This is a genomic window from Pseudomonas sp. JL2 (assembly GCF_031570495.1).
Classification (GTDB): domain Bacteria; phylum Pseudomonadota; class Gammaproteobacteria; order Pseudomonadales; family Pseudomonadaceae; genus Aquipseudomonas; species Aquipseudomonas rhizophila.
Genome location: NZ_JAKUDH010000022.1, coordinates 57,581 through 109,288 on the forward strand (window position 1 = coordinate 57,581; position 51,708 = coordinate 109,288).

Sequence of the window (51,708 nt, forward strand, 5' to 3'; positions counted from 1 at the left end):
GTTTTCCAGCTGCGAAGGGTTCTGGTTGTAAGCACCGATCTGCGCATAGAGTTCGGGCGTGAGGTTGTACTTGACGCGAATCGCCGCCTGCATGATCGGCCAGTTGTACCAGATGCCGGTTGCCCAGTTACCCGCTTGCGAACCGCAGAACGCCAGGTTCTGGAACTCGCACGGGAAACTGTTGAAATCTTCACCGACCCCGTAATAACCGGCTTTGACATCCAGCTTACTGTCGAAATACTGCTGCTTGATCCACAACTGCGTCAGACGGGTGGTTTGCCCACGGCCCCAGACTTCCTGGGAAGAGCTGAGGGTGCCGGCACGTGGATCACCGATACGGTCGTTGGAGATGTTGCGACCGTCACGGCGAGTGAATTGAATCTTGGCCGTGGTATCACCCCAACCTGCCAGTTTCTCCAGGTCGAGGGCTACACCCAAGCCAAACTGCTGGGACCAACGCGCAGTCTTGTCATCGTTGTAACCGCCGTCGAGATTGGCCCCCATCTCACCGACGAAATCAGCCTTGATATCGATACCTTGCTCGATCAGCCTGGTCCGCTCGCCACCCCAGTCGCCCGTCATCCACTGCGAATCGGCGCTGAAAGCCTCGGCCGCGTGCGCACTACCGGCCAGCATCATCGCCGCAACAGCGGACAATTGGCAGACACGCCGGGCGTTGTTGTTCTTCTTCATCCCTACATCCTCGTCTTTATTGTTATTAACTGTTTTTATCTAACGCGGTTTACAACGATTGCGGCGAATGGTCCCCCACTCACCGCATACTCCCTTGTGGGAGAGAGCTTGTTTGGGAGCAAAGCCCCCTCCCCCATTTGTTCTTCATCGGCCTTTGAACTGCGCTACGTTTGCGGTCCGGGCATCTGTCTGCACTTGGCCGGCCAGGCCCAGGCGTTCGCCGGACTTGGCGTCGAACAGCAGCACTTTCGAAGGATCGAATTGCAGCGTCAGGGTCTCCCCCACCAGCGGCGCCACGTCCGGCGCCAGGCGGCAGCAGACCTTGGTGTCGTTCAGGTTGACGAACACCAGCGTGTCCGGTCCGGTAGGTTCGGTGACCTGGACTTCGGCGCGAATGGTCGGCAAACCATTGGGCTCGTTGCCCGCCAGCATGATCTGTTCCGGGCGCAGGCCGAGGATCACTTCACGGTCTTCCAGACCCGCATCCTGCATGCCCATCGGCAGCTCACAACGAGCCTGGCCGCTGTCGAGCAAGGCCAGCAGACGGCCGTCCTTGCGTTGCAGGCGCAGGGGGATGAAGTTCATCGGTGGCGAACCGATGAAGCTCGCCACGAACAGGTTGGCCGGGTTGGTGTAGATGTCTTTCGGCGTGCCGAACTGCTGGATGATGCCGTCCTTCATCACCGCCACTTTGTCGCCCAGGGTCATGGCTTCGATCTGGTCGTGGGTGACGTAGACCGTGGTGGTCTTCAGGCGCTGGTGCATCAGTTTCATTTCAGTGCGCATCTCGACCCGCAGCTTGGCGTCGAGGTTGGACAGCGGTTCGTCGAACAGGTAGATCTTCGGCCGCCGCGCCAGCGCCCGGCCCATGGCCACGCGCTGTTGCTGGCCACCGGACAACTGGCCGGGCTTGCGGTTGAGCAGGTGTTCGATCTGCAACAGCTTGGCCACGCGGGTGACTTCTTCGTCGATGGCCGGCTGGCTCATCTTGCGAATCTTCAGACCGAACTCGATGTTCTCCCGCACGCTCATGGTCGGGTACAGCGCGTAGGACTGGAACACCATGGCGATGTCGCGATCCTTCGGACTCATGCCGCTGACATCCTGGTCACCGATCATGATCGCGCCGCCGGTAATGGTTTCAAGGCCGGCGATGCAGTTCATCAGCGTCGACTTGCCGCAGCCCGAAGGGCCGACGAGGATCAGGAACTCACCGTCCTTGATCGACAACTCGATGTTCTTCAGGGTGTCCGGCAGGCCGGCACCATAGGTCTTGTTTACATTGCGAAGTTCGAGCGTTGCCATGATTACCCCTTGACTGCGCCGGCCGTCAGACCGCGCACGAAATACTTGCCTGCCACCACATAGACCAGCAGGGTCGGCAGCCCGGCGATCATCGCCGCCGCCATATCAACGTTGTATTCCTTGGCCCCGGTACTGGTGTTGACCAAGTTGTTCAGCGCCACCGTGATGGGCTGCGAATCGCCGCTGGAGAACACCACGCCGAACAGGAAGTCGTTCCAGATCTGGGTGAACTGCCAGATCAGGCAGACCATGATGATCGGGGTGGACATCGGCAGGATGATCCGCCGGAAGATGGTGAAGAAACCCGCACCGTCCAGTCGCGCCGCTTTCACCAGCGCATCGGGAATGCTCACGTAGTAGTTACGGAAAAACAGCGTGGTGAACGCCAGGCCGTAGACCACATGTATGAACACCAGCCCCGTGGTGGTACTGGCCAGGCCCATCTTGCCGAGCGTGAACGAAGCCGGCAGCAGGACGGTCTGGAACGGCAGGAAGCAGCCGAACAGCAGCAGGCCGAAGAACAACTGCGAACCGCGAAAGCGCCACATCGACAACACGTAGCCGTTCAATGCACCGATCGCGGTGGAGATCAGCACCGCCGGGACGGTGATCTTGATCGAGTTCCAGAAATACCCGTCAACCGTGGCCCAGGCCTTGACCCAGCCGATGCCGGTGACCACGGTCGGCCAGCTCAGCAGGTTGCCGGTGCTGATGTCTTCCGGGGTCTTGAAGCTGGTCAACAGCATGACTACCAGCGGCACCAGGTAAAGCAATACGGCAAGGATCAGTACCGCGTAGATCGCGATGCGACTCAGGCTGATGGAAGGTTTGGCAGCGAGACTAGTCATGACGCTTGGTCCTCAGCTCGGAGTACAGGTAAGGCACGATGATTGCGAGAATCGCACCGAGCATCAGAATCGCACTGGCCGAGCCCATGCCCATCTGGCCGCGACTGAATGTGAAGGAGTACATGAACATGGCAGGCAGGTCAGAGGAGTAACCCGGGCCGCCGGCTGTCATCGCCGCCACCAGGTCAAAGCTCTTGATCGCGATGTGCGCCAGGATCATTACGGCGCTGAAGAACACCGGACGCAGGCTCGGCAGCACCACTTTCCAGTAGATGCGCGGCATGCTCGCGCCATCGATCTGCGCAGCCCGGATGATCGATTGATCCACCCCACGCAGGCCGGCCAGGAACATCGCCATGATGAAACCCGAGGCCTGCCACACTGCGGCGATCACCAGGCAATACACCACACGGTCCGGGTCGATCAGCCAGTCCAGGCGAAAACCTTCCCAGCCCCAGTCACGCAACAATTTGTCCAGGCCCATGCCTGGGTTGAGCAACCACTTCCAGGCCGTACCGGTGACGATCATCGAGAGCGCCATCGGATACAGGTAAATGGTGCGGATGAAACCTTCACGACGAATGCGCTGGTCAAGAAACACCGCCAGCAGCACGCCGATCACCAGGGTGATGCCGATGAACATGCCGCCAAAGAGCGCCAGGTTCTTGCTCGCCACCCACCAGCGGTCGTTGTCCCACAGCCGCGCGTATTGCGCCAGGCCCGCCCACTTGTAGTTCGGCAGAAAGGTCGAGGTGGTGAACGACAGAACAAACGTCCACAAGATATAACCGTAGAAGCCCACCAGAACGATGAACATGCTCGGCGCCAGCACCAGTTTTGGGAGCCAGCGCTGCAATGCATCGAACGGCGAGGCCTTGCTGAACACAGCAACAGAACTCATGGGAAGATCCAGTACAAGAGAAAGACTAGGGGCAGCTACAAGTGACAAGCTGCAGGCGGCAAGATAAGCAGTGCCCCCTTGCAGCTTGTAGCTTGTAGCTTGTAGCTTGTAGCTTGTAGCTTCTAACTGCTTTACTTGGCAGACTGAACCGCTGCGCCAAGCTTCTTGGCGGCGTCGGCTGGGTCGGCTTTCGGGTCGTTGATGAAGTTGGTCACCACGTCAAAGAACGCGCCCTGTACTGCCAACGTGGTCGCCATGTTGTGCGCCATGCTCGGCTGCAGGCCGCCGGACTTGGCGTCCGCCAGGAAGTCCTTGGCAGCGGTCTGGGCGCAGGAATCGAAACCGTACTTGGCCATGTCGGCCAGCATGTCGTTGCGCACCGGGATCGAACCCTTGTTGATGCTGAAGACTTTCTGGAAGTTCTCACCCAGCACGACCTTGGCGATGTCCTTCTGACCGGCCGCGGTGCCTTCGTCTTTCTGCTTGAACACCGCCAGGGAGTCGATGTTGTAGGTGAAGGCCTTGTCGGTCCCCGGGAAAGCTACACACTCGTAGTCCTTGCCGGCGACTTTCTTCGCGGCGGTCCATTCGCTCTTGGCCCAGTCACCCATGATCTGCATGCCGGCCTTGCCGTTGATGACCTTGGCCGCTTCCAGGTTCCAGTCCTGCCCCTTGCCGTCCACGTCCATGTAGGTCGCGACTTTCTTGAGCTCGGTCAACGCCTTGACCATGTCCGGACCGGTCAGGGCTTTGTTGTCCAGATCGACCAGGGCTTTCTTGTAGCCATCGACGCCCATGACCGAGAGCACCACGGCTTCGAACACCGTGCTGTCCTGCCAAGGCTGGCCGCCGTGGGCCAGCGCAATGAAGCCTGCTGCCTTGAGCTTGTCGCCGGCGGCGTAGAATTCTTCGAGGGTGGTGGGGTTTTTGGTGATGCCGGCTTTCTTGAAGACTTCCGGGTTGATCCACAGCCAGTTGACGCGGTGGATGTTCACCGGCACGGCAACGTAGTCACCTTCGTACTTCACGGTATCGGAGACTTTCTTGTCGAGCAGGCTGTCCCACTTCTCTTCTTTGGCAACGTCTTTCAGGACGTCGGTGTCGAGCAGTCCGGTAGACGCCCACTCCTGGATGTCCGGGCCTTTGATCTGGGCCACACCCGGTGGGTTACCGGCCACGGCACGACTCTTGAGCACGGTCATGGCAGTTGAGCCGCCACCACCGGCAACAGCGCCATCCTTCCAGGTAAAGCCGTCTTTCTCTACCTGGGCCTTGAGCACATCGACCGCGGCTTTTTCGCCACCGGACGTCCACCAGTGAACGACTTCCACGCTGCCTTTGGATTCGGCGGCAAGGGCGCTGACAGGGAATGCTGCGACGGGAAGCAGGGAAGCAAGAGAAATGACAGTAGCGAGGCGAGAAATCGCATTCATCTAGAAGTACCTTTCTTGTTGTTATGCATGCAAGTCTGGTGCTTGCGCTGCATGGATTCTAAACAGGGGAAATCCCTTCGCAGGTAACGAAGGGACGCGTAAATGTCACGGCATGGTTACACAGGCGCGGGACTGGAGAGTTTCGCCAACGCCGTCGCCATGCTGGGGGCGAGGGGCAAACGCGGGATCAGCACGGCCTGCCAGGCGTGATACAGGTCCGGCTTGCCCGGCCAGATGTCGGCGCTGGGGCGATTTTGCGGATCGAGCTCGTGGTGCCAACTGCCATTGCAACGGTCGATGAAATGTTTGTCACAGAACTCCCAGAACCGCCGGTACCAGGCTTCGTATTGCGCCTCGTCGGTGCGTTTGAGCAAGGCACTGGCGGCGGCGGCTGCTTCGGCATGCACCCAATGCAGGCGATGGCGAACTACCGCGCGATTGTCCCAGTCCAGGGTGTAGACAAGGCCTGGGGCGCCGTCGACCTCCCAACCGTGGCGGCAATTCTGGTCAAAAAGTTTTTGCGCATCCTGGGCCAGCCAGCCCGGGGTCAACATGCCAATCTGCACCCGTGCAGCCTCAAGGTGCAACAGCAGCCGCGCCCATTCGAAACCATGGCCGGGCGTGGTGCCGTAAGGGCGAAAACCGTCGGCGGGGTTGTCGTGGTTGTACTCGCGAAGCGGCTGCCAGTGACGATCGAAGTGTTCCACCACCAGGTAGTCATTGGCGGCGGCGTGGCCGTGGATTACCCGCTCAACGATACGCAGCGCGCGGACCAGCCAGCGGGGCTCGTCCGTGGCATCGGCCAGGGCCAGGAAGGCTTCGGTGGCGTGCATGTTGCTGTTGGCGCCGCGATAGGCTTCTTCGTCGCTCCAGTCGCGGTTGAAGGACTCGCGCAGGGCGCCCTCCTCTTCGCTCCAGAAGTGCGTATCGATCACCCGCACGGCTTCATCCAGCAACGCCTGGGCGCCAGGACGTTGGGCCACCACCGCGGAACTGGCCGCCAAGGCGACAAATGCGTGCAGGTAGGCGGCCTTGCCGGTGTCGTTCTCATGGGGTTGCGCCGTGGCGAACCAGCCGCCGTGCTCGGCGTCCCGCAGAGGGCCGCTGAGGGCCTGGACACCGTGGTCCACCAGCTCGGAGAACCCCGGCAGCCCCTGGATATGGGCCATGGCGAAGCTATGGGTCATGCGTGCGGTGTTCATGGTTTCAGCCCGGGCATCGTCCGGCAGGCGACCCTGCTCGTCCAGGTTGCCAAAGCCGTCCGGCAGCTTCGAGGCCTTGGCGAACGCCAGCAGACGCAAGCCTTCGGCGGCAAGCCATTGCTGGTGGGCAGGCGCATTCAGCCAACTGCTGAAGGCCGGTTGGAAGGTGTCCATGGGAGTACCTTTTTTTGTTGTTTTGACGCAGGGAGTCTAAACAAGGGATGGCGGGTGGCAGGTAACGAAAGGGGCGAGTTATGTCACCGACTTGTGACATTCACTTGAGCGATGTGCTGAAGCTGACGGCATCATCGCGAGCAGGCTCGCTCCCACATTGGCGCCAGGGAATAAACAATTTTTGTGGTCACCACCGAGCCCTGTGGGAGCGAGCCTGCTCGCGATCAACGAGAACGCGGTCCGACTAATCCACACTGCGAGGCAACTGCAATGTCACCCGCAACCCACCCTCGCGCAGGTTCTGCAGGCTGACTTCGCCGCCATGGCTATGGGCGATGTTGCGGGCGATGCCCAGGCCCAGGCCATAGCCCTGCTGCTGCCCGGCCAGGCGAAAGTGCGGTTCGAAGACTTGCTCCAGACGTTGCTCCGGCACACCTGGCCCCTCGTCGTCGACGTGCAGGATGAACGCGGTGTCATCGTCATCGATGTGCAAATGGGCGTTTTGCCCGTACTTCAGCGCATTGTCGATCAGGTTACCGATGCAGCGCTTGAGGGCCAGTGGCTTGCCAGGATACGGCGCCAACGCGCGGCCATCCTGGGTCACCCGACCATTGCCATTGGGCGCCAGGTACGGCTCGACCAGGCAATCGAGCACATGGTTGAGGTCCACCGGCTCGATGTTTTCGTGAATGTCGGTGTCCTTGACGCATTGCAACGCACCTTTGACCAATAACTCCAGCTCGTCCAGGTCGCGGCCGAACTTGGCCTGCAGGTTTTCGTCCTCCAGCAGTTCGACCCGCAAGCGCAGCCGCGTGATCGGCGTGCGCAAGTCATGGGAAATCGCGCTGAACAATTGGCTGCGTTCGGTCAGGTAACGGCTGATGCGTTCACGCATGGCATTGAATGCCCTGCCCACTTCCACCACTTCGCTGCCGCCGCCTTCAGCTACCGGTTCCACTTCGGCGCCCAGGGACATGTCGCGTGCCGCGCGGGCCAGGCGTTTGAGGGGCCGGCTCTGCCAATGCACCAGCAAACCGATGAACAGCAACAACAGGCTGCTGGTCAGCACGATGAAACCGACCTGCTGCGTCGGCAGGCTCTGCTCTTCAAGACTGGTGTAGGGCTCTGGGAGCAGCGAAGCGATGTACAGCCATTCGCCCGGCGCCATCTGGATTTGCGTGACCAGCACCGGCGGGTTCACCGGCTCCAGGGTCAAGGCGTAGTGGGCCCAGGAGCGCGGCAATTCATCAAGCTTCAGGCCGCCGTTGAAAATCCGCAGGTCTTCGGGGCTGACAAACTTCACCGAGATGTCGGCGCTGTTGCCCAGGGATTTTCGCAGTACGTCATCCACCGCCTTGAGCACCGCCAGCTTGCGCGGCGTAACCGGCAGCACGTCCATGCCCAGGGGTTTGTCGTTGAGCGTGACGACAAACCGCGTGCCGCCCATGCTGCGCAATTGATCCAGCACCAATGGCCGGTAAGCCACCGGCAACGAGCGCAGATAGCTGACACTGGCGGTCATCGAATGAGCCAGGCTACGGGCGCTGGTGACCAGGCCTTCGAGCTGGGTGGCGCGCAGTTGCGAGACCCAGATCAGACTGGACAGGGTCTGGGCGAACAGCACCACCAGCAGGGTCAGCAGCAGCATTCTTCCAAGCAACGAACGCGGCACCGGCACCCGTCGGGCTATTTTCTTGATCCAATCAATGACCATTGCTGGCAATCACACTGGCCGCCAGTTGATAACCACTGCCGCGCACCGTGCGGATCAACCGTGGTGGCTTGTCGGTGTCACGCAGGCGCTGGCGCAGACGACTGACCGCCATGTCGACGATTCGGTCCAGGGGCATCAACTCCCGACCGCGAGTGGCGTTGCCAATGGTGTCGCGGTCGAGGATTTCCTGGGGATGGTCAAGAAACAGCTTGAGCAAGGCGAAATCGGCGCCGGAGAGGATCACTTCTTCGCCGTCGGTGTGGAACAGTCGATGGCTGACCATGTCCAGCCGCCACTCGTCGAAGGCCAACACTTCGCCGCCGGAGCGTTCCTGGCCAAACTGCGCACGACGCAACAGCGCCTTGATGCGCGCCTGGAGTTCACGCGGACTGAAAGGTTTGCCCAGATAATCATCGGCCCCCAGCTCAAGGCCGATAACCCGGTCGGCCTCGTCGGAACTGGCCGTGAGCATGATGATTGGTACGTGGGCCTGGCGCGGGTGCTGGCGAACCCAGCGGCAAAGGCTGAAGCCGTCCTCGTCGGGCAGCATCACGTCGAGGATCACCAGATCGCTGGCTGCTTCGTTAAGTGCCTGGCGAAACCCGGCGCCATCAGGGGTAGTACGTACCTGAAAACCCGCGCGACTGAGGTAAGTGTCCAGCAGTTCGCGAATCTCCTGGTCGTCGTCGACCAACAAAATCGATTTGTTCACTGAACTCACAGGGCCTCGTCCTTGTTGTTTGGGTTGGGGCGATTATGCCTGATGGATGAGGACTACAAACACACTACAAAACCCCTGTGGGAGCGAGCTTGCTCGCGATAGCGGTGTATCAGTCAACATCAATGGCGACTGACACTCCGTCATCGCGAGCAAGCTCGCTCCCACAGGGGATCACATTTCAAACTGGAGTCGATTGCTCCAACGCCACACCCGCGCCCATCAGCCCGGAATACGGCGCCGTCACCAGCCAGACTGGAATGCCCTTGAAATAATCGCTCATGCAGCCCTTGTCGGCGAAGCAACGGGCGAAACCACTTTCAAGGAAAAAATCGGCGAATCGCGGGACCACCCCGCCGACGATGTATACACCGCCACGCCCACCCACCGTCAGCACATTGTTACCGGCCACTCGCCCCAGCCAGCGGCAGAATTGCTCGAGCACTTCCAGGGCAATGGGGTCTCCGGCCAGGCCGGCGGCGGTGATGGATTCGGGCGTGTCGAGCACCGGCGTATGGCCATCCACCGCGCAGATGGCGCGGTACACCCGAGGTAACCCGCTGCCGCTCAGGGCGGTTTCGGCACTGACATGACCGATCTCGTTGTAGATGTGCTGCCACAGCTGGGTTTCCCGCGGGCTGCTCATGGGCAGGTCGACATGGCCACCCTCCCCCGGCAATGCCGCAAAACGACCGCCGCCCAAATCCAGCAACGTGCCCACACCCAGCCCGGTGCCAGGACCGATCACCACCGCCGGACGCAACGGCTCCGGCGTGCCCTCGCAGACAACCCGGTATTCATCGGGACGCAAGCACGTCATGCCCAGGGCCATGGCCGAAAAGTCATTGACCAGCAGCAGCTTCTCGACCTCAAGGGTCTTGCAAAAGGCCAGATTGCTCAGGCGCCAGTGATTGTTGGTGAAGCGAAACTCATCGCCGCTGACCGGCCCCGCCACGGACAGGCAAACCGAACCGATCGAACCCGGCTTCAGGCCCACGCCGCTCAGGTAAACCTTGATGGCATCTTCGGGGCAGGCGTAATCCGCAGTCGCCAGCACCTGGATATTCTCCAGGTTGTGGTTCTTCCACAAGGCGAACCGCGCGTTGGTCCCACCGATGTCACCGACCAAAGCCAGTTTCAATTAAGCGTCTCCAGGGCAGAAGTGAAGGCGCTGGCGCCCTGCTCTGCCGAGCTGAAGGCCATGCGCATGAAACCAAACAGCTCGCGACCGGTGCCAATGTTGTTGCCCAACAAACCCTTGGCCGGTGTGCGTGCGGCGAATTCCTCGGCGTCCACCTTCAACTCCAAGGTGCCTTTGACGCCATCGACGCGGATGATATCGCCCTCCTGCACGCGGGCCAATGCGCCGCCAACGTAGGCTTCGGGGCTGACGTGGATAGCCGCCGGAATTTTCCCCGACGCGCCGGACATGCGTCCGTCCGTCACCAACGCCACTTTGAAACCGCGATCCTGCAATACACCGAGGAACGGTGTCATCTTGTGCAGCTCCGGCATGCCATTGGAGCGCGGGCCCTGGAAGCGCATCACCGCGACAAAATCTTTTTCCAGCAGGCCGGCCTTGAACGCATCGGCCAGGTCCTGTTGATCCTGAAAGACCATGGCCGGGGCTTCGACGACCTGGTTTTCCAGGGCCACCGCCGAGACTTTCATCACGCCGCGCCCCAGGTTGCCTTCCATCACCCGCAACCCGCCCTCGGCCGAGAACGCGCGGGCCACCGGGCGCAGGATGTTTTCATCGAGGCTTTCGATCGGGCCTTCGCGCCATACCAGCTCGCCGTCTTCGAGAAACGGTTCCTGGGTGTAGCGGCTCAGGCCGTGACCCAGCACGGTGTTGACGTTTTCGTGGAGCAAGCCGGCTTCCAGCAGTTCACGGATCAGGAACGACATGCCGCCCGCCGCCTGGAAGTGGTTGATGTCGGCCTTGCCGTTCGGATAGACGTGACTCAGGGTCGGCACCACCTCGGAGAGGTCGGCCATGTCCTGCCAGGTCAGCTGGATGCCTGCGGCCATGGCAATGGCCGGCATGTGCAAGGTGTGATTGGTGGAACCGCCGGTGGCGTGCAGCGCGACAACGGAATTGACCAGCGACCGCTCGTCGACGATTTCGCCGATGGGCATGAAGTTGCCGCTCTGCTTGGTCAGGCGCGTGACCTGGAACGCCGCTTCGCGAGTCAGCGCATCCCGTAGCGGAGTGTTCGGGTTGACGAACGAGGCACCCGGCAAGTGCAGGCCCATCACTTCCATCAACAACTGGTTGGTGTTGGCCGTGCCGTAGAAGGTGCAGGTGCCGGGGCTGTGGTAGGACTTCATCTCCGACTCCAGCAGCTCTTCGCGGGTGGCCTTGCCCTCGGCATAGCGCTGACGCACATCGGCTTTCTGCTTGTTGGAAATGCCTGAGACCATGGGCCCGCCTGGCACGAAAATCGTCGGCAAATGACCGAAACGCAGCGCGCCCATCATCAGGCCTGGCACGATCTTGTCGCAGATGCCGAGCATCAGTGCGCCGTCGAACATGTTGTGGGACAACGCCACCGCCGTCGACAGTGCGATCACTTCGCGGCTCGGCAGGCTCAGTTCCATCCCCGCCTCACCTTGGGTCACGCCATCGCACATGGCCGGCGTGCCACCGGCGAACTGGCCGACCGAGCCGATCTCGCGCAAGGCTTTCTTGATCTGTTCCGGGAAGGTTTCGTAGGGCTGGTGGGCCGAGAGCATGTCGTTGTAGGAAGACACGATGGCGATGTTGGCGGCGTTCATCATCCGCAGGTGATGCTTGTCTTCGGTGCCGCAACCGGCCACGCCGTGGGCGAAGTTGGCGCATTGCAACTTACCGCGCATCGGACCGTCGCTGGCTGCACCGCGGATCAATGCAAGGTAAGCCTGACGCGTGGCGCGGCTGCGGGCGATAAGCCGTTCGGTGACCTCAAGTACGCGGGGATGCATGTGTAGAACTCCAGGCTAACGGGTGTGGCGACCTGATTGTCTATGCTGGTCAAAACCCCGCCACGCATTGGGCGACAGCGGATTTCTTGACCATTCGGACCAGTTGATTCAGGTCACTCGTTGTAGATAAAACAAAATATTGCCACTAAAAAGGCTTGTTTTCTATTTTTATGCGAATAATCTTGTAATTCCAACAACAAATCGACGGCGGCGCAGTTAATGACTCTTCGAATCGCAATCAATGGTTTTGGCCGCATCGGCCGCAACGTCCTCCGTGCACTGTATACCCAAGGTTATCGTCGCGACTTGCAGATCGTCGCCATCAACGACCTGGGCGACAGCGCAATCAATGCTCATCTGCTCAAGTTCGACACGGTTCACGGCACCTTCGATGCCGAGGTGCAGCACGATCACGAAAGCCTGACGGTCAATGGTGACCGTATCTCGGTCAGCGCCATCCGCAACCCGGCCGAACTGCCCTGGGCCGCCGAAAAAATCGACGTCGTGTTCGAATGCACCGGTTTGTTCACCGACCGCGCCAAGGCCGCCGCCCATATCAGCGCCGGCGCCCGCAAGGTGATCATTTCGGCCCCGGCCAAGGGTGCCGACGCCACCGTGGTGTACGGCGTGAACCACGATATTTTGCGCCAGTCCCACCAGATCATCTCCAACGCTTCGTGCACCACCAACTGCCTGGCCCCGGTGGCCCAGGTGCTGCACCGCGAACTGGGCATCGAAAGCGGCCTGATGACCACGATCCATGCCTACACCAATGACCAGAACCTGACCGACGTCTACCACAGCGACCCATACCGCGCCCGTTCGGCCACACAGAATATGATCCCGAGCAAGACCGGCGCCGCCGAGGCGGTGGGCCTGGTGCTGCCGGAACTGGCGGGCAAGCTGACCGGTATGGCCGTGCGCGTGCCGGTGATCAACGTGTCGCTGGTGGATTTGACCGTGCAGCTCAAGCGTGAAGCGTCGGCCGAAGAAGTCAACGAACTGCTGCGCCAGGCCAGCCAGCATTCGAAGATTCTCGGCTACAACACCCTGCCGCTGGTCTCCAGCGATTTCAACCACAACCCGCTGTCGTCGATCTTCGACGCCAACCACACCAAGGCCAGCGGCAAGCTGCTCAAGGTACTGGCCTGGTATGACAACGAATGGGGCTTCTCCAACCGCATGCTGGATAACTGCCTGGCGTTGTGTAACGCCGAGTAACTCACTGCGCAGCCGGTAATGTGGGAGCAAGCTTTGCTCCCACAGGCCTGCTTCCAAGGCTTGCTCCCCACATGGAATCGGGGTGGTGAAATGAGGGCTTGACCCATCAACTAGATGATAAGCATTATCATCTAGTCAAATCGAATCGGGCCCTACCGTGAGTCAATCGCGCTTTCATCACGTCTTCCTTGCCCAGCGCACGCCACTGCTGCGCACCCTCCAGCGCATGGTCAACAACCCCAGCACCGCCGAAGACCTGCTTCAGGAAACCTACCTGCGTGTCACTCGCGCCTTGGGCGAGCGCACGGTCGAGCACCTCGAACCCTTCGTTTTCCAGACCGCCCGCAACCTGGCGCTGGACCACTTGCGTGCGCGGCGTATTCAGTCCCGGACCCTGCTGGACGACGTGCCGCAGGAAGTTGTCCACAACGTGGCCGCCCCCCAAAGCAGCGCCGAAGACGCGGCCCATGCCGAGCAGATGCTCGAACGCCTCAATCTCCGCCTGCAAGCGCTGAGCCCGCGACAGCAGCAGATTTTTATCCTCAGCCGGTTGCACGGTCACAGTTACCAGGACATCGCTAAACGGCTGGACGTGTCGCTGAGCACCGTGCAGAAGGAACTGAAGCTGATCATGGCGATCTGTGTGGGCGTGGCCGAACGCCTTGGTGGCGACTGAACCTGTAAGGATTTTCTCTAAGAGGCCGTCGCCGATTGCGCTGGCCTGCGACCCTGCTAGGCTTGGTCGCTGACGCTAAATAGCCGTGCAAAAGACACTGCGAGGAACCACCGTGACAGACAAACAACGTGCCCCTGAGCACGCTGCGGCGCAGGACACCGCCCATGCCATGGAACAGGCGCTGGACTGGCTCATTCTGCTGGACAACCCCAGCGAGGAGCAGACCCGGCAGTTCCAGGCCTGGCTGGCGGCCGATCCGCGCCATGGTCAGGCATTCAAGCGGGCCCAGGCGATCTGGAACGGCCCGCAAGTGATGCAAAGCGCCCGGCAACTCAAAGGCCGCCCCCAAGCCAGTGCACTGTCACGCTTGCGCGCCCATTGGAAACCCTTGGCCACCGCTGCCGTGCTGTTTCTGGGCCTGTTCAACTTCAGCGACCTGCCCCTGCGTCTGCAGGCCGATCACCTGACCGTGGTCGGTGAACGCCAGCGCCTGCAACTGGAGGATGGCTCCAAGGTCCTGCTCAACACCGACTCGGCCTTTTCCAGCACGTTCAACGACCAACGGCACATAGCTCGGTTGTACAAAGGCGAGGCGTTTTTCGAAGTCCCGGACACACGCACCCTGCCTCTGCAAATCGACGCCGGGCCGGTCATCGCCAGCGTCAGCAACACCACCTTCGCGGTGCGCTACCTCGATGGCGTGACGCAAGTGCAGGTGCAGCGCGGTGATGTGGATTTGCGGGCCACGCGTTATGACGCCCATGTCAGGCTGTCGGCCGGGGAAAGCATCCGCATCGGCCCCAACGGCTTCGACCGCCCTGCACGGATGGATGCCAGCACCGATCTGGCGTGGGTCCAGGGACGACTGGTGTTCGAGAATCGACCGCTGAACCAGGTACTGGCCGAGCTGCGACGCTACTACCCTGGCTGGATCATCAACAACAATGAACAGTTGGCCCAGGTTGCAGTGACCGGCAATTATCGCCTCGATCAGCCGCTGGACGTGGTCCGTTCTCTGGCCCACATCACCTCTGCGCGCCTCCAGGAATTCCCGGCGCTGGTGATCCTGAACTAAATGAGAATTATTTTTACTCGATAGGCTTCGCTGGTTCGTCTCGTTATAGCCAATGCAATTGATTCGCATCCAGCGACATCATCTGCACCTATAACAGATGCGACACGGAGCGCTATCGATGTCCTCTCGCCTTACCCGCCGGTCCCTTGCCCCTGCGTGCACACTGTCATTGCTGACCGCCGCCATCCTGATCGCCGGCACCGCGCCGACCGCCCTCGCCGCCACCACCGTGCAGCCGCCTGCGCGCAATATCGGTGATTACACCTTTACCATTGCCCAGCAACCGCTGGTCTCGGCACTGAATGCGTTCACCGCGGTCACGGGCTGGCAGGTCGGCTTGCCCGCAGAACTGGCCGAAGGCGTCGCGTCGCCTGGCGTCAACGGCTCGCTGCCAGCGGAAAAAGCCCTGGAGCGCCTGTTGGTGGGGACCAACCTGAGCTACCGCAAACTGGGCAACACCAGCATTGTTCTGCAAAAGCACAGCACCAGCAGCGTACTGAACCTGCAACAGGTGACGATCAGCGCCACACGCCAGGAACAGGACATCGTCAGCGTACCCAGCAGCGTCAGCGTCCACGACCGGCAGGAACTGGACCGCAACAACGTCAACACCCTCAAGGATCTGGTGCGCTATGAACCCGGCGTTTCAGTGGGTGGGGCAGGCCAGCGCGGCGGCATCAGCGGCTACAACATTCGCGGAATCGACGGCAACCGGGTGCTGACGCAGGTCGACGGTGTGGAAATTCCCGGGGGTTTCTTCAACGGCCCGTACGCCAAGACCCAGCGCAATTACGTGGACCCGGAAATCGTCAAGCGCGTGGAGATCCTCCGCGGCCCGGCCTCGGTGCTGTACGGCAGCAATGCCATCGGCGGCGCCGTCAGCTATTTCACCCTTGATCCGGACGACATCATCAAACCGGGTAACGACGTCGGCGCCCGCCTGAAGACCGGCTACAGCTCCGCCGACGAAAGCTGGCTCAAATCCGCCACCCTCGCAGGTCGCAGTGGGCCGTTCGACGGCCTGTTGCATTACAGCCAGCGCGACGGTCATGAAACCCAATCCTATGGCAATAACAACGGCACCGGCCTGGACCGCACCGCGGCCAACCCTGAAGACGTGCGCACCCACAATGTGCTGGCCAAGCTCGGCTGGAACTACAACGATGATTCGCGCCTGGGCCTGGTCTACGAGAAGTACAAGGATGGCCGGGACACCGATCTGAAAAGTGCCTATGGCGGCCCCTACTCCGACGGCCAGCCGGCAATTCCTGACTTTGTATTGCCCGGCGGCATGTATCAGTGGCGCACCGGTAACGACACCATCAGCCGCGAACGCTTCGGCCTGGAGCACAGCTTCGCCCTCGACAGCCTGCTGGCCGACCACGTGAAGTGGAGCCTGAACCATCAGATCGCCAAGACCGACCAGAGCACCGCCGAGTTTTACTTCCCCATCACCCGCCAGGTGCTACGCACACGAGAGACCCTCTACGAAGAAAAACAGTGGGTTCTCGACGCCCAGTTGGACAAGGCCTTCAGCCTCGCCGACACCGATCACGCGCTGACCTACGGCACCACGATCAAGCAGCAGAAAGTCACCGGTTCGCGCAGTGGCAATGGCGTCTGTCTGGCCGTCGGCGTGGGTTGCTCAGCCGTCGGTGCCATCAGCACCCGGGACGTGCTGGAAAAAGCCAGCGACTTCCCGGACCCGACCATCAACACCTACAGCCTGTTCGCCCAGGATCAGATCCGTTGGAACCGATGGACTTTCACGCCGGCCCTGCGTTACGACTACACGCGGCTCAAGCCGCACCTGACCGAGGCATTCCTCAACACCGTGGACCCCACCAGCGGCGGTCAAGTCAGCGACAAGAACAAGACCTGGCATCGCGTCTCGCCCAAATTCGGCCTGACCTACGCCCTGAGCGACCAGTACACCTGGTACGGCCAGTACGCCGAAGGCTTCCGCACGCCAACCGCCAAGGCGCTGTATGGTCGCTTTGACAATCCCGGCGCCGGCTACAGCGTGGAACCCAACCCCGATCTGGAACCGGAAAAAAGCAAAAGCTATGAGACTGGCCTGCGGGGCCGTTTCGACTCCGGTTCGTTCGATGTGGCGGTGTTCTACAACAAGTATCGCGACTTCATCAACGAAGATGCGATCACGCCCGGGGCCGATGCGCTGACCTTCCAGAGCAACAACATCAAGCACGCCACCATCAAGGGCGCCGAGGTCAAGGGACGCCTGAACCTGGATCTGTTCGGCGCACCGCAAGGCCTGTACACCCAAGGTTCGGTGGCCTATGCCTACGGTCGCAATAACGACACAGGCGAGCCGATCAACAGCGTCAACCCGCTCACCGGCGTGTTCGGCCTGGGTTACGAGCAGGACCGGTTCGGCACGTTGCTCAGCTGGACCCTGGTCAAGAAAAAAGACCGCGTCGACGACAGCAACTTCAACTCGCCCGATGGCGTCAGCAGCCAGTTCAAGACCCCGGGCTTCGGCATCCTCGACCTGACCGGTTTCTACAAGGTGACCCACGACGTCACCGTCAGCGGTGGTCTCTACAACCTCACCGACAAGAAGTACTGGCTGTGGGATGACGTGCGTGGCTACGACAGCGTTGGCGAAGCAGCGGTGCTGAGCCCCGCCAACCTCGACCGTCTGACCCAGCCCGGGCGTAATTTCGCGGTCAATCTGATCTGGGATATCTGACTCGGTTGCCAGGCAAAACAAATACCTGTGGCGAGGAGCGTCATGTGGGAGCAAGGCTTGCCCGCGATGAAGGTGATGCGGTCTTCCAGGAATCGAGGCGCCTGTTCGCGAGCAAGCTTTGCTCCCACAGCCCCTCGCCACAATGTGCTCATTCGAAGGAGTTTTTCATGACTACCCAACACCCCGTTTTACGCTCCCAACGCTTGAACCAGATCACCCACGAGCCCCACAGCAGGCTCGATGCACTGGTCAAGGCCCACGCCCCGTTCGAAACCAAGGCCAACTTCGCCCGCTTCGTCGTGGCCCAGTACCTGTTCCAATCGGAACTGGTGGCGCTGTACAACGACGCCGAACTGTCCAGCCTGATCCCCGACCTGCCGGCCCGTTGCCGGGCAGAAGCGGCCAAGGCAGATCTTGCGGACCTGGACACCGACGTCCCCGCGCCAGTAGCCGGCGCGGTAAAAAATCCGACCCAGGCCGAGGCCCTGGGTTGGCTGTTTGTCTCCGAAGGCTCCAAGCTCGGTGCTGCATTTTTGATCAAGCGCGCCGTCGGCCTGGGCCTGAGCGAAACCTTCGGCGCTCGGCACCTGGCAGAACCTGCCGGCGGTCGTGCTGAAGGCTGGAAAACCTTCATCCGCACCCTCGACGGCCTGGCCTTCACTGAACAGCAGGAAGCCGAAGCGGACAAAGGCGCGCTGGATGCCTTCAATCGGTTTACGGTGTTGCTCGAGCACGCCTATGAAGCTGAACTGGCCTGAAATTCACCACCACTGCCTGTGGGAGCGAGCCTGCTCGCGATTGCGGTGTGTCAGCCTCCAATGATGGCGCCTGGCACACAGCTATCGCGAGCAGGCTCGCTCCCACAAGGAAATGCGTAGGCCTGAAAGAAGTTCATGAACTGTCCAGCCTCGAAAACCGCCCAACTACTCTTCGCCCTGCTCGCCTACACCAGCCTGGCCATCGGCCTGGTCGCCATCGTCGTGCCCGGCCTGCCGACCACCGAGTTCATCCTGTTGGCAGCCTGGGCCGCCACCCGCAGTTCGCCGCGACTGAGCGCCTGGCTGGAAAATCACCGGCTGTTCGGGCCGATGCTGCACAACTGGCGCAACGGCAAGGTCATCCCGCGCCGGACCAAGGTCGGTGCCACCGCCAGCATGCTGTTCTGCGCCGGGCTGATGCTGGTGATGCTCGACCACGGCTGGCCGGTGTATCTGGCCTTGGCCGGCATGGTCCTGGGTAACCTGTGGATCTGGTTCCGCCCGGAACAAGTGCGGGAGCTTGCTCCCGCTGGGCCGCAAAGCGGCCCCCAAACGCGATTTTGAACTATGATCGCCCTCTCGTTCCGGAGGGCTTTCGATGTCAGATCTGCTCACGTCCATGCAAGCCGCGCTTGGTTTGCCCACGACCCCGATCACCTTCACCGGCGTCGGCGCCCTGCCGTCGGCGTTCGCCGTCACGGAGCTGGCCTGCGCCAGTATCGCCGCAGCCGGCCAAGCCGCCGCCGAGCTCATCCACCAGCAAACCGGCCGTCTGCCGGCCCTGGAGGTCGACCGACGGCTGGCGTCGTTCTGGTTCTCCACCTCCTTGCGCCCCATCGGCTGGAGCGTACCGCCGATGTGGGATCCGGTAGCCGGCGACTACCCAACCACCGACGGCTGGATTCGCCTGCACACCAATGCGCCGCATCATCGCCTTGCTGCGGAAAAAGTCCTCGGCACCTGCACCGACCGCGCCGACATGGCGGCCAGGGTGGCCCGCTGGAACAAGGCCGAGCTGGAGCAGTCGGTGGTCGAGGCGGGCGGTTGCGCCGCCGAGATGCGTTCATGGCAAGCGTGGCAAACCCACCCTCAAGGCCTGGCAGTCAATGCCGAGCCGCTGGTGCAACTGAGTGAAACGACTGGAGAGCAGCGCAAGCCCTGGCTCGGCTCCGTGACCCAGCCACTGGCGGGCCTCAAGGTACTGGATCTGACCCGCGTACTGGCAGGCCCCATCGCCAGCCGGTTCCTCGCAGGCCTGGGAGCCGACGTGCTGCGCATCGACCCGCCGAGCTGGAACGAGCCCGGCGTGGTGCCGGAGGTCACCCTCGGCAAACGCTGCGCGCGCCTGGATTTGCACCGAGCTGAAGATCGCGTGGCCTTCGAGGCTCTGCTCAAGGACACCGACATCCTCCTGCATGGCTACCGCGCCGACGCCCTGGAACGTTTGGGCTACGGTGCCGAACAACGCCAGCGAATCGCCCCTGGTCTGATCGATGTCAGCCTCAACGCCTACGGCTGGAGCGGCCCCTGGCAGAACCGGCGCGGCTTCGACAGCCTGGTGCAAATGAGCAGCGGCATCGCCGAAGCCGGGATGGGCTGGAAACACACAGACAAGCCAACCCCGCTGCCGGTGCAGGCCCTGGACCACGGCACCGGATACCTGATGGCCGCCAGCGCGATTGTGTTGCTGTCCCGACGATTGATGAGCGGCCAGGGCGGCTCGGCACGCTTGTCACTGGCGCGCACGGCGAAGCTCTTGATCGAGCGTGGCGCGGGGGATCCGACCTCATTGCGGGCCGAGGCCGAGGATGATCAGGGACTGGTGGTCGAACAGACGCCGTGGGGACCGGCCCATCGCCTGCAGGTGCCCTTGAAAATCACCGGAACACCCCTGCAATGGACCTTGCCGGCGGCGGAGTTGGGCGCGCATCGGGCCCGGTGGTGACGACCGTCCGTGTGGCGAGGGGATTTATGTGGGAGCAAGGCTCGCTCCCATAGCCCCCCTCAACTCCCCCAAAACAGTGACCTTCGCCTCAAAGCGCCAAAAACCCACTGTACAACCCATAAGCCGCCATGCCCGCCCCGGCCATCACGCACGCAAAGACCCCCTTCTCAACGTGGGTGAACAAGGGCTGCCCCTGTTCGCGCTTGGCCTGGGCAAACAGAATCACCCCCGGCGCATACAACAGCGCCGACAACAGCAGGTATTTCACGCCACCGGCATACAACAGCCACACCGCGTAACACAGGGCAACGCCACCGATGCACAGGTCTTTCATGCGCCGGGCCGAGGCCTGTTCATAGGTTTCCCCACGGGCGCATAGCAGCACCGCATAGGCCGCCGACCACAGATACGGCACCAGAATCATCGACGAGGCGAGATAGATCAGGCTGGTGTAGGTACCGGCGGAAAACAGCGTGATCAACAAAAACAGCTGGATCATGCCATTGGTCAGCCACAGCGCATTGACCGGCGCATGGTTGGCGTTTTCCCTGGTCAGGAATGCCGGCATGGTCTTGTCCCGGGCGGTGGCGTAAAGAATTTCCGCGCACAACAACGCCCAGGACAGCAGCGCGCCGAGCAGTGACACCGCCAGTCCCACACTGATCAGCAACGCGCCCCACGGCCCGACGATATGCTCCAGGACGCCGGCCAAGGATGGGTTCTGCAACTGCGCCAGTTCAGGCTGGCTCATGACCCCCAGGGACAGCACATTCACCAGCACCAGCAACGCCAACACCCCGAGGAATCCGATCACTGTCGCACGCCCTACGTCCGCGCGTTTTTCTGCCCGCGCCGAATACACACTGGCGCCTTCGATACCGATGAACACGAACACCGTGACCAGCATCATGTGCCGCACCTGGTCCATCACACTGCCCAGGTCCGGGCTCAGTGTGCCCCAGATATCGCGGGTGAAAATCTCGGCCTCGAAGGCCACCCCGGCCATTACAACGAACATCAACAGCGGCACGATCTTGGCCACGGTGGTCACCAGGTTGATGAACGCCGCTTCTCTGATGCCCCGCAGCACCAGGAAATGCACCGCCCACAGCAGCAACGATGCACAGCCGATGGCCACCGGCGTATTGCCTTGGCCGAACACCGGGAAGAAATAGCCCAAGGTACTGAACAGCAGCACGAAGTAACCGACGTTGCCCATCCAGGCGCTGATCCAGTACCCCCAGGCGGACGAAAAACCCATGTAGTCACCGAACCCGGCCTTGGCATAGGCATACACGCCCGAGTCCAGTTCCGGCTTGCGATTGGCCAGGGTCTGGAACACAAAGGCCAGGGTCAGCATGCCGACGGCGGTAATGGCCCAGCCAATGAGCACCGCTCCGACATCCGCCCGAGCCGCCATGTTTTGCGGCAGGGAAAAGATCCCTCCACCGATCATCGACCCCACCACCAATGCGATCAGGGCGCCGAGGGGTAACTTTTCGATGGGCTGCGGCATGTTCTCTCACTATTTAAATAAGTAAATAAAGCGACATAACGTTTTTGAATAACGCCATCCACGAAAAGTCCAAATACTTATGGACCGACCATTGTCCAATGGCATCAATTAAAAAGTCCATGTGGCAAGATTATTTTTGTCATGTCAGCAGCCTACAAAATAGTTGCGACTCATTGAAAATCAACTAGCGTGAATAATCCCGAGGGAAGGAAACTTTATATTCCCCTGCCGAACGGCCCATAGAGTGGGCCTTTCGCACAACTACAGACGCCTACGGACGCCGTTAACGCCTTCATTAACAATGGAATGTTGTCATGCACTGATCCAGATCAGCTATTCAACTTTCAAATCGACTTAGTCTGTTGATTCTCTTCTCCTGCGCTGGAGTCTCGCAAATGTCTGATACCCCCGCAAAACTTCGATTGGGTGCACTGGTCGCCCTGGTCGTCGGTTCGATGATCGGCGGCGGAATCTTTTCCTTGCCGCAAAATATGGCGGCCAGTGCCGATGTCGGCGCCGTGCTCATCGGCTGGGCCATTACCGCCGTCGGCATGCTGACCCTGGCTTTCGTATTCCAGACCCTGGCCAACCGTAAACCCGATCTGGACGGGGGTGTATATGCCTATGCCAAGGCCGGGTTCGGTGACTACATGGGCTTCTCGTCGGCCTGGGGTTACTGGATCAGCGCTTGGCTGGGCAACGTCGGTTACTTCGTGCTGTTGTTCAGCACCCTGGGCTACTTCTTCCCGGTGTTTGGCGAGGGTAATACCGTCGCGGCGGTGATCGGTGCATCAGTGCTGCTCTGGGCGGTGCATTGGCTGGTCCTGCGGGGCATCAGAGAAGCGGCGTTCATCAACCTGGTGACCACCATCGCCAAGGTGGTGCCGCTGTTGCTGTTCGTGCTGATCGCGGTGTTCGCCTTCAGGCTCGATATCTTCACCGCCGATATCTGGGGCTTGAAGAACCCGGACCTGGGCAGCGTGATGAATCAGGTGCGCAACATGATGCTGGTCACCGTGTGGGTGTTCATCGGCATTGAAGGGGCGAGCATATTTTCCGCCCGCGCCGAGAAACGCACAGACGTAGGCAAGGCGACCGTGATCGGTTTCATCACCGTGCTGCTGTTTCTGGTGCTGGTGAACGTGCTGTCCCTGGGGATCATGACCCAACCTGAACTTGCAAAGTTGCAGAACCCGTCCATGGCCGCCGTGCTGGAGCACGTCGTCGGCCATTGGGGCGCGGTACTGATCAGCGTCGGCCTGATCATCTCGCTGCTCGGTGCCCTGCTGTCCTGGGTGCTGCTGTGCGCCGAGATCATGTTCGCCGCGGCCAAGGACCACACCATGCCCGAGTTCCTGCGCCGGGAGAACGCCAACCACGTACCGGCCAACGCCCTGTGGCTGACCAATGCGATGGTCCAGCTGTTCCTGATCATCACTTTGTTCTCGGCCAGCACTTACCTGTCACTGATCTACCTCGCCACCTCGATGATCCTGGTGCCCTACCTGTGGTCGGCGGCTTACGCCGTGCTGTTGGCGGTACGCGGCGAGACCTACGAAAACGCCCTGGCCGACCGCCGCAAGGATCTGACCGTGGCGGCTATCGCCCTGATCTACGCGGTGTGGCTGCTGTATGCCGGCGGGATCAAATACCTGCTGCTCTCCGCCCTGCTCTACGCCCCCGGCGCGATCCTGTTCGCCAAGGCCAAGCGCGAGCTGGGCAAACCGATTTTCACCTCTGTCGAGAAGCTGATTTTCGCCGCAGTGATCGCAGGCGCCCTGGTGGCCGCCTATGGGCTCTACGACGGCTTCCTGACCTTGTAGCTGGCTGATTGTCTTAACTGGAGGATTTGTAATGACCACGGAAAAAGTGAAATACGGCGTTCATTCCGAAGCCGGTAAATTACGTAAAGTCATGGTGTGTTCCCCAGGCCTGGCCCATCAGCGGCTGACCCCGAACAACTGCGACGAGCTGCTTTTCGACGACGTAATCTGGGTCAACCAGGCCAAGCGCGATCATTTCGATTTCGTCACCAAGATGCGCGAGCGTGACATCGACGTGCTGGAAATGCACAACCTGCTGACCGACATCGTCGCCATCCCCGAGGCCCTCGACTGGATCCTGCAGCGCAAGATCACCGCCAACTCGGTGGGCCTGGGCCTGGTGAATGAAGTCGGTTCCTGGCTGCGCAGCCTGGAGCCACGCCATATCGCCGAATTCCTGATCGGCGGCGTCTCGGCCGATGACCTGCCGGACAGCTTCGGCGGGAAAACCATCCAGATGTTCCGCGACTTTCTCGGGCACTCAAGTTTCATCCTGCCGCCGCTGCCCAACACCCAGTTCACCCGCGACACCACTTGCTGGATCTATGGCGGCGTGACGCTGAACCCGATGTACTGGCCGGCACGCCGCCAGGAAACCCTGCTGGCCAGCGCCATCTACAAGTTCCACCCCGAGTTCACCCAGGCCGACTTCCAGATCTGGTACGGCGACCCGGACCAGGATCACGGCAACGCGACCCTCGAAGGCGGCGACGTGATGCCCATTGGCAACGGGGTCGTGCTGATTGGCATGGGCGAACGCTCATCGCGCCAGGCCATCGGTCAACTGGCGCTGAACCTGTTCAAGCACAAGGCCGTGGAACGGGTGATCGTCGCCGGCTTGCCGAAATCCCGCGCCGCCATGCACCTGGACACCGTGTTCAGCTTCTGCGATCGCGACCTGGTGACGGTTTTCCCGGAAGTGGTGAGCCAGATCGTCGCCTTCTCCCTGCGCCCAGACGAGAGCAAGCCCGGCGGCATCGATGTGCGTCGCGAAGAAGGCAGCTTCCTCGATACCGTCGCTGCGGCCCTCAAGCTGCCGGCGCTGCGCGTGGTGGAAACCGGCGGCAACAGCTTTGCCGCCGAACGCGAACAATGGGATGACGGCAATAACGTGGTGGCCCTGGAACCGGGCGTGGTGATCGGCTACGACCGCAACACCTACACCAACACCCTGCTGCGCAAGGCCGGGGTGGAAGTCATCACCATCAGCGCCAGCGAACTGGGCCGCGGCCGGGGCGGTGGTCACTGCATGACCTGCCCGATCATTCGCGACCCGATCGACTACTGACCTTTGAGCCTGGGCCGGTATTCACCCAATACCGGCCCAGGGGATAACCGAAACCCAAGGAGATCCAAATCATGGCTTTCAACATGCGCAACCGCAGCCTGCTGAGCTTGATGCACCACACCAACCGCGAACTGCACTATCTGCTGGACCTGTCCCGCGACCTCAAGCGTGCCAAGTACACCGGCACCGAGCAGCCACACCTCAAGGGCAAGAACATCGCGCTGATCTTCGAGAAAACCTCGACCCGCACCCGCTGCGCCTTCGAAGTCGCGGCCCATGACCAGGGCGCCCACGTCACCTACATCGACCCGGTGTCGTCGCAGATCGGCCACAAGGAAAGCATGAAAGACACCGCCCGGGTGCTGGGACGGATGTTCGACGCCATCGAGTATCGCGGCTTCGAGCAGGAGATCGTCGAGGAGCTGGCCAAATTCGCCGGCGTGCCGGTGTTCAACGGCCTGACCGCTGAATTCCACCCCACTCAAATGATCGCCGACACCCTGACCATGCGCGAGCACAGCGACAAGCCGCTGCACGACATCAGCTACGCCTACTTGGGCGATGCCCGCTATAACATGGGCAATTCGCTGCTGATGATCGGCGCCAAACTGGGCATGGACGTACGCATCGGTGCGCCAAAGGCCCTGTGGCCGCACCAGGATTTCATCGACCAGTGCCAGACCTTCGCCGCCGAAAGCGGCGCACGCATCACCATCACCGAGGACCCGAAGGAAGCCGTCAAGGGTGTGGACTTCATCCACACTGACATCTGGGTCTCCATGGGCGAGCCGGTGGAAGCCTGGGACGAGCGCATCGAGCAACTGCTGCCCTACCAGGTCAACGCGCAAATGATGAAGGCCTCGGGCAACCCGCGGGTGAAATTCATGCACTGCCTGCCGGCGTTCCATAACAGCGAAACCAAGGTCGGCAAGGACATCGCCGCGCGCTATCCGAACCTGGCCAACGGCGTGGAAGTGACTGAGGAGGTGTTCGAATCCCCGGCCAACATCGCCTTCGAGCAAGCGGAAAACCGCATGCATACCATCAAGGCGATCCTGGTGTCGGCGCTGGCGGATATCTAGAACCTCAGGCAACTCGCGCGTTCTGGAGCAGAACTGTGGGAGCAAGGCTTGCCCGCGATGCAGACACCTGGGTGTAGCTGATGGACCAGGCGATGCCATCGCGGGCAAGCCATGCTCCCACAGGCCAGCTCCCACAAGGGGGCCGAGTCGTCCATTATTTCTCTGTCAGAGGACAGCATTATGCGCATCGTCGTAGCCCTGGGCGGCAACGCCCTTCTGCGTCGGGGTGAACCCATGACCGCCGACAACCAACGCAGCAACATCCGCACGGCGACCGAACAGATCGCCAAAATCCACCCTGGCAACGAGCTGGTCATCGCCCACGGCAATGGCCCCCAGGTCGGCCTGCTGTCGCTGCAGGCCGCGGCCTACACCTCGGTCTCGCCGTATCCGCTGGACGTGCTCGGCGCCGAGACCGAGGGCATGATCGGTTACATCATCGAACAGGAACTGGGCAACCTGCTGGACTTCGAAGTGCCGTTCGCCACGTTGTTGACCCAGGTCGAAGTGGACGCCAACGACCCAGGTTTCCAGAACCCCACCAAGCCCATTGGCCCGGTCTACACAAAGGCTGAGGCGGAAAAACTCGCGGCCGAAAAAGGCTGGTCCATCGCCCCGGATGGTGACAAGTTCCGCCGCGTGGTCGCCAGCCCTCGCCCCAAGCGCATCTTCGAAATCCGCCCGATCAAGTGGCTGCTGGAAAAAGGCAGCATCGTGATCTGCGCTGGCGGGGGTGGTATCCCGACGATGTACGACGCCGACGGCAAGCTACGGGGCGTGGAAGCGGTGATCGACAAAGACTTGTGCTCGGCGCTGCTGGCTGAACAACTGGAAAGCGATCTGTTGGTGATTGCCACCGATGTCAACGCCGCGTTTGTCGATTTCGGCAAGCCGACCCAGAAAGCCATTGCCCAGGCCCACCCCGATGAAATGGACAAGCTGGGGTTCGCCGCCGGTTCCATGGGGCCGAAAGTCCAGGCCGCCTGCGAATTTGCCCGCAACACTGGCAAGGTCGCGGTGATCGGCTCACTCTCGGACATCGAAGCGATCGTCCAAGGCACCGCCGGCACCCGCATCAGCACGGCCCAACCTGGCATCGCTTATCGATAACAGGAAACTTGCGGGGCAGATTCACGGTCTGCCCTACACCCACGCCTTCGAAGGAGAGTCGTTTATGGCCATGTTCGAACCCGGTCACCTGCACATGGAACGCCATGCACTGAACAAGGATGATTTCAGCTATAACCTGTGCATCGACTATAAGGTCGACCAGAACAAAAAAGAGGGCACGGGCATGTCGTTCCGGGTGCATGGCACCGTTGAAGACAAGCCCGTGGACGAAGAATTTTTCCTGGCCAAGGACCAAGCCTTCGACTTCGCCCGCCATGCCACGCGCATCGCCCAGAAATACGGCCTGCCCAAGACCGCCAGCATCGGCTCGATGCACAAGTACTACGACGAGATGTTCGAAGACGTGCGCAAGCAACTGGACGTCAAGCCGGGCGACCCGATGAAGCCTGAACACCTGGAGTAATCTGGTTCAAAGCCCCAATTCCCTGTGGGAGCGAGCCTGCTCGCGATAGCGGTGCAACAGTCAACATCAATGGGGGCTGACCCACCGCATTCGCGAGCAAGCCCGCTCCCACAAAGGGTTATCAGCGTCCTGAATATCGGTTCCATCAAACCACTGACTGGCTGGCAACCCGCTACGGCTGACCTATGCTGAAAGTAGTACCCACGGGTATTCGTTCAGAGGTCATCGCCATGAACATCAAAACAAAAAGACGCCTCGCCATTTTTGTCACCTGCACCGCCACGCTTGCGCTGTATGGCACGGCGGCCTATCGGGTCGAACAGACCAGGCAACTGCCGCGTGAATACGCCAGTTGCAACTTCGAACGCTGCATTCCTCACACCGCGACCCTGAACGCCTTGCGCTGAGGCGTGTTCAGTCGTCCGGTTGATCGGTCTTGAGCCGGTCCCGGAATGCCTTGGGAGAGATGCCAACCCGCCGGCGAAACAACCGGGTGAAATTGGTCGGGTCGGAAAAGCCGAGCATTTCAGAGATCTCGTAGATCGTCATGCCGGTGTACGTCAGCAGCCGTTTGGCCTCCAGCAGCTGGCGCTCATGCATGATCTGCAGGGCCGGCTGCCCCGCCAGTTCCCGACAGGTGCCGTTGAGGTGCGACACGGAGATGCCCAGACGATGGGCCAGGTCTTCGACCTTGACATGCTGGCGATAGGTTTCTTCCACCAACTGAATGAACCCGTTGAGGTACTCCCGCGCGCGTTGTGGGCGCTGGGCCTGCGTGCGCCGCTGCATCACCTGACGACTGACCCAGACCATGATCACGCTGACCAAGGCATGCATCAGCATTTCCCGGGCCGGCTGATGCCCACCGTATTCAGCCTGCAGGGCGCTGAACAGGCTATTGAGGTACTCGGCATCTTCCAGGGCCGGGTAGCTTTCGGCCTGGGCCAGCACGTTGACCGAATGACCCAGCTGCGATTGCAGGTGCGCCACCAGCGGTGCGGCCAGGGTCACCACGTAACCCTGCACATCCTCGGAAAAACGGAAGCCATGCACCGACAACGGCGGCAGGATCTGCACCGCCGGCTCGTCGAGCTGTGTGCGCTGGCCTTCGATTTCCAACTCCGCCTGGCCCTTGAAGACAAACAACAACTGACAGAGATCGGCGTGCCGATGGGGTTTGATCTCCCATTGGTGCTCTCGGCTGCGCTTGGAAATGGTTTCACAGTGCAGCAGGTCCGGGGTCGGCCAATCCTGGCTCTCGCCGTAGAGCTTGAATACCGGGATTGAAGGCAGGTCTGTTTTTTTCATCACGAGGATCGGCCTGGGTTGCGGGCGATAATCGCACCGATTGGTAGAAAGTACAGGTATCGGCTCAGTTTTCCCCTTCAATTGACAGGTCCGCAAGCGAAAAATGCAAGCACCCCAATCAACACCGACCCTGGTCAGGTGCTTCGTGCGAGTCATAACAACAATGAAAACCCTCAAGACCCAAGTTGCCATTATCGGTGCCGGCCCTTCTGGGCTGCTGCTCGGCCAGTTGTTGCACAACGCTGGAATTGACACGGTGATCCTCGAACGCCAGACCCCGGACTATGTGCTGAGCCGCATCCGCGCCGGTGTGCTGGAGCAAGGCATGGCCCAACTGCTGCGCCAGGCCGGCGTCGGCCAGCGCATGGACGCCGAGGGACTGCCCCATGACGGCTTTGAGTTGGCGCTCAACGGTCGTCGGGTGCACATCGATCTGAAGGGGCTGACTGGCGGTAAAAACGTCATGATCTACGGCCAGACCGAAGTCACCCGCGACTTGATGGCCGCCCGAGAAGCCGCCGGCGCCCGCACGCTTTATCAGGTCGGCGATGCCCAGCCCCACGACATGCAGACCGACAGCCCCTTCGTGACCTTCGAGCACCAAGGGCAAACCTGGCGCCTGGACTGCGATTACATTGCCGGTTGTGACGGTTTCCATGGTGTGGCGCGCCAGTCGATCCCCGCGGAAAAACTCAAGGTCTTCGAGCGGGTCTACCCGTTTGGCTGGCTCGGCATCCTGGCCGACACCCCACCGGTTCACGAGGAGTTGGTCTACGCCCGTCACGAACGTGGTTTTGCCCTGTGCAGCATGCGTTCCAAGACTCGCACCCGTTATTACCTGCAAGTGCCCGCCGAGGAGCAAGTGGCCGATTGGCCGGACGAGCGCTTCTGGTCTGAACTGAAAAACCGCCTGCCAGCCGACCTGGCCCAAGCCCTGGTGACAGGTCCCTCCATCGAGAAAAGCATCGCGCCGCTGCGCAGCTTCGTGGTCGAGCCGATGCAGTATGGACGGATGTTCCTGGTGGGGGACGCGGCCCACATCGTTCCGCCCACCGGCGCCAAGGGGCTGAACCTGGCGGCCAGCGACGTCAGCACGCTGTTCAACATTCTGCTCAAGGTCTATCGCGACGGCCGTACGGACTTGCTGGAAAAGTATTCCGCCATTTGCCTGCGACGGGTGTGGAAAGCCGAGCGTTTCTCCTGGTGGATGACGTCCATGCTGCACCGCTTCGACGACGACGCCTTCAACCAGCGCATCAGCGAAGCGGAGCTGGAATATTTCGTCGACTCCGAGGCGGGTCGAAAAACCATCGCGGAAAACTACGTCGGACTTCCTTACGAGGCTATCGAATAGCCGGCTATCGACTTAAACTGCGGGCTCAGTCCTATTCGCCCCCCAGGCGTGATGCCCGCAGGTTCTGCCTTGACTCAACTCCATACCTCCCAAGCCCCACAGCCTGCCATCCGTAGTGTGCTGGTGGCCCTGATGCTGGCGATTTTTCTCGGCGCATTGGACCAGACCATCGTCGCCGTCTCGATGCCGGCCATTTCCGCCCAATTGGGTGATGTCGGCCTGCTGGCCTGGGTGATTTCCGGCTACATGGTCGCCATGACCGTGGCGGTGCCGATCTACGGCAAGCTCGGTGACCTCTACGGTCGGCGGCCGTTGATGCTGTTCGGCATGGGGCTGTTCACCCTGGCCTCACTGTTCTGTGGGCTGGCGCAAAACATGGAGCAACTGGTGCTGGCGCGCATTTTCCAAGGCATCGGTGCCGGCGGGATGATCTCGGTGAGCCAGGCGATCATCGGCGACATCGTGCCGCCCCGCGAACGTGGCCGTTATCAGGGCTATTTCAGCAGCATGTATGCGCTGGCCAGTGTGGCGGGGCCGGTATTGGGCGGCTACATGACCGAGTACCTGTCGTGGCGCTGGGTGTTCCTGATCAACCTGCCCTTGGGCCTGGGGGCCTGGCTGATTGCCCGGCGCACCCTCGTCGGGTTGCCGGTGCCGCACCGTAAGCCAATCATCGATTACCTGGGCACCGTGCTGTTGATCATCGGCCTGACCGCGCTGCTGCTGGGCATCACCGAGGTTGGCCAGGGCCACGCCTGGCACAGCAGAGAGGTACTGGGGCTGCTGGGTTGCGCCGTGGTGGCATTGTCAGTGTTCATCTGGCAGGAGCGCCGGGCTCGGGAACCGTTGTTACCGATGCACCTGTTCGTCAACCGCAACGCCGTGTTGTGCTGGTGCACGGTGTTTTTCACAAGTTTCCAGGCGATTTCCCTGACCGTGCTGGTGCCGTTGCGCTATCAGAGCGTGACCGGGGCTGGCGCCGACAGCGCAGCGTTGCACTTGTTGCCGCTAGCGATGGGGTTGCCCATAGGTGCTTATTTCGCCGGACGCCGTACCTCGATCACTGGCCACTACCAACCGATGATCCTCAGCGGCGCCCTGCTCTTCCCGTTTGCGATCCTCGGCATGGCCTTCACCCCGCCCGACGCGTTCTGGCTCAGCAGCCTGTTCATGCTGCTCAGCGGTATCGCTTCCGGCATGCAGTTCCCGACTTCGCTGGTGGGGTCGCAAAATTCGGTGCAACAACAGGACATCGGGGTCGCCACCAGCACCACCAACCTGTTCCGCTCCCTCGGCGGCGCCGTGGGTGTAGCGCTGATGTCGGCGTTGCTGCTGGCCTTGCTGCAGGACTCAAGCGTTGCCCAATTCGCCGGTTCGTCGCCGTTGGGTGAAGGGCATTCCGGCAATGTTTTGCTGGATGGATTGAACGCTGCCCCCGGCGAAGCACAACACGCCTTGCGTCAGCAATTGCAGACGACGTTCCGGCATTTGTTGCTGATCAGCGCCGCGGTGTCGTTGTTGGGGCTGGCGGCGGCAGTGGCGATGCCCAATCGCGTGTTGCGTGGGCGGGATGACAAGGCTCAATAACCTGTAACACACGATCTCTGTGGCGAGGGAGCTTGCTCCCGCTCGGTTGCGCAGCGACCGCAACATTTTTGGGGCCGCTTCGCAGCCCAGCGGGAGCAAGCTCCCTCGCCACAAAAGCATCATTGCCACAAAATCTCTTCAAGCCGGCGCCACCACTCCCTCCAGCGGCGCCACCCCACTCATCCCATCCTTCATCCGCTTGGCATCGCGCACGAAACAGCGCGACGCCAGGAACAGGAACACCATGGTCAGGAACAGCGCCACCGGAATCAGGAACATCGCGTCATGCAAACCAATGGCCTTGAACGCCTCGGTCATCTGCGAGGCGCCGGTCGCGGCCATGGCCGCATGGGCAAAGTAGTCAGACAAGCCACCCACCACCACCGGCCCCATGCCTCCGCCCAACAGATACAACCCGGCAAAGAACAACGCCATCGCCGTGGCCCGCAGACGCGGTTCGACTACGTCCTGGATCGCCGTGTACACGCACGTATAAAAGGTATAGGCAAACAACCAGCCGACACTGAACACCGCAACGAACACACCAATTTCAATCCGTCCGGCATACAACGCCCAAGCGGTGGTGGCCGTGGAGATCACCAGGCTGAACGCGGCGAATAGCAGGCGTCCGTTGGGCACCCGTTGATGAATCTTGTCGGCAATCCAGCCGCCCAGGGTCAACCCGAACAGCCCGGTCACGCCCACCATGATCCCGGTGGCAACCGCCGCGTCGTGCAGCGGCATCAGGAAATAGCGCTGTAACATGGGTACCAGGAACGAGTTGCAGGCATAGGTGGCGAAGTTGAAACACAGCCCCGCCAACACCAGCCACAGAAAAGTAGGAATCGCCAGCACCCGACGGATTGGCTTGTCGATTTTTTCCTGGGAGATCTGCACCGCTTCCGCCGCGCCGCGCTTGGGCTCCTTGATGAAAAACATAAACACCGCCAGCACCAGCCCCGGCACCGCCGCGATAAAGAACGGCGCGCGCCAGCTGTCGAAGGCCTTGACCATCGCCCCGATGGTGAAGAACGCCAGCAGCAGACCGATCGGCAGGCCGAGCATGAAGATGCCCATGGCCCGCGCCCGACGGTGGGCCGGAAACAGGTCGCCGATCAGCGAGTTGGCCGCTGGCGCGTAACTGGCTTCACCGATTCCCACGCCCATGCGTACCACCAGAAACGCCCAGAAACTGCCCACCAAGCCATTGACCGCCGTCAGCCCGCTCCAGGTCGCCAGGCCCCAGCCCATCAACTTGCTGCGCGAACCGGTATCGGCCATGCGCCCCAGCGGCAGCCCGGCGATGGCGTAAACGATGGTGAAGGCGGTGCCGATGATGCCGATCTGGAAGTCGCTGAGGCTCCACTCCATACGGATCGGCTCGATGATGATCGCCGGGATGGTGCGGTCAAAGAAGTTGAACAGGTTGGCCAGGAACAGCAGGAACAGAATGCGCCAGGCATTCGCCGCTTGGGTCGAGTTCTGCATGGGTCCGTCTCTTTATTGTTATGGGGCACGGCGAGGCATCCGAACCCGGAGTCTGCAATCTAGACAGCGGCGCGCAGGCTGTCTCCAATCATTCGCATGACTGATACCCGGCCATGGCGGGCGGCGTGTTTAGTGACTATGGTCAATTCCCTGAAGCAATTGACATCATTTTGCCTTATTTCGACTAAAGATCGCCTTCCGATGGCCGATTCAACCTATCAGGAAAGATTTTCCCGAGCGCTGCTCAGGCTGCCCCCCCTGAACGCTTGGGCCGACCTTCGCGCCGTCAAGGACGCGAGCTCCCATCCGCGATGGTTTGATGACAGTGGTCATCGAACCGACCAGTTCAGGCATATGGCGCACAATGACCTCTAAAAAAACAGCCACTGCAGTATCCGATCTTACGTTGAGCCCGGCCGCCAACGGTCCTGAAACCCCGAAGCCGCCGAGGCGCTCACGTTCCCTGTCGACTCAGCAGTATCTGTATTTCACCGAAACCAACACCGACCGCATCCTCGACAACCTCGACGGCCTGCGTGACAGCGTGTTCCCGCGCCCGCCGCACCTGGTGGACGACGAAAGCGAACGCGATCAGCAGGAGTTCCCGTCCGTATGCCTGATCGGCCTGGGTCGCTGTGGCTCCAACATCGCCCTGGACGTAGCCGAGCTGGTGTACAACGCCCGCAAGTTCTACCTCAACGAGTTCAATGCCGAAGACAAGGGCTACAGCGACAAGGGTTACAGCCCGGCGCAGTGGATCCGCAACAATTTGCGCCTGGGCACCAGCAAGGTGAGCAAGCCGGTGTTTTTGGTCGAGCCGTTGGTGATGCTCGGCGACCTGGACAAGGACATCGCCGGACGCATCCGTTTTTCGCGCAAAGGCGAAAAAAGCGGCTTTTTGCGCGACTACAGCAAAATGAAAATCATGGACCTGTCGGAAGTCCATGCCGGGGGCGCCGGTAACGCGCCGATCCTGGGCCAGTACCTGGCCAAGATCATCCTGAACAAGGACACCCAGCGTTTCTCCAGCCCCGACTGGAAAATGATCCACTCGTACCTGATCGACAGCTGCGGCATCAAGGCCAACCAGTCGCGCCTGTACTTCTCGATCTTCAGTGCCGGTGGCGGTACCGGTTCGGGCATGGCCTCGGAGTTCGGCCTGGCTCAGCAGTACTCGTACATGAACAAGACGTTCGACACCAAGCCGATGGACGAACACGACAGCAAGAGCGGTCATTCCTTCGTCTTCGAGCCGATCTTCACCAGCGGCATTTGCGTACTGCCGAATATTTCCGATCACCGCAGCGAAATGTCCGAGGCGCTGCACATCAACGCCGGACGTCTGCTGTGCAAGTACCTGTCGGAAGAATGGGATTTCTCGTACAACTTCGCCAACGAAGACAGCAGCGAAGCCAGCGTGATGGGCCGCATCCGCCCCTGGAACGCGATGATGCTGATCTCCAACGACATCATGCGCTACGCCGAAGAGAGCGATGACGGCAACATCCAGAACATTGATGTCAATGCCATGGAGAAGCACGCCAACCAGTACATCTCCCAGCAGATCTTCAACATCCTGACCGCCCAGGCGGTGACCACCGACTACGACCAGAACTATTTCCGTCGTGCCGGCATCGACATTGGCGAAACCATTCGCCTGGACGCCAACGACCTGTTCATGAGCCTGGCCGGCCCGGTGGCGATTGCCTACGCCGAGTCCGTCGTTCCGGAAACCCCAGCGCCCAGCGGCGACAAGTTCAAGGTGTTCGAGAAGGAGCCGCCGCGCCTGAACATCGACGACTTGTTCTTCCGCTCCATCGACCTGCCGCACTTCAACAAAGTCACCCAGGCCATTGAAGGCATCAGCCTGTTGCCGATCGAATCCAAGCGCTACCGCGCCTCGCTGGAGCAGTACAAGAATTCCGGCTACGACGCCGCGGCCCTGCATGACCTGCACTTCTTCAAGAACTGCTCGTCGGTGGTGTCGATCGTCTCGTTGCCCAAGGACTACAAGCTGTCCTACATGGACCTGAACCGGCTCAAGACCCACCTCAACAGCCTGTTCCCCAACACCACCCTCAAGCGTTACGCGCTGGTGATCGGTGCCTCGGCCAACCTGTCGCTGACCACCCTGATCGCCAAGAGCCCCTGCCTGTCGGATGACTTCCTGACCCTGATCGTGGCGTTCATCAAGCGCTGTTTTGCCCGCACCCCGTATCGCTTCGATGACACCCTGGACAACTCGATCCTGGACTTCATCATCAACGAAGACTTCGACGAAGAGCGCATCGACGATCTGCTCAACGAGTTCGAAAACCCGGCGAAGATCCTCGACACCAACTGGTACGCGATCAAGCCGATGTACGAGAAGAAATACCGCGAGCTGATCAGCGACAAAGACAAGTTTGTCTCGATCAACGACATCCGCCTGTCCCGCGACTGCGTGAAAAAGGCGATCAAGTATTTGCGTGAGATCTACCGTCACCGCATCGGCAAGACCAAGGTTATTTCCCTGAATAACCATACGGGCAAGACTTATTGAGGCAGGCGCAGGACCGCGTCGCGCCAATCGCGAGCAGGCTCGCTCCCACATTAATCGCGTTCTTTCTGAGAACCGCGGCTCACTGTGGGAGCGAGCCTGCTCGCGATTGGCGGCCTTGACCAAAACACAAAATCAACATTCAGAAACAATTAAGCAGCCCAACGGCTGCCCAATAAACTGTTCCCGTTACGTATACGTCACCCTCCGCTGTGGCGTTTCACCACGGCAGGATGCCATCACGCTACTCACCTACACACTTTTACTCCGCAGAAAATACGAACCAACTTGGTGCAGACATCAAACCGATGCCCTTTCCTGGACCATAATCCACGGTGAAACCACCACCGCCCATAGCTGCGGATCGCGTTCGAAAAAGTCCAGCGCCCGCGTTTCAGACAGCTTGGCCACCTGGTCGGCAGCCAGCCAGGCGGCGACTTTGGTACCTTCGTCCTGGGCAACGGCCTCGGCCGCGGCGATCAGATCCAGGGCCGGGTCGACCCACAATAGGGCACCCTTGGCAAAGAACGGCTCCAGCTCCTTCCAGGTGATGGATGCGGTTTCACCAAGCAGTTTGGCATAGAGGGTGCTAGGTTCTTGATTCATGGGAGCTGTCCGGAAAAGAAATCGGCGCGAATGATAACGTCGGTGGTCTGGCAGAAAAACCCGGTAGCAATTGGAGTACCGATTGGAAAGCGCAGGAAAGCCAGGGATTGCCGATTTGTCCGGACGAACCCCGCCGCCATTCTGTCTTTTTCTTTCAATTAAGCGACACCCTCAGGTTTTGCCCCCAAGCGCCAGCTTCCCTTGCCAACAATCGGCGCTCTACACTGTACCGGTACAGTTGCCGGGGGCATTTTCCGCGAGGATATCCAAGATATCTGACCCGGTTCTGCTGCTTCGGCGCCAGGACTATAAAAACTACAACAGCATGAGTGGAGCACTATGACTAAGGCTACTAAGCAGATTTCCAAACTGTTTGCCGCTATGGTTCTGGCCGGGGTTGCCAGCCATTCGTTCGCCGCCGACACCATCAAGATCGGCATCGCCGGCCCAAAGACCGGCCCCGTAGCCCAATACGGCGACATGCAATTCAGTGGCTCCAAAATGGCCATCGAGCAGATCAACGCCAAGGGCGGCGTCAACGGCAAGCAACTGGTCGCCGTTGAATACGATGACGCCTGTGATCCAAAACAAGCGGTCGCGGTGGCGAACAAAGTCGTCAACGACGGCGTCAAGTTCGTGGTCGGCCACCTGTGCTCCAGCTCCACCCAACCGGCTTCGGACATCTATGAAGACGAAGGCGTGATCATGATCACGCCAGCCGCTACCAGCCCGGACATCACCGCTCGCGGCTACAAGATGATCTTCCGCACCATCGGCCTGGACAGCGCCCAGGGCCCTGCCGCCGGTAACTACATTGCCGACCACGTCAAGCCGAAAGTCGTTGCGGTCCTGCACGACAAGCAGCAATACGGCGAAGGTATCGCCAGTGCCGTGAAAACGACCCTTGAGAAGAAAGGCGTGAAAGTCGCCGTGTTCGAAGGCGTGAACGCCGGCGACAAAGACTTCTCCTCGATGATCGCCAAGCTCAAGCAAGCCAACGTCGACTTCGTCTACTACGGCGGCTACCACCCGGAGCTGGGCCTGATCCTGCGTCAATCCCAGGAAAAAGGCCTGAACGCCAAGTTCATGGGTCCGGAAGGCGTGGGTAACGACTCGATCTCGCAGATCGCCAAGGAAGCTTCCGAAGGTTTGCTGGTGACCCTGCCGAAATCCTTCGACCAGGATCCGGCCAACATCGCCCTGGCTGACGCGTTCAAAGCCAAGAAGGAAGACCCGAGCGGTCCGTTCGTGTTCCCGTCCTACTCGGCCGTTCAAGTGATTGCCCAGGCCATCACCGAAACCAAGAGCGAAGACCCGGAAAAAGTGGCTGAAGCCATCCACGCCGGTACTTTCAAGACCCCGACCGGTGACCTGAGCTTCGACGACAAGGGCGACCTGAAGGACTTCAAGTTTGTGGTTTACCAGTGGCATTTCGGCAAACCTAAAACCGAAGCTTCGCCTCAGTAAGGCCTGGCCTGACTGACTGCCAATAAAGCCCACGGCGTGCCGTGGGCTTTGTTTTAAATGTATTGGGCCGCGCTGGCGTGATCCGCCAGTCTCCCCACCTGAAAATCTCAAAACCGTCATCAGCGGTTCGCTGGCAAACCTCGTGCTCGAAGTGGATGCAGATCCACGGGGCCGGGCGGGAAAATGACTCCACCAGTGAAATGCGTATCAGGTTTTTAGGAGCGCTGTAATGCCTGACATCTATCACTTCTTCCAACAGCTGGTTAACGGCCTGACCGTTGGCAGCACGTATGCCCTGATCGCCATCGGCTATACGATGGTTTACGGCATCATTGGAATGATCAACTTCGCCCACGGCGAGGTGTACATGATCGGCTCCTACGTGGCGTTCATCGCCATCGCCGGGCTGGCCATGATGGGACTCGACAGTGTCCCGCTGTTAATGACCGCGGCGTTCATCGCGAGCATCGTGGTGACCAGTTCCTATGGCTACAGCATCGAACGGATCGCCTACCGCCCCTTGCGCGGCAGCAACCGTCTGATCCCGCTGATTTCGGCCATCGGCATGTCGATCTTCCTGCAGAACACCGTTCTGCTGTCGCAAGACTCCAAGGACAAATCCATTCCCAACCTGATTCCGGGTAACTTTACCTTCGGGCCAGGGGGGGCACAGGAAGTGCTGATTTCCTACATGCAAATCGTGGTGTTCGTGGTGACCCTGGTCGCCATGCTCGGCCTGACGCTGTTCATCTCCCGTTCCCGCCTGGGCCGCGCCTGCCGTGCCTGCGCCGAGGACATCAAGATGGCCAACCTGCTGGGCATCAACACCAACAACATCATTGCCCTGACCTTCGTCATCGGCGCGGCCCTGGCGGCCATCGCCGCCGTGCTGTTGAGCATGCAATACGGTGTGATCAACCCCAACGCCGGATTCCTCGTGGGCCTGAAGGCCTTCACCGCCGCGGTACTGGGCGGCATCGGCAGCATCCCCGGAGCCATGCTCGGCGGGCTGGTGCTGGGCGTGGCGGAAGCCTTTGGTGCCGACATCTTCGGCGATCAATACAAGGACGTCGTGGCGTTCGGCTTGTTGGTTCTGGTGCTGCTGTTCCGGCCGACCGGCATCCTGGGCCGTCCGGAGGTTGAGAAGGTATGACTAAACATCTTAAATCGGCGCTCTTCAGCGCGCTGTTGGTCTGGGCGGTCGCGTACCCGGTACTCGGCCTGAAACTGACCATCGTGGGCATCGATCTTGAAGTGCACGGCACCAGCCCCGCCATCCTGGCGACCATCGCTGCGTGTTCGGTGCTGATGTTCCTGCGGGTGCTGTTCAGCACGCAGATCAGCGCCGCCTGGAAGGCCTCGCCCGGCCTGCCGATAGTCCCGGCCAAGGCCAGCAACTTCCTGACCCTGCCGACTACCCAGCGCTGGATCATCCTGGCCCTGATCGTCATCGCGTTGGTCTGGCCGTTTTTCGGCTCTCGCGGTGCGGTGGACATCGCCACCCTGATCCTGATCTACGTGATGCTGGGCCTGGGCCTGAACATCGTGGTAGGGCTGGCCGGTCTGCTGGACCTGGGTTACGTCGGCTTCTATGCCGTCGGCGCCTACAGCTACGCGCTGCTGTCCCATTACTTCGGCTTGAGCTTCTGGATCTGCCTGCCAATTGCCGGGATGATGGCCGCCACCTTCGGTTTCCTGCTGGGTTTCCCGGTGCTGCGCTTGCGCGGTGACTACCTGGCAATCGTGACCCTGGGTTTCGGCGAGATCATCCGTCTGTTCCTGCGCAACCTGACCGACATCACCGGCGGCCCGAACGGCATCAGCAATATCGAGAAGCCGACGTTCTTCGGCCTGACCTTCGAACGCAAAGCCGCCGAAGGTCTGCAGACCTTCCACGAGTACTTCGGACTGCCCTACAACTCGATCAACAAGGTGATTTTCCTCTACCTGGTTGCGCTGTTGCTGGCCCTGGCTGCGCTGTTCGTCATCAACCGCCTGCTGCGCATGCCTATCGGCCGTGCGTGGGAAGCGCTGCGTGAAGACGAGATCGCCTGCCGTGCCCTGGGTCTGAACCCGACCGTGATCAAGCTTTCGGCTTTCACCCTCGGTGCCGCCTTCGCCGGTTTCGCCGGTAGCTTCTTTGCTGCCCGTCAGGGCCTGGTGACGCCGGAATCCTTCACCTTCATCGAGTCGGCGATCATCCTCGCCATCGTGGTGCTGGGTGGGATGGGCTCGCAGCTGGGTGTGATCCTGGCGGCAATCGTGATGATCCTGTTGCCTGAAATGATGCGTGAATTCAGCGAATACCGCATGTTGATGTTCGGCGCCTTGATGGTGCTGATGATGATCTGGCGTCCTCAAGGTCTGCTGCCTATGCAACGCCCGCACATGGAGCTGCGCAAATGAGCCGCGAGATCCTGAAAGTCGAAAACTTGAGCATGCGCTTCGGCGGCTTGCTGGCGGTCAATGGCGTGGCCCTGACCGTGAAAGAGAAACAGGTCGTTGCATTGATCGGGCCGAACGGCGCGGGCAAGACCACCGTGTTCAACTGCCTGACCGGCTTCTATCAGCCTACCGGCGGCACGATCCTGCTGGACGGCGAGCCGATCCAGGGCCTGCCTGGTCACCACATCGCCCGCAAGGGTGTGGTGCGCACCTTCCAGAACGTGCGGCTGTTCAAGGACATGACGGCGGTCGAGAACCTGTTGATCGCCCAGCATCGTCACCTGAACACCAACTTCTTTGCCGGTCTGTTCAAGACCCCGGCGTTCCGCAAGAGCGAACGCGAGGCCATGGAGTTCGCCGAGTACTGGCTGGAGAAGGTCAATCTCAAGGAGTTCGCCAACCGTACCGCCGGCACCCTGGCCTACGGTCAGCAACGGCGTCTGGAAATCGCCCGCTGCATGATGACCCGTCCGCGGATCCTCATGCTCGACGAACCGGCCGCCGGCCTGAACCCGAAAGAAACCGAAGACCTCAAAGCGCTGATCGGCGTGCTGCGCGAGGAGCACGATGTCACCGTGTTGCTGATCGAGCACGACATGAAGCTGGTCATGAGCATTTCCGACCATATCGTCGTGATCAACCAGGGCACGCCGCTGGCCGACGGTTCGCCGGAACAGATCCGCGACAATCCTGAAGTGATCAAAGCCTACCTGGGGGAAGCGTAAATGCTGCAGTTCGAAAACGTTTCCACCTTCTATGGCAAGATCCAGGCCCTGCACAGCGTCAACGTCGAAGTCCGCCAGGGCGAAATCGTGACGCTGATCGGTGCCAACGGTGCCGGCAAATCCACCCTGCTGATGACGCTCTGCGGTTCGCCCCAAGCCCACAGTGGCAGCATCCGCTACATGGGTGAGGAACTGGTGGGCCAGGACTCTTCGCAAATCATGCGCAAGAGCATCGCCGTGGTGCCGGAAGGCCGTCGGGTATTTGCCCGACTGACCGTGGAAGAAAACCTCGCCATGGGCGGTTTTTTCACCGAAAAGGGTGATTTTCAGGAGCAAATGGACAAGGTGCTGCACCTTTTCCCCCGCCTGAAAGAACGCTTTAGCCAGCGCGGCGGCACCATGTCCGGCGGCGAACAGCAAATGCTCGCCATCGGCCGTGCGCTGATGAGCAAGCCCAAGTTGTTGCTGCTCGACGAACCGTCCCTGGGCCTGGCGCCGATCATCATCCAGCAGATCTTCGACATCATCGAACAACTGCGCAAGGATGGCGTGACGGTATTCCTGGTGGAGCAGAACGCCAACCAGGCGCTGAAAATCGCTGACCGGGCGTACGTGCTGGAGAACGGCCGCGTGGTGATGCAAGGCACGGGTGAGGCGCTGCTGACCGACCCGAAAGTACGCGAGGCGTATCTGGGCGGTTGAGTCTGTTGCTGCATGAGAAAACGGCCTTCGGGCCGTTTTTTTTTGCCCAGTTCTCAAGTGAATGCTGTTGTGGCGAGGGGATTTAGCGAAACGTCGCACCGCCCCGTTGGGCTGCGAAGCAGCCCCTAAGGCAGGCAACTCAATCTTCCTGACTCACTGTGGAGCTGGTTTTAGGACTGCTTCGCAGCCCAACGGGGCGGTGCGACGTTTCGCTAAATCCCCTCGCCACAATGGATTTCGAAACAAACAAAAAAAAAGAGAACCTGCTGTAACGCATTCCCCCACCCCCTCTCTAGTTCAGCAGACCGGCGCTAACGCCGGTTCATTTCCTGAAACTGGAGAATCATCATGACTGCTTCGACCCGCACCCTGTCCGCCGCCGCCCTGGCCCTGGCACTTGGCTCTGCCTTGAGCATGACAGGCGTCTCGACTGTCCATGCCGCCGACGACACCATGGAAAAATGCTTCGGTGTCGCTCTCAAAGGCAAGAACGACTGCGCCGCCGGCGCTGGCACCACCTGTGCCGGCACCGCGAAAATGGACTATCAGGCCAACGCCTGGAAATCGGTCCCCAAGGGCACCTGCACCACCCTCAAAAGCGAAACCTCGCCCACCGGCTTCGGCCAGCTTGAAGCCTATAAAGCCAAGTCCTGATCGCATCGCCTGAGGCCTGCCGCCATGTCGAACACCGCTTCCCTCGCCTTCGATACCCGGCTACCGCCGCGGGCGGGGCTGGGGCTCAAGACCGAGCATTTTCGTGAAGTGCTCCAGACCCGACCGGATCTGGGTTTCTTCGAAGTGCACGCGGAAAACTACATGGTGGCCGGCGGGCCGTTTCATTACTTTCTGGGGCGGATACGCGAACAGTATCCGCTGTCATTGCACGGCGTCGGTTTGTCGATCGGTGGAGAGGGGCCGCTGGATGTTGCGCATTTGCAGCGCCTGGCCACACTGATCGAACGCTATCAGCCCCAGTCTTTTTCCGAACACCTGGCCTGGTCCAGCCATGGCCCGGTGTTTCTCAACGATCTGCTGCCCCTGGCCTACGATGAAACGACGCTCAGGCGCGTCTGCGAACACGTCGATCAGGTCCAGTCCAGCCTCAAATGCACACTGCTGCTGGAAAACCCGGCCACTTATCTGGCGTTCGAGGACTCGACCCTCGACGAGCCTGACTTCATCAGTGAAGTCATCCGTCGCACCGGCTGCGGACTGCTGCTGGATGTGAACAACGTCTACGTTTCGTGCATCAACCATTGCCGTGATCCCCAGGCTTACCTCGACGCACTGCCCCTGCAGGCCACCGGCGAAATTCATCTGGCCGGGTTTGCCGAAGACTCCGACAGCCTGGGCGAGCGTTTGCTGATCGATGACCACGGTGCGCCAATCGACAACGAGGTCTGGCGCTTGTATCGCACGGTACTGGCGCGGACCGGGCCAGTCGCCACGCTGATCGAGCGCGACAACCGCATCCCGGCGTTGGCAGTGCTGTTGGCCGAAGCCGGTCAGGCCGACCAACTATTAAACGCCGCCAGGGTCCAGCCATGAGCCGCTACAGCGAATTCGCCGCCGCCCTGCTCGACCCGCGCAAAGCTTGTCCGCAGGGTTTGACCTGCGCCACCGGCGCCGATCCAGAGAGCCGGTTCGCGGTGTATCGCAACAACGTGCTCAGCTCATTGATCAACGCCCTGGCCGACAACTATCCGGTGGTGGCACAACTGGTGGGCGAGGAGTTCTTCGGCGCGATGGCCGGAATGTACGCCCAGTGCGCCGCACCGCGAAGCCCAGTCATGAGTGACTACGGTGCCGACTTTGCCGGGTTCATCGAACATTTCGAACCCGCCGCCAGCGTGCCGTATCTGGCGGATGTCGCCCGACTGGAGCGCCTGCAGGTGCAAGCCTGGCACGCCGCCGACGCCCGGCCCATGGATGCACAACAGGTCATGCAAGTGCTGTCATCGCCGGCATCCCATGATCATCTGAGGGTCGGTCTTCACCCGTCACTGCACCTGTTGCAATCGCCCTTCGCCGTGGTGGCGATCTGGGCCGCCCATCAGCAAGAGCCCGTCATGCCGGTCGACCCCTTCACGCCGCAATGCGCCCTGGTGCTGCGCAACAACCTGGACGTGGAGGTGTTTGCGATCAGTCCCGGCGCCTATGATTTCCTCAAGGACCTGCTGCAAGGTTGTTTCCTGGGCGCGGCCATTGATGCTGCAACCAGGCGCGACAGCGATCTGGAACTGGAGCACACCCTGGCGCAGCTCATCAGCCATCAAGCCGTCACCCATCTGTTAGCCGAGCAGGTATTGCCATGAACGCCCTGATCACTCGCTCCATTGAATGGCTGGATAAAATCCCTCACAGCCTGATCGCCTTCGTTGGGCGCTTTTGCATCGCGGCGGTGTTCTGGAAATCCGGCCAGACCAAAATCGAAGGCCTGGCCATCGACCTGATCGACGGCACCTTCCAGCTCGGCCTGCCGCGATTGGCCGATTCAACCATTCCCCTGTTCAAAAGCGAATACGCCTTGCCGCTGTTGTCGCCAGAACTGGCAGCGCATCTGGCGGCAGCGGCCGAGCATGTGTTCCCGATCCTGATCCTGTTTGGCCTGGCGACACGCTTCTCGGCCCTGGCCCTGCTGGGCATGACCTTGACCATTCAACTGTTCGTCTACCCCGACGCCTATCCGACCCATGGCACCTGGGCGGCGGTACTGCTTTATCTGATGGCGCGCGGGCCGGGCAAGCTGTCGCTCGACCACCTGATCGCCAGGCACTACGCTCGCTGATCAAGATCGGGACTCCTGTGGGAGCGAGCCTGCTCGCGATAGCAGTGTCAGCTTCAGCACAATTGTTGCCTGACCCACCGCTATCGCGAGCAGGCTCGCTCCCACAAGGTTCGTGTGATGCCTTGCTATCGCTGAAGCCGATCCAGCGCCTCGCCACTGCGCTTGAACCAGTCGATCAGATAATCGGCCAGCACCTGGGTGCGCTTGGGCAAACCGCCCTGGTACGNCGTGTGATGCCTTGCTATCGCTGAAGCCGATCCAGCGCCTCGCCACTGCGCTTGAACCAGTCGATCAGATAATCGGCCAGCACCTGGGTGCGCTTGGGCAAACCGCCCTGGTACGGGTGCACGAGGTACATCGGCATGCGACGGGTCTGAAAATCCCTGAGTAACCAGCGCAAACGTCCGTCAGCCAATTCTTCATGCAATAGATAGGACGGCAACCGGGCGATCCCGGCGTTGGCCAGGGCGGCTTTTTTCAGCAGGCTGTAGTGATTGCTGGCGAACGGTCCCGATACCCGCACCCGCAACAATTCGTGTTGCTGGTGATAGAGCCATTCTTCGCGGCCGCTGTAATGACTGTTGAGCAGGCAACGATGTTCGACCAGGCCCTGGGGCGTCAGGGGTTCGCCGTAGTGTTCGAGGTAGGCCGGGCTGGCGCAGGTCAGCTCATGCCAGGCCAGCAGCGGACGCGCCACCAGGCGCTCATCGAGGGTAGCGTCGGAGCGGATCGCCAGGTCGAAACCATCACGGGACAGATCCCGGTAGCCATTGTTGAGTTCCAGTTCAATCTGTACGTCGGGGTAGCGCTGGGCGAACTCCGTCAGCAAACCCTCAAAGAAGGTTTCGCCCAACGACACCGGAACCGTCATACGCACCGGCCCGGAAATTTCATCCTTCAGGCGAGCCAGGGCCTGACGCGCCCTTTGCACCTGCACCAATAACGCCTGGGCCTGGGGCAATAACGCCGCCCCCGCTGCCGTGAGACTCAAGCGCCGCGTGGTGCGCTGTAGCAACACCACCGAAAACCGACTCTCCAGCAGGCTGATGCGCTTGGACAACTGGCCCTTGCTGCAGCCCAATTGCTGGGCCGCCAGGGTGAAACTACCGGCCTCGATCAACACGGCGAACGCCGCCAGGTCGTCCATTTCGCTCATCGGATTGTTTCCAATTGAAAACCAAAGGTTGCCTATTACCACGATTATCAAGAGAAAGAACCTCTCTAGACTGCAATCTCATCCAGCCCATTGAGGAACAGCTAATGAAAATCCTGTTGATCGGCGCCAGCGGCACCATCGGTTCGGCCATTGATAAAGAACTGTCGCCGCGTCACGAGATTGTCCGCATCGGCCGTCACAGCGGCGACCTGCACGTGGATATCAGTGACAACTCTTCGATCCGTGCCCTGTTCGAGAAAACCGGTCGCTTCGATGCACTGGTCTGCGCCGCGGGCAACGTCACCTTTGCGCCCTTGGACGAGATGACGCAGGACAGCTTCGCCCTGGGTTTGAAAGACAAACTGATGGGCCAGGTCAACCTGCTGCTGATCGGCCGCGAATTCGCCAATGACGGTGCGTCCTTCACCTTCACCACTGGCGTGCTCAGCCACGATCCGATCAGAAGCGGTGCGTCGGCGGCGCTGGTCAACGGTGCCCTGGACAGTTTCGTGCGTGCCGCGGCAATCGAATTGCCCCGGGGCTTGCGGGTCAACTCGGTCAGTCCGAACGTGCTGCTCGAAGCCATGGACAACTATGCCCCGTACTTCCGTGGCTATAAGCCGGTACCAGCCGCCGATGTCGCATTGGCCTACGCCAAGAGTGTCGAAGGCCTGCAGACTGGCCAGACCTTTCACGTCGGTTGACCTCTTGTGATGCAGGATCAGTCTGCGTAACGTGGCGGCACTTGTCTGGAGACTCAATGATGCGTGCCGCCCGTTCCCTGCTGTTTGTCGCCCTCCTGCCGCTTTTCGCCGGCTGCCAGTTGCTCGACGCTCCACCCCAGAGCGTTTCCCATGCCGGCCAGATGCGCATGCAGGGCGAACTTACGGCGGCCGATGGCAAGCTGGTGTTCCAGCCCTGCCAGGAGCAGCGTCGCTACATCGTCAACGACAGCGGCGGCACCAGCGTACTGCAACAGGCCGCCAGCCTGGCCGATGATCAGGGCAAACTGTTTGCCGATGTGCGCGGCCATATCGTCACCAGCGCAGCGGCCGGTACCGACAGCCAGTTGAATCTTGAGCAGCTGTATCGCCTGGAGCGTTCGGGCAGCGCTTGCGACGACGCCGACTTCAAGCGGCTGCTCCTGCGCGCCACCGGCCATGGCCCCGAGTGGAATCTGAACGCCAGCGGCAAAGGCCTGGTGCTCGAACGTGAGGGCCAGCCGCCTCTGGCAGTGCCTTTCGTTGAGGAACAACTGGGCGATGGCCGCTTCAATCTCGGCACCGAAGCCAACGGCCAGAAGGTCGAGCTTTGGGTCACTCCCCAGCGCTGCGTCGACAGCGTGACCGGCAGCGTGCAGCACATGAGTGCCGAGCTGCGGGTCAACGGTCAGGTCCAGCGCGGATGCGCTTACTTCGGCGGTGCGCGTAACGACTGATTCGAAGTTTTTTGGCTTATAATCGCCGGCTCACGCCCTGGCGCAGTTGTGCGTCCCGCGAACCGGATCCTGTCATGTTACGAATCACCGAACTCAAGCTGCCGATCGACCATCCCGAAGAAGACCTGCGCCCAGCCATCGTGCAGCGCCTGGGCATCGCCAGCGATGACCTGCTCGACTTCACCCTGTTCAAACGCAGCTACGACGCGCGTAAGAAGTCCTCCGAACTGTGCTTCATCTACACCATCGACCTGACGGTGCGCGATGAAGCCGGCTTGCTGCGCAAGTTCGCCGATGACCGTAACGTCAACCAGGCGCCGGATGTCAGTTATAAAGTGGTGGGCCAGGCACCGGCTGACCTGAGCGAACGGCCGATCGTGGTCGGCTTCGGCCCGTGCGGGATCTTCGCCGCCATGTTGCTGGCACAGATGGGCTTCAAACCGATCATCCTCGAGCGCGGCCCCGAAGTGCGCCAGCGCACCAAGGACACCTGGGGCCTGTGGCGCAAAAGCGTGCTCAACCCCGAATCCAACGTGCAGTTCGGCGAAGGCGGTGCGGGGACGTTCTCCGACGGCAAGCTCTACAGCCAGATCAAGGATCCCAAGTTCCTGGGTCGCAAAGTCCTGCACGAATTCGTCAAGGCCGGCGCGCCGGAAGAAATCCTCTACGTCAGCAAGCCGCACATCGGTACGTTCCGTCTGACAGGCGTCGTGGAAAACATGCGTGAGCAGATTCGCGCCCTGGGCGGCGAAGTTCGCTTCCAGCAGCGGGTCACGGATGTGTTGATCGAGGACGGCCAGTTGGTCGGTGTTGAACTGGCCAGCGGCGAACGTATTCATTCAAAACATGTGATTCTGGCTCTGGGCCACAGCGCCCGGGACACGTTCCGCATGCTCCACGGCCGCGGCGTGTACATGGAAGCCAAGCCGTTCTCGGTGGGTTTCCGCATCGAACACCCGCAATCGCTGATCGACAGCGCGCGCCTGGGCAAATATGCCGGCCACCCGAAGCTTGGCGCCGCCGATTACAAACTGGTGCACCACGCCAAGAACGGTCGCTCGGTGTACAGCTTCTGCATGTGCCCGGGCGGCACCGTAGTGGCGGCCACCTCCGAGCCGAATCGCGTCGTGACCAACGGCATGAGCCAGTACTCACGCAACGAGCGCAACGCCAACTCCGGCATCGTGGTGGGCATTACGCCTGAAGTGGATTACCCGGGCGGCCCCTTGGCGGGCATCGAATTGCAGGAGCGTCTGGAATCCCACGCTTTCGTGCTCGGTGGCAGCAACTACGAAGCCCCGGCACAACTGGTGGGCGACTTCATTGCCGGCAAACCGTCTACGGCGCTGGGCAGCGTCGAGCCGTCCTACAAACCGGGAGTGTCTTTGGGCGACCTGGCCTTGGCCCTGCCCGACTTCGCCATCGAAGCCATCCGTGAAGCCCTGCCGGCGTTCGAAAAGCAGATTCGCGGCTACTCGCTGCATGACGCCGTGCTGACCGGCATTGAAACCCGCACCTCGTCGCCGCTGCGCATCACCCGCGACGAAACGTTGCAAAGCCTGAACGTCAAGGGCTTGTTCCCGGCTGGCGAAGGCGCCGGCTACGCGGGCGGGATTCTCTCGGCGGGCGTGGACGGAATCCGGATTGCCGAGGCGGTGGCGCGGGATATCCTGGGCCTCAAGGCCTGACCCCTACCCACTGCGGGAGAAGCTTTGTGGGAGCTGGGCTTGCCCGCGATGCAGGCAGCTCGGTCTATCAGGTGAACCGAGGTGATGCTATCGCGGGCAAGCCCAGCTCCCACACAAGCTCGCTGCCACAAGGAAATTCAGTGTTTTCCAGTGTTCAGATATTGGCTCGGAGCACACTTTCCGGCAGCGCCTCACCCCGCTCCACACTCGCCGCCACGGCGTCCATCAATCCACTCAGCTCGTAGCCCTGGGCCTTGAGCCACGCCGGATCGTAATAGGTCGTGGCATAGCGCTCACCGCCGTCACACAAGATTGCCACGATCGAGCCCATCTCACCTGCTTGCACCATCTGCCTGGCGGCGATCAGCGCGCCGATCAGGTTGGTGCCGCTGGATCCGCCGACCCGTCGGCCCAATCGCTGGGCCAGGTAGTGCATGGCCGCCAGCGACAGGGCATCCGGCACTTTGACCATCGCATCGATCACCTTGGGCAAAAACGACGCTTCGACCCTTGGCCGGCCGATACCTTCGATCCGCGAACCACAATCCAGGCGCAGGCTCGCATCGCCGCTGCGGTAATAGTCGAAAAACACCGAACGCTCGGCGTCGGCACACAGCACACGGGTACAGTGCTGGCGGTAGCGTACGTAACGACCCAGGGTCGCGGTGGTGCCGCCGGTGCCGGGGCTGGAAATCAGCCAGCTCGGCTCCGGATGCCGCTCGAAACGCATCTGCTGGAAGATCGATTCGGCAATGTTGTTATTGGCGCGCCAGTCCGTGGCGCGCTCGGCGTAGGTGAACTGGTCGATGAAGTGGCCGTCATGCTCACGGGCCAAACGCTCGGACTCGGCGTAGATCTGCGTAGGATCGTCCACCAGGTGACTCTGGCCACCATAGAAGGCGATCTGTGCGATTTTTTCCCGGGAGGTGGTCGCCGGCATCACCGCAATAAAGGGCAAGCCCAAAAGCCTCGCGAAGTAAGCCTCGGAAATAGCCGTCGATCCGCTTGAAGCCTCGATCACCGGGGCGCCAGGCTTGAGCCAGCCATTACACAGCGCGTAGAGAAACAGCGAGCGGGCGAGTCGATGCTTGAGGCTGCCGGTGGGGTGGCTGGACTCATCCTTGAAGTACAACTCGATACCCGGCAGCCCTGGCAGCGCCAGTGGAATCAGATGGGTGTCGGCGCTGCGCTGGAAGTCAGCCTCGATGATACGGATCGCTTCACGCGCCCACTGGCGGTGGTCATTCATGATGTCTTCTCACTGGATCAATGCGACGCGAGGAACCTGACGTACAGGCAGGCACGACTTGTCTCGGAAAAACCAGTCGCAAGCTTAGGAAAAAACCGACATCGCGCACAGGTACAGCTAAGGTCCAATATGGCCTGTCACTGCCTGACCACGCGTTGCATGCGTTGTAACGACATATAACAAAAAAGAATATAACTTTTGTTTTAACAACTAACAGTACCGGTTAGGGTGGACCATCTTTTTGATTTGATCCATGGAGAGCAACCGTGCCTCTACGTAATACTTTGACCCGTTTCCTTCAGTTGGAAGCTGCCAGCGGCCTGCTATTGATCGCCGCCGCCGTGTTGGCCCTGATACTCAATAACTCACCGCTGTCGTGGCTCTATACGGACTTTCTGGACACCCCTGTGGTGGCCCAGATCGGGGCGCTGAAAATCGCCAAACCGGCGTTGTTGTGGATCAACGACGGCCTGATGGCCATGTTCTTTCTGCTCATCGGCCTCGAAGTCAAACGTGAGGTTCTCGACGGGCAGCTGTCGAAACCCTCGCAGATCGTCTTGCCGGGTGCGGCAGCGATCGGTGGCATGGTCGTCCCCGCCCTGATCTACTGGTTCCTCAACCGCGACAATCCGGCCGCCCTCGCAGGCTGGGCGATTCCAACGGCCACCGACATCGCCTTCGCCCTTGGCGTGCTGGCCCTACTGGGCAAACGGGTACCCGTGTCGCTCAAGCTGTTTTTGATGACCCTGGCGATCATCGACGACCTGGGCGCCATTATCATCATTGCCATCTTCTACTCGGGCGCCCTGTCGACCTTGTCACTGGTATTGGCAGCCGCCTGCATCGCCGCGCTGGTGGCGATGAACCGCGCGGGAGTGGTCAAGCTCGGCCCCTACATGGTTGTCGGCCTGATTCTCTGGGTCTGCGTACTCAAGAGCGGCGTCCATGCCACCCTGGCCGGGGTGACCCTGGCATTCTGCATTCCGCTGCGCACAAAAAATGCCGAGACCTCACCGCTGCTGACCCTGGAGCATGCCCTGCACCCCTGGGTGGCCTATGGCATCCTGCCGCTCTTCGCCTTCGCCAACGCCGGCTTGTCCCTGAGCGGCGTCACCGTCGAGAGCTTCACCCATCACGTGCCGATGGGCATCGCCATCGGCCTGTTGCTGGGCAAGACCGTCGGCGTTTTCGGCCTGACCTGGCTGGCGGTCAAGATCGGTATCGCCAGCCTGCCCGCCGGCGCCAACTGGGGGCAGATACTGGGCGTGGCAATCCTGTGCGGCATCGGCTTCACCATGAGCCTGTTCGTCGGCTCCCTGGCGTTCGCGCCCGGCACCAGCGAGTATGCCGGTATGGACCGGATGGGTATTCTCACTGGCTCGATCCTGGCGGCGTTGCTGGGTTATGCGGTGACAGCGGCGGCTAGTCGTAAGCAGACAGCATTTAAAGCCAACTAAAATTACCTGATCGGGGTGATGTTTGTTGTGTGTTTATTGGTGTGTTTATTGGTGTGTATATCCGTTTCTTCGATGACGGCCACTTATGGTTCCGCTCTTACAGCGGGTCACTTTTGGAAGAGCGCCAA

At 60.8% G+C, this 51,708-nt stretch carries 45 protein-coding genes and 1 pseudogene (1 of these 46 running past the window's edge); 29 read left to right on the top strand and 17 right to left on the bottom strand.

Features of this window, described 5'->3' with window-relative positions:
* The 10 genes from MKS85_RS23200 to edd form a co-directional block, all read right to left on the bottom strand.
* On the bottom strand, window positions 1–693 hold the 5' portion of the coding sequence (locus MKS85_RS23200; RefSeq protein WP_047228358.1) for a carbohydrate porin. 654 nt of this gene lie to the left of the window's left edge; 693 of the gene's 1,347 nt are visible here — the first part of the coding sequence; its start codon is at window positions 691–693; the stop codon falls past the left edge of the window.
* A 144-nt stretch (window positions 694–837) separates the two neighbouring features.
* The gene (locus MKS85_RS23205; RefSeq protein WP_188252319.1) at window positions 838–1,998 is read right to left on the bottom strand and encodes an ABC transporter ATP-binding protein; all 1,161 of its coding nucleotides are present in this window, start codon (window positions 1,996–1,998) and stop codon (window positions 838–840) included.
* Between the two features lie 2 nt (window positions 1,999–2,000).
* Window positions 2,001–2,846: a carbohydrate ABC transporter permease gene (locus MKS85_RS23210; protein ID WP_047228360.1), complete on the bottom strand. Its 846-nt coding sequence runs from the start codon at window positions 2,844–2,846 to the stop codon at window positions 2,001–2,003.
* Window positions 2,839–3,747: a carbohydrate ABC transporter permease gene (locus tag MKS85_RS23215; protein ID WP_047228361.1), complete on the bottom strand. Its 909-nt coding sequence runs from the start codon at window positions 3,745–3,747 to the stop codon at window positions 2,839–2,841. Before MKS85_RS23215 ends, MKS85_RS23210 begins: the two co-directional genes overlap by 8 nt.
* Window positions 3,748–3,878: 131 nt before the next feature.
* On the bottom strand, window positions 3,879–5,180 hold the full coding sequence (locus MKS85_RS23220; protein WP_047228362.1) for an ABC transporter substrate-binding protein: 1,302 nt from the start codon (window positions 5,178–5,180) through the stop codon (window positions 3,879–3,881).
* Window positions 5,181–5,296: 116 nt separating this feature from the next.
* The gene (locus tag MKS85_RS23225) at window positions 5,297–6,556 is read right to left on the bottom strand and encodes an AGE family epimerase/isomerase (RefSeq protein WP_188252318.1); all 1,260 of its coding nucleotides are present in this window, start codon (window positions 6,554–6,556) and stop codon (window positions 5,297–5,299) included.
* A gap of 244 nt (window positions 6,557–6,800) precedes the next feature.
* The gene (locus MKS85_RS23230; RefSeq protein ID WP_047228364.1) at window positions 6,801–8,270 is read right to left on the bottom strand and encodes an ATP-binding protein; all 1,470 of its coding nucleotides are present in this window, start codon (window positions 8,268–8,270) and stop codon (window positions 6,801–6,803) included.
* Complete coding sequence (locus tag MKS85_RS23235) at window positions 8,260–8,991, bottom strand: response regulator (RefSeq protein ID WP_047228365.1); 732 nt, start codon at window positions 8,989–8,991, stop codon at window positions 8,260–8,262. The genes MKS85_RS23230 and MKS85_RS23235 overlap by 11 nt, the downstream gene beginning before the upstream one ends.
* Window positions 8,992–9,169: 178 nt before the next feature.
* A complete protein-coding gene (locus tag MKS85_RS23240) occupies window positions 9,170–10,129 on the bottom strand; it encodes a glucokinase (protein WP_139050979.1) in 960 nt (319 codons plus the stop codon).
* On the bottom strand, window positions 10,126–11,952 hold the full coding sequence (gene edd / locus MKS85_RS23245) for a phosphogluconate dehydratase (RefSeq protein ID WP_047228367.1): 1,827 nt from the start codon (window positions 11,950–11,952) through the stop codon (window positions 10,126–10,128). Before edd ends, MKS85_RS23240 begins: the two co-directional genes overlap by 4 nt.
* A 219-nt stretch (window positions 11,953–12,171) precedes the next feature.
* Here edd and gap point away from each other — a divergent pair, with 219 nt between their 5' ends.
* The 7 genes from gap (at window position 12,172) to MKS85_RS23280 (ending at window position 20,340) form a co-directional block, all read left to right on the top strand.
* A complete protein-coding gene (gene gap / locus MKS85_RS23250; RefSeq protein ID WP_188252317.1) occupies window positions 12,172–13,173 on the top strand; it encodes a type I glyceraldehyde-3-phosphate dehydrogenase in 1,002 nt (333 codons plus the stop codon).
* Window positions 13,174–13,330: 157 nt separating this feature from the next.
* Window positions 13,331–13,849, top strand: coding sequence for an RNA polymerase sigma factor (locus MKS85_RS23255; RefSeq protein ID WP_188252316.1), 519 nt, complete (start codon window positions 13,331–13,333; stop codon window positions 13,847–13,849).
* A 169-nt stretch (window positions 13,850–14,018) separates the two neighbouring features.
* Complete coding sequence (locus tag MKS85_RS23260) at window positions 14,019–14,924, top strand: FecR domain-containing protein (RefSeq protein ID WP_218575611.1); 906 nt, start codon at window positions 14,019–14,021, stop codon at window positions 14,922–14,924.
* 118 nt (window positions 14,925–15,042) lie between these two features.
* Complete coding sequence (locus MKS85_RS23265) at window positions 15,043–17,637, top strand: TonB-dependent receptor (protein ID WP_188252315.1); 2,595 nt, start codon at window positions 15,043–15,045, stop codon at window positions 17,635–17,637.
* A gap of 167 nt (window positions 17,638–17,804) precedes the next feature.
* Window positions 17,805–18,395, top strand: a complete 591-nt coding sequence (locus tag MKS85_RS23270; protein ID WP_139050982.1) for a biliverdin-producing heme oxygenase — start codon at window positions 17,805–17,807, stop codon at window positions 18,393–18,395.
* Window positions 18,396–18,530: 135 nt separating this feature from the next.
* Complete coding sequence (locus MKS85_RS23275) at window positions 18,531–18,959, top strand: YbaN family protein (RefSeq protein ID WP_188252314.1); 429 nt, start codon at window positions 18,531–18,533, stop codon at window positions 18,957–18,959.
* Window positions 18,960–18,993: 34 nt separating this feature from the next.
* Window positions 18,994–20,340, top strand: a complete 1,347-nt coding sequence (locus MKS85_RS23280) for a CoA transferase (protein ID WP_047228374.1) — start codon at window positions 18,994–18,996, stop codon at window positions 20,338–20,340.
* An 88-nt stretch (window positions 20,341–20,428) separates the two neighbouring features.
* On the opposite strand, the gene arcD (MKS85_RS23285) is transcribed toward MKS85_RS23280, so the two are convergent.
* A complete protein-coding gene (arcD, locus tag MKS85_RS23285; RefSeq protein WP_047228375.1) occupies window positions 20,429–21,856 on the bottom strand; it encodes an arginine-ornithine antiporter in 1,428 nt (475 codons plus the stop codon).
* A 395-nt stretch (window positions 21,857–22,251) separates the two neighbouring features.
* Here arcD (MKS85_RS23285) and arcD (MKS85_RS23290) point away from each other — a divergent pair, with 395 nt between their 5' ends.
* The 6 genes from arcD (MKS85_RS23290) (at window position 22,252) to MKS85_RS23315 (ending at window position 27,990) form a co-directional block, all read left to right on the top strand.
* The gene (gene arcD, locus MKS85_RS23290) at window positions 22,252–23,679 is read left to right on the top strand and encodes an arginine-ornithine antiporter (protein WP_047228376.1); all 1,428 of its coding nucleotides are present in this window, start codon (window positions 22,252–22,254) and stop codon (window positions 23,677–23,679) included.
* A 31-nt stretch (window positions 23,680–23,710) separates the two neighbouring features.
* Window positions 23,711–24,967: an arginine deiminase gene (arcA, locus tag MKS85_RS23295; RefSeq protein ID WP_076386060.1), complete on the top strand. Its 1,257-nt coding sequence runs from the start codon at window positions 23,711–23,713 to the stop codon at window positions 24,965–24,967.
* A gap of 71 nt (window positions 24,968–25,038) precedes the next feature.
* Window positions 25,039–26,049, top strand: a complete 1,011-nt coding sequence (locus MKS85_RS23300; RefSeq protein ID WP_139050985.1) for an ornithine carbamoyltransferase — start codon at window positions 25,039–25,041, stop codon at window positions 26,047–26,049.
* 180 nt (window positions 26,050–26,229) lie between these two features.
* Window positions 26,230–27,159, top strand: coding sequence for a carbamate kinase (gene arcC, locus MKS85_RS23305; RefSeq protein WP_188252313.1), 930 nt, complete (start codon window positions 26,230–26,232; stop codon window positions 27,157–27,159).
* 64 nt (window positions 27,160–27,223) lie between these two features.
* Window positions 27,224–27,583, top strand: a complete 360-nt coding sequence (locus MKS85_RS23310) for a DUF5064 family protein (protein ID WP_047228380.1) — start codon at window positions 27,224–27,226, stop codon at window positions 27,581–27,583.
* A gap of 230 nt (window positions 27,584–27,813) precedes the next feature.
* Window positions 27,814–27,990: a hypothetical protein gene (locus MKS85_RS23315; protein ID WP_188252312.1), complete on the top strand. Its 177-nt coding sequence runs from the start codon at window positions 27,814–27,816 to the stop codon at window positions 27,988–27,990.
* A gap of 7 nt (window positions 27,991–27,997) precedes the next feature.
* Here MKS85_RS23315 and MKS85_RS23320 read toward each other — a convergent pair whose 3' ends face one another.
* Window positions 27,998–28,891: a helix-turn-helix domain-containing protein gene (locus MKS85_RS23320; RefSeq protein ID WP_188252311.1), complete on the bottom strand. Its 894-nt coding sequence runs from the start codon at window positions 28,889–28,891 to the stop codon at window positions 27,998–28,000.
* A 163-nt stretch (window positions 28,892–29,054) separates the two neighbouring features.
* Between MKS85_RS23320 and pobA the strand changes: the two genes are divergently transcribed.
* Together pobA and MKS85_RS23330 are read left to right on the top strand one after the other, a co-directional pair.
* Complete coding sequence (pobA, locus tag MKS85_RS23325; RefSeq protein WP_188252310.1) at window positions 29,055–30,245, top strand: 4-hydroxybenzoate 3-monooxygenase; 1,191 nt, start codon at window positions 29,055–29,057, stop codon at window positions 30,243–30,245.
* 51 nt (window positions 30,246–30,296) lie between these two features.
* Window positions 30,297–31,832, top strand: a complete 1,536-nt coding sequence (locus tag MKS85_RS23330; protein WP_171061415.1) for an MDR family MFS transporter — start codon at window positions 30,297–30,299, stop codon at window positions 31,830–31,832.
* Between the two features lie 138 nt (window positions 31,833–31,970).
* Here the strand turns inward: MKS85_RS23330 and MKS85_RS23335 are convergent, their stop codons facing one another.
* Window positions 31,971–33,320: an MFS transporter gene (locus tag MKS85_RS23335; protein ID WP_107321615.1), complete on the bottom strand. Its 1,350-nt coding sequence runs from the start codon at window positions 33,318–33,320 to the stop codon at window positions 31,971–31,973.
* Between the two features lie 364 nt (window positions 33,321–33,684).
* On the opposite strand from MKS85_RS23335, the gene MKS85_RS23340 reads away from it, so the two are divergent.
* Window positions 33,685–35,862, top strand: coding sequence for a hypothetical protein (locus tag MKS85_RS23340; protein ID WP_047228435.1), 2,178 nt, complete (start codon window positions 33,685–33,687; stop codon window positions 35,860–35,862).
* 297 nt (window positions 35,863–36,159) lie between these two features.
* On the opposite strand, the gene MKS85_RS23345 is transcribed toward MKS85_RS23340, so the two are convergent.
* Window positions 36,160–36,465: a DUF2288 domain-containing protein gene (locus tag MKS85_RS23345; RefSeq protein ID WP_173407312.1), complete on the bottom strand. Its 306-nt coding sequence runs from the start codon at window positions 36,463–36,465 to the stop codon at window positions 36,160–36,162.
* A gap of 339 nt (window positions 36,466–36,804) precedes the next feature.
* On the opposite strand from MKS85_RS23345, the gene MKS85_RS23350 reads away from it, so the two are divergent.
* From MKS85_RS23350 to MKS85_RS23390, 9 genes are all read left to right on the top strand, one after another.
* Entirely contained in the window at window positions 36,805–37,932 is a 1,128-nt protein-coding gene (locus tag MKS85_RS23350; protein WP_047228385.1) for a branched-chain amino acid ABC transporter substrate-binding protein, read from the top strand.
* A 229-nt stretch (window positions 37,933–38,161) separates the two neighbouring features.
* A complete protein-coding gene (gene livH / locus MKS85_RS23355) occupies window positions 38,162–39,085 on the top strand; it encodes a high-affinity branched-chain amino acid ABC transporter permease LivH (RefSeq protein ID WP_047228386.1) in 924 nt (307 codons plus the stop codon).
* The gene (locus MKS85_RS23360; protein WP_047228387.1) at window positions 39,082–40,338 is read left to right on the top strand and encodes a high-affinity branched-chain amino acid ABC transporter permease LivM; all 1,257 of its coding nucleotides are present in this window, start codon (window positions 39,082–39,084) and stop codon (window positions 40,336–40,338) included. The genes livH and MKS85_RS23360 overlap by 4 nt, the downstream gene beginning before the upstream one ends.
* The gene (gene livG / locus MKS85_RS23365) at window positions 40,335–41,102 is read left to right on the top strand and encodes a high-affinity branched-chain amino acid ABC transporter ATP-binding protein LivG (RefSeq protein WP_047228388.1); all 768 of its coding nucleotides are present in this window, start codon (window positions 40,335–40,337) and stop codon (window positions 41,100–41,102) included. Before MKS85_RS23360 ends, livG begins: the two co-directional genes overlap by 4 nt.
* Entirely contained in the window at window positions 41,103–41,804 is a 702-nt protein-coding gene (locus tag MKS85_RS23370) for an ABC transporter ATP-binding protein (RefSeq protein ID WP_047228389.1), read from the top strand.
* 348 nt (window positions 41,805–42,152) lie between these two features.
* Window positions 42,153–42,458 (top strand): DUF2282 domain-containing protein, encoded by a 306-nt coding sequence (locus MKS85_RS23375; RefSeq protein ID WP_047228390.1) that lies wholly within the window; start codon window positions 42,153–42,155, stop codon window positions 42,456–42,458.
* 24 nt (window positions 42,459–42,482) lie between these two features.
* Entirely contained in the window at window positions 42,483–43,352 is an 870-nt protein-coding gene (locus MKS85_RS23380) for a DUF692 domain-containing protein (protein WP_188252309.1), read from the top strand.
* Entirely contained in the window at window positions 43,349–44,119 is a 771-nt protein-coding gene (locus MKS85_RS23385) for a DUF2063 domain-containing protein (RefSeq protein WP_188252308.1), read from the top strand. The genes MKS85_RS23380 and MKS85_RS23385 overlap by 4 nt, the downstream gene beginning before the upstream one ends.
* Window positions 44,116–44,592 carry a DoxX family protein gene (locus MKS85_RS23390; protein ID WP_076386074.1) on the top strand — a complete coding sequence of 159 codons (477 nt, stop codon included), beginning with the start codon at window positions 44,116–44,118 and terminating at the stop codon, window positions 44,590–44,592. Before MKS85_RS23385 ends, MKS85_RS23390 begins: the two co-directional genes overlap by 4 nt.
* A gap of 125 nt (window positions 44,593–44,717) precedes the next feature.
* Here MKS85_RS23390 and MKS85_RS23395 read toward each other — a convergent pair.
* Together MKS85_RS23395 and MKS85_RS23400 are read right to left on the bottom strand one after the other, a co-directional pair.
* A pseudogene (locus MKS85_RS23395) lies at window positions 44,718–44,816 on the bottom strand (LysR family transcriptional regulator); the annotation flags it as partial.
* 17 nt (window positions 44,817–44,833) lie between these two features.
* Window positions 44,834–45,748, bottom strand: a complete 915-nt coding sequence (locus MKS85_RS23400) for a LysR family transcriptional regulator (protein WP_188252307.1) — start codon at window positions 45,746–45,748, stop codon at window positions 44,834–44,836.
* Window positions 45,749–45,852: 104 nt separating this feature from the next.
* Here MKS85_RS23400 and MKS85_RS23405 point away from each other — a divergent pair, with 104 nt between their 5' ends.
* The 3 genes from MKS85_RS23405 (at window position 45,853) to MKS85_RS23415 (ending at window position 48,874) form a co-directional block, all read left to right on the top strand.
* Complete coding sequence (locus MKS85_RS23405) at window positions 45,853–46,452, top strand: short chain dehydrogenase (RefSeq protein WP_188252306.1); 600 nt, start codon at window positions 45,853–45,855, stop codon at window positions 46,450–46,452.
* A gap of 59 nt (window positions 46,453–46,511) precedes the next feature.
* The gene (locus tag MKS85_RS23410) at window positions 46,512–47,186 is read left to right on the top strand and encodes a COG3650 family protein (protein WP_047228436.1); all 675 of its coding nucleotides are present in this window, start codon (window positions 46,512–46,514) and stop codon (window positions 47,184–47,186) included.
* A 74-nt stretch (window positions 47,187–47,260) separates the two neighbouring features.
* Window positions 47,261–48,874 (top strand): NAD(P)/FAD-dependent oxidoreductase, encoded by a 1,614-nt coding sequence (locus tag MKS85_RS23415; RefSeq protein ID WP_047228396.1) that lies wholly within the window; start codon window positions 47,261–47,263, stop codon window positions 48,872–48,874.
* Window positions 48,875–49,028: 154 nt separating this feature from the next.
* On the opposite strand, the gene MKS85_RS23420 is transcribed toward MKS85_RS23415, so the two are convergent.
* A complete protein-coding gene (locus MKS85_RS23420; protein ID WP_171061417.1) occupies window positions 49,029–50,126 on the bottom strand; it encodes a PLP-dependent cysteine synthase family protein in 1,098 nt (365 codons plus the stop codon).
* A 263-nt stretch (window positions 50,127–50,389) separates the two neighbouring features.
* Here MKS85_RS23420 and nhaA point away from each other — a divergent pair, with 263 nt between their 5' ends.
* Entirely contained in the window at window positions 50,390–51,580 is a 1,191-nt protein-coding gene (nhaA, locus tag MKS85_RS23425; RefSeq protein ID WP_047228398.1) for a Na+/H+ antiporter NhaA, read from the top strand.
* Window positions 51,581–51,708 lie beyond the last annotated feature (128 nt).

Excerpts from the sequence above, each read along its gene's own strand:
- MKS85_RS23320 (WP_188252311.1), bottom strand. The coding sequence starts at position 28,891 with ATGAAAAAAACAGACCTGCCTTCAATCCCGGTATTCAAGCTCTACGGC.
- MKS85_RS23340 (WP_047228435.1), top strand. The coding sequence starts at position 33,685 with ATGACCTCTAAAAAAACAGCCACTGCAGTATCCGATCTTACGTTGAGC.
- MKS85_RS23405 (WP_188252306.1), top strand. The coding sequence starts at position 45,853 with ATGAAAATCCTGTTGATCGGCGCCAGCGGCACCATCGGTTCGGCCATT.
- MKS85_RS23400 (WP_188252307.1), bottom strand. The coding sequence starts at position 45,748 with ATGAGCGAAATGGACGACCTGGCGGCGTTCGCCGTGTTGATCGAGGCC.
- pobA (WP_188252310.1), top strand. The coding sequence starts at position 29,055 with ATGAAAACCCTCAAGACCCAAGTTGCCATTATCGGTGCCGGCCCTTCT.
- MKS85_RS23410 (WP_047228436.1), top strand. The coding sequence starts at position 46,512 with ATGCGTGCCGCCCGTTCCCTGCTGTTTGTCGCCCTCCTGCCGCTTTTC.
- livG (WP_047228388.1), top strand. The coding sequence starts at position 40,335 with ATGAGCCGCGAGATCCTGAAAGTCGAAAACTTGAGCATGCGCTTCGGC.
- MKS85_RS23260 (WP_218575611.1), top strand. The coding sequence starts at position 14,019 with ATGGAACAGGCGCTGGACTGGCTCATTCTGCTGGACAACCCCAGCGAG.
- MKS85_RS23205 (WP_188252319.1), bottom strand. The coding sequence starts at position 1,998 with ATGGCAACGCTCGAACTTCGCAATGTAAACAAGACCTATGGTGCCGGC.
- MKS85_RS23280 (WP_047228374.1), top strand. The coding sequence starts at position 18,994 with ATGTCAGATCTGCTCACGTCCATGCAAGCCGCGCTTGGTTTGCCCACG.
- MKS85_RS23210 (WP_047228360.1), bottom strand. The coding sequence starts at position 2,846 with ATGACTAGTCTCGCTGCCAAACCTTCCATCAGCCTGAGTCGCATCGCG.
- livH (WP_047228386.1), top strand. The coding sequence starts at position 38,162 with ATGCCTGACATCTATCACTTCTTCCAACAGCTGGTTAACGGCCTGACC.
- MKS85_RS23390 (WP_076386074.1), top strand. The coding sequence starts at position 44,116 with ATGAACGCCCTGATCACTCGCTCCATTGAATGGCTGGATAAAATCCCT.
- MKS85_RS23360 (WP_047228387.1), top strand. The coding sequence starts at position 39,082 with ATGACTAAACATCTTAAATCGGCGCTCTTCAGCGCGCTGTTGGTCTGG.
- MKS85_RS23225 (WP_188252318.1), bottom strand. The coding sequence starts at position 6,556 with ATGGACACCTTCCAACCGGCCTTCAGCAGTTGGCTGAATGCGCCTGCC.
- MKS85_RS23415 (WP_047228396.1), top strand. The coding sequence starts at position 47,261 with ATGTTACGAATCACCGAACTCAAGCTGCCGATCGACCATCCCGAAGAA.
- gap (WP_188252317.1), top strand. The coding sequence starts at position 12,172 with ATGACTCTTCGAATCGCAATCAATGGTTTTGGCCGCATCGGCCGCAAC.
- arcC (WP_188252313.1), top strand. The coding sequence starts at position 26,230 with ATGCGCATCGTCGTAGCCCTGGGCGGCAACGCCCTTCTGCGTCGGGGT.
- MKS85_RS23375 (WP_047228390.1), top strand. The coding sequence starts at position 42,153 with ATGACTGCTTCGACCCGCACCCTGTCCGCCGCCGCCCTGGCCCTGGCA.
- arcD (WP_047228376.1), top strand. The coding sequence starts at position 22,252 with ATGTCTGATACCCCCGCAAAACTTCGATTGGGTGCACTGGTCGCCCTG.
- MKS85_RS23330 (WP_171061415.1), top strand. The coding sequence starts at position 30,297 with ATGCCCGCAGGTTCTGCCTTGACTCAACTCCATACCTCCCAAGCCCCA.
- MKS85_RS23275 (WP_188252314.1), top strand. The coding sequence starts at position 18,531 with ATGAACTGTCCAGCCTCGAAAACCGCCCAACTACTCTTCGCCCTGCTC.
- MKS85_RS23335 (WP_107321615.1), bottom strand. The coding sequence starts at position 33,320 with ATGCAGAACTCGACCCAAGCGGCGAATGCCTGGCGCATTCTGTTCCTG.
- MKS85_RS23315 (WP_188252312.1), top strand. The coding sequence starts at position 27,814 with ATGAACATCAAAACAAAAAGACGCCTCGCCATTTTTGTCACCTGCACC.
- MKS85_RS23350 (WP_047228385.1), top strand. The coding sequence starts at position 36,805 with ATGACTAAGGCTACTAAGCAGATTTCCAAACTGTTTGCCGCTATGGTT.
- edd (WP_047228367.1), bottom strand. The coding sequence starts at position 11,952 with ATGCATCCCCGCGTACTTGAGGTCACCGAACGGCTTATCGCCCGCAGC.
- MKS85_RS23345 (WP_173407312.1), bottom strand. The coding sequence starts at position 36,465 with ATGAATCAAGAACCTAGCACCCTCTATGCCAAACTGCTTGGTGAAACC.
- MKS85_RS23230 (WP_047228364.1), bottom strand. The coding sequence starts at position 8,270 with ATGGTCATTGATTGGATCAAGAAAATAGCCCGACGGGTGCCGGTGCCG.
- MKS85_RS23220 (WP_047228362.1), bottom strand. The coding sequence starts at position 5,180 with ATGAATGCGATTTCTCGCCTCGCTACTGTCATTTCTCTTGCTTCCCTG.
- MKS85_RS23310 (WP_047228380.1), top strand. The coding sequence starts at position 27,224 with ATGGCCATGTTCGAACCCGGTCACCTGCACATGGAACGCCATGCACTG.
- arcA (WP_076386060.1), top strand. The coding sequence starts at position 23,711 with ATGACCACGGAAAAAGTGAAATACGGCGTTCATTCCGAAGCCGGTAAA.
- MKS85_RS23215 (WP_047228361.1), bottom strand. The coding sequence starts at position 3,747 with ATGAGTTCTGTTGCTGTGTTCAGCAAGGCCTCGCCGTTCGATGCATTG.
- MKS85_RS23300 (WP_139050985.1), top strand. The coding sequence starts at position 25,039 with ATGGCTTTCAACATGCGCAACCGCAGCCTGCTGAGCTTGATGCACCAC.
- MKS85_RS23370 (WP_047228389.1), top strand. The coding sequence starts at position 41,103 with ATGCTGCAGTTCGAAAACGTTTCCACCTTCTATGGCAAGATCCAGGCC.
- MKS85_RS23270 (WP_139050982.1), top strand. The coding sequence starts at position 17,805 with ATGACTACCCAACACCCCGTTTTACGCTCCCAACGCTTGAACCAGATC.
- MKS85_RS23380 (WP_188252309.1), top strand. The coding sequence starts at position 42,483 with ATGTCGAACACCGCTTCCCTCGCCTTCGATACCCGGCTACCGCCGCGG.
- arcD (WP_047228375.1), bottom strand. The coding sequence starts at position 21,856 with ATGCCGCAGCCCATCGAAAAGTTACCCCTCGGCGCCCTGATCGCATTG.
- MKS85_RS23265 (WP_188252315.1), top strand. The coding sequence starts at position 15,043 with ATGTCCTCTCGCCTTACCCGCCGGTCCCTTGCCCCTGCGTGCACACTG.
- MKS85_RS23385 (WP_188252308.1), top strand. The coding sequence starts at position 43,349 with ATGAGCCGCTACAGCGAATTCGCCGCCGCCCTGCTCGACCCGCGCAAA.